This is a genomic window from Burkholderia sp. 22313 (assembly GCF_052045245.1).
In the GTDB taxonomy this organism is placed as follows: Bacteria; Pseudomonadota; Gammaproteobacteria; order Burkholderiales; family Burkholderiaceae; genus Burkholderia.
The window spans coordinates 251,391-307,547 of the sequence record NZ_JBQEON010000002.1 but is presented as its reverse complement, the minus strand read 5'-3'; the positions used below and the strand labels follow the sequence as shown (position 1 = coordinate 307,547).

Genomic DNA, 56,157 nt, shown 5'->3' with positions numbered 1-56,157 from the left:
GACACGTCGAACTTCTGCATCGCCGCGGCGCGCCAGGGTGCATCGACGGGCTTCGTATCGGCGATCGGCGACGATACGTTCGGCCGCTTGCTGGCCGACATGTGGGCGGCGGAGCAGGTCGACACGACCTGCGTGCGAATCGACCGATCGGCACCGACCGGCGTGTACTTCGTCACGCACGGCGCTGACGGCCACCAGTTCGACTATCTGCGCGCGGGCTCCGCGGCGAGCCGCTACACGATCGCCGATCTGCCGCTCGATGCGCTGGCCGCGGCCAAGGCCGTGCACCTGTCGGGTATCAGCCTCGCCATCAGCACGGCGGCGTGCGACGCCGCGTTCGCGGCGATCGACCACGCGCGCAGCAACGGCGCGCAGGTCAGCTTCGACACGAACCTGCGCCTGAAGCTGTGGCCGCTGCCGCGTGCCCGCGCGGTGATGCGCGAAGCGCTGCGCCAGACGGACATCTGCCTGCCGAGCTGGGACGACGTCACGGCGCTCACGGGCGCGAACGATCGCGACGCGATCGTCGACGCGATGCTCGAGCACGGGCCGCGGGTCGTTGCGTTGAAGCTCGGCAAGGACGGCGCGTATGTCGCGACGCCGAACGAACGGCGTGTGGTGCCGGGCTTCGCGGTCGAGGCCGTCGATGCGACGGGCGCGGGCGACTGCTTCGGCGGCGCGTTTGTCGCGCGGATCGTCGCGGGCGACGATCCGTTCACGGCCGCACGGTATGCGAACGCGGCGGCGGCATTGTCGACGACGGGTTACGGCGCGGTCGCGCCGATCCCGCACCGCGATGCGGTCGAACGCCTGATGCAGGGCTGACGCGGATCACGCCCACCGGTTGCGCGACGCACGCATGCGAATACCCGGATGACGCGCGGCGTGCATATCGCGATGGGCGTGTCCGCATCGGCGCACGTTGTGCGCTCGTGGCGATCGATGTGATCGGCGGCGCACGGCGTAGCGCCGCGATTGTCGCGCGAATCTGAAGCAAGGGAGCAATACAAGGTGGGTCGATATTCGGAATGGCAACGGGCGCTGGTGATCGCCGGCGCGCTGGCGGCGGGCCTCGCGGTGCCGGGCGTGGTTGCGGCACAGGCGGCCGCGCCGGGCGCGCAGCAGGATGAGGCGGCACCCGCGCGGCCGCTGCGGCCGAATCCGGAATTCGCCCGCCTGCCGCGCTACGAGGGCACGCTCGGCGAGCGGCCGATCGTCGTGCATCTCGGACCGAAGACGGACGAGGAAGGCGTGCACGGCGAATATCAGTTCGCGGATACGGGCGAGGTGATCCTGCTCGCCGGCGATCGCGACGGCGACACGCTCGAAATCGAGGAATCGAACGACGGCACGAACATCACGGGCGTGTGGATCGGGCGCTTCGATTCGATGGGCGAGCTGAAGGCCGACCGGATGAACTCGGACGAGTCGGATCCGCAACCCGTCGTGCTCCGTCCGACGCCGGCCAAGCGCGCGGCGCTGCAGGTACGCGATGGCCGCGTGCGGGAAATCGAGACGGTCGGCGGCATGGTCAACCTGCGCACCGACGACTGAGCGCGCTGGCTTGGTGCATGCGGCGCGCATTGTACCGGGCCAACCGCGCCGATTTTGGCTAATCTAGCGACATCTTCCGCAACCGAACGGCCTTTTCCGGCCTCCTGCCATGACTGCCTCCACTCCGAAGCGCGCACTCCAGACCCGCATCGTTCAACCCGACGACGTCATTCCGGAAGGCTTCCGTTCGTTCGTGCCGCCGGTCGCGCGCGCGTCGACGGTCGTGTTTCCCGATCTCGCGACGATGCGCGCGCTGGTCTGGCACAACGACAACCAGTGGCGCTACGGGCTGCATGCAACGCCGACGTCGCTCGCGCTCGCGCAGCGGCTCGCCGACATCGAGGGCGGCACGCATGCGCTGCTGCAGCCGTCGGGCCTCGCGGCGATCATGAACGTGTACTTCGGCATCGTGAAAGCGGGCGACGACGTGCTGATCCCGCACAACATCTACGGGCCGAACGCCGATTTCGGCAACTGGCTCGCGAAGGATTTCGGCATCACCGCGCGCTTCTACGATCCGCTCGTCGGCGCCGGGATTGCCGACCTGATCCAGCCGAACACGCGGCTGATCTGGATCGAGGCGCCGGGCTCGGTGACGATGGAAGTGCCCGACACGCGCGCGATCACGACGGTCGCGCAGGCGCGCGGCATCGTCACCGCGATCGACAACACGTATTCGGCCGGGCTCGCGTTCAAGCCGTTCGAGCACGGCGTCGACATCTCGGTGCAGGCGCTGACCAAGTATCAATCGGGCGGCAGCGACGTGCTGATGGGTGCCACGATCACCGCGAACGCCGAGCTGCACGCGCAACTGAAGCTCGCGCGGATGCGCTGCGGAATCGGCGTGTCGGTCGACGATTGCTCGCTCGTGATGCGCAGCCTGCCGAGCATGCAGGTGCGCTTCGACGCGCACAGCAAGAGCGCGCTCGCGCTCGCGCAATGGCTGAAGGCGCGGCCGGAGATTGCGGCCGTGCTGCACCCGCAACTGCCGGACTGCCCGGGGCACGCATCGTTCGTGCGCGATTTCACCGGCGCGGGCGGGCTGTTCTCGGTGGTGTTCGACGCACGCTTCAGTGCCGAGAAAATCGACCGCTTCGTCGAGGCGCTCGACCTGTTCGCGATCGGCTGGAGCTGGGGCGGCGCGTGCAGCCTCGCGATGCCTTACGACGTGGCGTCGATGCGCACGGACTGGCCGCATCGCGGCACGCTGGTGCGCTTCTATATCGGTCTCGAAGACGAAGCCGACCTGCGCGCGGACATCGAGCGTGCATTGCAGGCCACGCTCGGCTGATTACCGGAACCGGGTAAAAAAACAAAACGCCGGCGCGATCCCATATCGCGCCGGCGTTTTTCTTTGGCGGCGTGCGTCGATCAGAGCAGCCGCAGCAGGCCGTCGAGGCCGACATGGTCGAACGCGACGGTGGCTGCATCGCGCACCACGGGCTTCGCGTGGAACGCGACCGACAGCCCGGCTTCGGCCATCATCTTCAGGTCGTTGGATCCGTCGCCCATCGCGATCGCGCGACTCGGTTCGATGCCGAGCGACGCGCACGTGTCGCGCAGCATGCGCGCCTTCACGTCCGCGTTGACGATCTCGCCGAGCACCTTGCCCGTCAGCTTGCCGTCGACGATCTCGAGCGTGTTCGCGTGCGCGTAGTCGAGACCGAGGCGCGCCTTCAGGCGCTCGGTGAAGAACGTGAAGCCGCCCGACACGAGCAGCGTCTTCAGGCCCGCGGCCTTCACGCCGGCGAGCATCGTCTCCGCGCCCGGCGACAGTTGCAGCCGTTCCTCGTACACGCGCTCGAGCGCCTGCGCGTCGAGCCCGGCGAGCAGCGCGACACGGCGCGTGAGGCTTTCGTTGAAGTCGCGGATCTCGCCGCGCATCGACGCTTCGGTGATCTCGGCAACCTGCGTTTTCAGTCCGCAGAAGTCGGCGATCTCGTCGATGCATTCGATCGTGATCAGCGTGGAATCCATGTCCATCACGACGAGACCGAAATCGTCGAGCGTGCGGCCGGCTTCGACGAAGCCGAAGTCGAGCGCATGCGTGCCGCAGTACGCGTCGATGTCGAGGCGCTGCGCGGGATTCGCGTTTTCGATGCGCAGCGCGTGATCGTCGGTCTGCACGATGCGGGTGCCGCGCGATAGCGCGAGCAGCGGTTTGTGATGCGCGTCCGACAGCGGCGCGAGACTCTGGATGACGAGGTTGTGGGTCATGGCGGAATGGTTGGAAGCGAATGAAACGCGTGCGCGGCCGGCATGTGGCCGCCTGCGAACGCGGGCCCCGTCCGGCGTCGGGCCGCTGCGTCGCGAACGCGCCATTGTAGCCGGTTGGTATCCAGTCGCGGCCGGAGGGTTGGCGCAGGCCCGGTGAGCGCTTTGGGCCGCCACGCTCAGCGTGATGCGCCGGACGCTGGCGCCGAGCGTGGTTCAGCATGATCCCAGTAAGGCGGATCGCCGAAGTGTTCGGCCAGGAACGCGATGAACGCGAGCGTTTTCAGCGGCACGTGCGCGCGGCTCGGATAGACGGCCCAGACCGCGACGTCGGTCGCGAACGGGTAGTCGTCGAGCACGGTGACGAGCGCGCCGCTCGCGAGCAGCGGGCCGACGTCCCAGGTCGACTTGATCGCGATCCCGAAGCCGTCGACGAGCGCTTCGCGGATCGCTTCGCCGTTGCTCGCGACGAGCCGGCCGCCAACCCGCACGGTGAGCGGGCCTTGCGGCGTGACGAACGACCAGTCGCGCTGGTCGCCGAGGATCACGCATTCATGTTGCGCCAGGTCGGCCGGATGGCGCGGCGTGCCGCGTTCGGCGAGATACGCGGGCGAGCAGCACAGCACGCGCTGGTTCGCGGCGAGCTTGCGCGCAACCAGCGTCGAATCCTTGAGCGCGCCGAGGCGGATCGCGACGTCGTAGCCGTCGTCGACGAGATCGACGATCTCGTCGGACAGCCGCAGGTCGAGCGATACGGACGGATAGCGGCGCAGGAATGCGGGAATCACGGGTGCGACGTGCTGCCGGCCGAACGACGACGACATCGACACCTTCAGCCGGCCATACGGCTCGCTGCGGCCATGGCCGACGGATGCGCGCGCGGCGTCGGCGGCCGACAGCAGCGCCTCGGCGCGCGCCATGAACACTTCGCCGTCCTGCGTGAGGCTGATGCGGCGCGTGGTGCGATGCAGCAAGCGTGCGCCGAGCTGGCGCTCCAGGTGCGCGATGCGCGCGCTGGCGACCGCGGCCGACACGCCGTACTCGCGTCCGGCCGCGGTCACGTTCGCGAGCAGCGCAGCACGGACGAACAGGCCGACGTCGAGCAGGTCGAGCGGCTTGTCGGGGGCCGGAATCGGATCGGAGGCCATTATTCTGAAATTCCTGAAAATGTTTCAGGAAATATAGCGGTTTTCTCGAAGGATCGAGCGACCTACGATGGCATGCCTGGGGCCGCGCCGCGGCCCGCCCGATTTCCCTGAACCCTGAAGGAGTGTCGAAATGAAAGCCGTCGGACTGACCCGTTACCTGCCGATCGACGACCCGCAAGCATTGCTCGACGTGGATCTGCCGCAACCGGAGCCGGGCCCGCGCGACCTGCTCGTGAAGGTCGAGGCGATTTCCGTGAATCCGGTCGACACCAAGGTGCGCGCGCCGAAGCCGCAGGTCGAGGAGACCCCGCGCGTGCTCGGCTGGGATGCGGCCGGCACGGTCGTCGCGGTCGGCGCCGAGGTCACGCTGTTCCGGCCGGGCGACGAAGTGTTCTATGCGGGCAGCATCACGCGGCCCGGCGCGAACAGCGAATTTCACGCGGTCGATGAACGGATCGCCGCGCACAAGCCGCGCACGCTCGATTTCGCGGCGTCCGCCGCGTTGCCGCTCACCGCGTTGACCGCGTGGGAGGCGCTGTTCGACCGGCTGCGCGTGTCGCCGCAGGGCGCGGACGCGGGCAAGTCGGTGCTGATCATCGGCGGTGCGGGCGGGGTCGGGTCGATCGCGATCCAGCTGGCGAAGACGCTCGGCAAGCTGCGCGTGATCGCGACCGCGTCGCGGCCGGCGTCGGCCGACTGGGTGCGCGCGCTCGGCGCGGACGACGTGGTCGACCATTTCGGCGACCTGCCCGCGCAACTGCGTGACGTTGGCCATCCGAACGTCGACTACGTGCTGATCTTCAACGACACGGACCGCCATTTCCCTGCCGCGGCGCACGTCATCCGGCCGCAGGGCGGCATTTGCACGATCGTCGAGAACGACAAGCCTATCCCGGTCGAGCAACTGAAGGCGAAGAGCGCCGCGTTTCACTGGGAATTCATGTTCACGCGCGCGATGTTCGAGACGCCGGACATGATCGAGCAGCACAAGATCCTGAGCGAGGTCGCGCGGCTCGTCGACGGCGGCACGCTGCGCACGACGCTTGGCGAACAGCTCGGCACGATCAACGCCGCGAACGTGCGGCGCGCGCACCAGCTGCTCGAGGCCGGGCGCGCGATCGGCAAGCTGGTGCTGAGCGGCTTCTGAGTGCCGCCGGGCCCGCCGAGGAGGCATCCGCAAGGGGGCTTCCTTCGGGGCGAAAAGCTGGGGCGGCCCGGCGGTTTCTCGAGAGCCGGCGTCGCGCGTACGGGATGCCGCGTCGCGAACGCAAGCGGGGTAACACCCGATGCGTTTGCGGCGCATGACATGCCGCTTGGCGGTAGACTGGCAGCGCATCATGCATCGAAAACCGCGCGGCACGCGCGTGCCGCCGCATTACAAGGAGGTCAGCATGAGCCAACGCAGCTTGTCAGTTGCCGCATCGTGGTCGGCCGTGTTCGTGGCGGCGTGCGTCAGCGCGAGCGTATTCGCGGCGCCGCCGGTCAAGGGCAGCCTGAAGGGCGGCGGGACAGGGCAGCTCGAATACACCGTCAAGGTCGATTCGAAGACCTTCGGCAATACGCAGGAGACCCGCAAGATCCGCTCGGGCGAAACGGACGACTTCAACTGGAAGTCGGTGCCGCCGAGCGGCGCGGTCGCGATGCCGAACGGCTGCCCGAACGCCGACAACCTGCCGCGCGACGCGAACGGCGCGATGGTGCGCCAGACCCAGGTGCGGCTCGCACCGTCGGTCGACGCGAAGGGGATGGCGAACGTGCAATTGAGCTTCCAGGCGGCCGCACCGAAGGGCACGCGCAACGTGAGCGCGGCCGGCAAGTCGTTGCAGTGCCCGGACGTGGTGTCGGTGAGCCAGGTCAAGTGGGTGTCGATTTCGACCAATGGCGGCTCGAAGTCGGTCACGATGAGCGACGGCACGAAGGTGACGGTGTCGATCAAGCACTGAGCCGGGCGTGCTGGCCGGCGAGGCGTCCGGTGCGCGTGCAACCAGTCTCGAGTGCATCCGGGCGATCCGGACAAGGCCGCGCGTGACGGTTTCGTGGCGCGCGGCTGCGGCTTTTTCGTCGTTCGATGCGGGTCTGCGTCATGGCGGGCGTGCGTCGGTCGCACGGCGCTGTCCGGCGACTGACGTGACGTCATGGGGATGTCACGTTATCCTCGCCGGCATCTTTCCTTTTCTCCGAACGACATCCCGATGAAACCCTGCATGCGCGTGCTGCTATCGGCCGCTGCATTCGTCGCCGCTCACGCACAGGCGGCCGACGATTGCAGCTTCGTGAAAAAAGTCGGGCTGCCGTCGCGGCAGCAGGCCGCCGTCGTGTCGAGCGGCGCGCTCGAACCGTGCTCGACCGGCAGCTATGCGGTACGCGTGTATTCGACCGCGCATGCCGCGCCGGGCTTCGATACGGACGACTACGTGACGGGTGTGCTGCATGCGCGCGACGGCACCGTCGCCGATGCGTTTACGGCCGACCTCGGTGCGCGGGCGCCGCAGGCGCTCGTCGTCACGACACGCTCGGCCGGCAGCGGCGGGTATGTCGGTGCGCAGGCCTATGTGACGACGCCGCGCGCGGTGCGGCTCGTCGCGTCGGTCGACGGGCTGCCGCCCGATGCCGATGTCACGGCCGCGTTGCGCCAGTCCATCGGCAAACGCCGCGCCGCCCACTGACCGCACACGGCGAGGGCGCTGCGTACGCGGCGCCCTCGCGCGTCAGGACGCGTCAATGCGCGCGCTCTTCCAGCCGCGATGCAAGAAAGCGGTGATCGGGCGAGAACAGGCGGCGATACGTCATCAGCACCGCACCGACGGTGCCGAGCGCGGACGCCGCGGCGATCAGGAACATGATCACGATCTGGTAGCGCACGGCCTGCAGCGGCGACTGGCCGGCCAGCACCTGGCCGGTCATCATGCCCGGCAGGCTCACGACGCCGACCACGGCCATCTGGTTCAATGTCGGCAGCATGCCCGCGCGCACGGCCTGGCGCGCGGCGCCCTGCGCGGCTTCCCAGCGCGTCGCGCCGAGTGCGAGCGCGGTCTCGACGCGGTCGCGCCGCGCGGTCAGTTCCTCCATCATCCGTTCGACGCCGAGCGACACGCCGGTGAGCGTATTGCCGAGGATCATCCCGAGGATCGGAATCGCATATTGCGGCGCATACCACGGATGAATGCGGATCACGACGAACAGGCCGACCGCCGCGACGAACCAGCTGCTGACCCAGATCGACGCGATGCTGTCGACGCGCTGACCGCGGTACGCATGCTTGCCGCGTCCTGCGCCGGCGAAGCCGGCGATCAGCGTCATCAACGCGGTGAGCGGCAACACGACGGTCCACTTCGGATGGCCGAATACCCAGCCGAGCACGTAGCCGATCGCGAGCAGTTGCACGACGGTGCGCACGGCGGCGAGCGCGAGCTTGCGTCCGAGGCCGAGCGACAGCGCGGCCGAGATCGCGCCGTTGACCGCGACGAGCGTGGCGGCGATGCCGACGTCGACGAGACTGAGATCCTGCAGCGCCGGGCTCATTGCGCCGCCTCCGACGGGTGCGCGGCGTGCAGCACGCCGGCCTGCATCACGACGCGCATCGTGCCGATCCGTGCCGCCTGCGCGGGATCGTGCGAGATCCACATATACGCGCGCGCGTCGGGCGCCGCGTCGTACCAGGCGCCGACGAGCGCTTCGATGGCACGCGCCGAATCCGGGTCGAGCGCGGACGTCGGCTCGTCGAGCAACAGCACGTCGGGATCGAGCTGCAGCACGCGCAGCAGCGCGGCAATCTGCGCTTCACCGCCCGACAGTTCGCTCGCGCGCTTGTCGAGAAAATCGGCGCCGCGGCCGGCGCGCGCCGCGAGCGCCTCGGCGCGTGCGCGATCGAACGTCACGTCGCGATAGATCGCGAGTGAATACGGATAGCGCAATTGCGCTTCGACGGTGCCGTCCATCTGCGCGGGCCGCTGGCGCACGTACGCGACGCTGCGCCGGTAGCGCGGAATCGCGCCGCGCCTGATCCGTGCGCCGCGCCACAGGACGTGGCCACCGTCGAGCGGATCGAGCAATGCGAGCGCGCGCAGCAGCACGCTCTTGCCGGAACCCGACGGTCCCGTGATAGCAATCCGCGATCCCGCCGCGAGGCTGAAATCGGTCGGCGCCAGCAGGGTCTTGCCGCTGCTGGCGTCGCGGCGCGTGATGTGCTGCGCGTCGATGAGACCGGTGGGGGCTGTCATGTCACAAATGAAAAAAAGCGTTAATGGCGTCGAAGCGTTGTTGCAGCGTGCGTCATAATACCGATTGAAAAGCCGCCGGTGTCGTGCTTCGCCACTCACGCAAGTGGCCCGACATGGCGCGCAAACTCTAGAGAACAACAACGGAACCGCCATGACGCTAATCCGAGCCATCGGCAAATCGGCTGCATGGATCGTCGGTATCGTCGCTGTCATCATCGCGGCAGCCGGCATCTTCATCTTCACGTTCGACTGGAACCGCGCGAGGCCGTGGGTCAACGAACATGTGAGTACCGCACTCGGCCGCCCGTTTGCAATCAACGGCGATCTCAAGGTCGGCTGGCGTCGCCCGCAAGGCGAAACCGGCTGGCGCGCGTGGGTGCCCTGGCCGAGCTTCTCGGCCACGCAGCTCGAGATCGGCAACCCCGACTGGGCGAAGGGTCCCAAATTCGTCACGCTCGACGCCGCACACTTCGATCTCGCGATTCTTCCGCTTCTCGCGCACCAGATCGTCATTCCGTCGATCGACGTCGTCAATCCCGCGGTCGATCTCGAGCGACTCGCCGACGGCCGCAACACGTGGACCTTCCAGTTCCAGCAATCGGGGCAGCCGTCGCCGTGGAAGGTGCGGCTCGACAGCTTCGGGTTCGCGAACGGCACCGTCGTCTATCGCGATGCGATCACCAAGGCCGATCTCACGATCGGGATCGATACGCTCGGCCAGCCGATTCCGCTCGGCGACGTGATGAAGGAGCAGGAACAGACGTCGCGAGCGGCGTCGGCCCAGCGCGTCGGCAAGCGCGGTGCCGCGCAACTGAGCGCGAAGGCGACCGCGGAGGCCGCGTCGGGTTCATCTGCTGCCGCTCCGGCGACGCCGGTTTCCGCCGCATCGACGGCTGTGCCCGTCTCGGGTGCACGTGGTGCAAGCGGCGCGAACGGTGCGAGCGGCGCCGCGGTGCCCGCGAAGCCGTCCGGCCCGACCTATGCGTTCGGGCTCAAGGTCGACGGCCGCTACAAGAACGTGCCGATCAGCGGCACCGGCAAGGTGGGCGGCGTGCTGGCGATCGAGAATGCAACGCAACCGTTCCCGCTGCAGGCCGACGTGAAGGCCGGCGACACGCGGCTCGCGATCGTCGGCACGCTGACCGATCCGATGCATCTGGCGGCGATCGACCTGCGGCTGTGGCTGCAGGGCACGTCGATGTCGCATCTCTACCAGCTCACCGGCATCACGCTGCCCGACACGCCGCCGTATGCGACAGAAGGGCGCCTGATCGGCAACTTCAAGCAGCATGCGAGCACGTTCCGCTACGAGAACTTCAATGGCCGCGTGGGCGGCAGCGATCTCGGCGGCACGCTCACCTGGGCACAGCGCGAGCCGCGGCCGAAGCTGTCCGGCGAACTCGTGTCGAACCTGCTGCAGTTCTCCGACCTCGCGCCGGTGATCGGCGCCGACACGGCCAAGAGCAAGGCCAAGCGCGGCGATACGACGCGCCAGCCGCCGGACCGCGTGCTGCCGGTCGAGACGTTCCGCACCGAGCGCTGGAGCGCGATCGACGCGGACGTGAAGTTCACCGGCCGCAAGCTGATCAAGAGCGCGAAACTGCCGATCACCGACCTGTACACCCACATCCTGCTGCAGGACGGCGTGCTGTCGCTCGAGCCGCTGCAGTTCGGCGTCGCGGGCGGCACGCTCGCGACGAACGCGCATCTCGACGGCAGCCGCACGCCGCTGAAGGCGCGCTTCACGCTGACGGCACGTCACCTGAAGCTCAAGCAGCTGTTCCCGACGCAGAAGGTGATGCAGTCAGCGTTCGGCGAGGTCAACGGCGACGCGTCGCTGTCGGCGACCGGCAATTCGCCGGCCGCGCTCGCGGCGACCTCGACCGGCGAAGTGAAGGCGCTCGTCACGAACGGCCGCATCAGCCTCCTGCTGATGGAGGCGGCGGGCCTGAACGTCGCGAACGTCGTGTACGAGAAGCTGTTCGGCACCCGCGACGTGAACATCAATTGCGCGGCGATCGATTTCGTCGCGACCGACGGCGTGCTCGATCCGAAGGTGTTCGCGCTCGATACGGACGACGCGCTGATCAACGTCGACGGCCCGATCAACCTGCGCGACGAGTCGCTCGACCTGAAGATCCATCCGCACACGAAGGGGTTCCGGATCTTCTCGCTGCGCTCGCCGCTGTACGCGAAGGGCACCTTCAAGAACCCGAAGGTCGGCGTCGATGCGGGGGCGCTCGCGCTGCGCGCCGGCGCGATGGTCGGGCTCGGGTTGATCAATCCGTTCGCGGCGCTGATCCCGTTGATCGCACCGAGCAACAACCGCGACGTGCCCTGTTCGGAGCTGTTCGGGCAGATGAAGGCCACGGCGGCGGCGAAGGCCGGCAAGTGACAGGCCCGGAGGCGGGCCCGCGCCTTGCGCAGCGGCTCGGCCGGCGGGGCCGGAACAGTGCGGTCGGCAGTTTCTCCGACACCTGCTAAAATACACGGTTTTCCGTCGATTTCTCTCTTACGGGACCTGCCGTGCTTTCTACTGCCAACATCACGATGCAATTCGGGCCGAAGCCCTTGTTCGAGAATATCTCGGTCAAATTCGGCGAGGGCAACCGCTATGGTCTGATCGGCGCGAACGGCTGTGGCAAGTCGACCTTCATGAAGATCCTCGGCGGCGACCTCGAGCCGAGCGCCGGCAACGTCGCGCTGGAGCCGAACGTGCGTCTCGGCAAGCTGCGCCAGGACCAGTTCGCGTATGAAGACGTGCGCGTGCTCGACGTCGTGATGATGGGCCACACCGAAATGTGGGCCGCGATGACCGAGCGCGACGCGATCTACGCGAACCCGGAAGCCACCGACGACGACTACATGCACGCGGCCGAGCTCGAAGGCAAGTTCGCCGAATACGGCGGCTACGACGCCGAAGCGCGCGCGGGCGCGCTGCTGCTCGGCATCGGCATCGAGGAGAAGTTCCACACCGGCACGATGGCCGACGTCGCGCCGGGCTGGAAGCTGCGCGTGCTGCTGGCACAGGCGCTGTTCTCGAAGCCGGACGTGCTGCTGCTCGACGAACCGACCAACAACCTCGACATCAACTCGATCCGTTGGCTCGAGCACACGCTCAACGAGTACAACTCGACGATGATCATCATCTCGCACGATCGTCACTTCCTGAACGCGGTGTGCACGCACATGGCCGACATGGACTTCGGCACGCTGAAGGTCTGGCCGGGCAACTACGACGACTACATGCTCGCATCGGCACAGGCGCGCGAGCGCCAGGCCGCGGCGAACACGCGCGCGAAGGAACGCGTGGCCGAGCTGCAGGACTTCGTGCGCCGCTTCTCGGCGAACAAGTCGAAGGCCCGCCAGGCGACGAGCCGCGCGAAGCAGATCGACAAGATCAAGATCGAGGAATTCAAGCCGTCGTCGCGTCAGAACCCGTTCATCCGCTTCGAGTTCGAGAAGAAGCTGCACAACGTGGCGGTCGTTGCCGAAGAGATCACGAAGAAGTACGAGCGCACGATCTTCCAGAACTTCAACCTGTCGGTGCAGCCGGGCGAGCGCATCGCGATCATCGGCGAGAACGGCGCGGGCAAGACGACGCTGCTGCGTTCGCTGCTCGGCGCGCTCGAACTCGAGCACGGCACGGTGAAGTGGTCCGAGAACGCGAATGTCGGCTACATGCCGCAGGACACGTACGAGGAGTTCCCGAACGACATCACGCTGATGGACTGGATCGACCAGTACCGCAAGGATGGTGACGACGAAACGATGGTGCGCGGCACGCTGGGCCGCCTGCTGTTCTCGTCGGACGACATCAAGAAGTCGGTGAAGGTGCTGTCGGGCGGCGAGAAGGGCCGCATGATCTGGGGCAAGCTGATGCTCGGCCGCCACAACGTGCTGTTGATGGACGAGCCGACCAACCACATGGACATGGAGTCGATCGAGTCGCTGCAGATCGCGCTCGAGCAGTTCGAGGGCACGCTGATCTTCGTGTCGCACGACCGCGAGTTCGTGAGCGGGCTGGCGAACCGGATCATCGAAGTGCGCACGGACGGCACGCTGTTCGACTTCGGCGGGAATTACGAAGAGTTCCTGACGAGCCAGGGGCAGGAGTAATTGCCCGGGCAGTCTACGCCCGACCGGATGTACCGGAAGCCCGCCAGGTGGAAGCCTGGCGGGCTTTTTCGTATCCGCTCGGGCGTCCGCCGTTGCCGGACGCGTGTGCGGCGCGCACCGGGGGGCGCTCGAACCACGGCGACGGACATTCGCTCGCCGAGGACGTCGCTATCGATCGCGTCGCCGGCCAGGCAACGCCGCGGCACTGCATCAGCGCGGCCGATACGCCGGCAGCAGCGGAAATCGGCAGATGCGCGTCACGCGATCGTCGTCGTGAGTCGTGGGTGCAGTGGATGCAATCGAGCGCTCAGCGCCGCCGGAAACGATCGCAAGACGGCCCGGCCATACCATCGGTACGCCCCCGGATTCCCCGTCAAGCATGGTCAAATTCGCGCCGATATCACGATGCCTGACGTTTCGTGCCGCTGTTGACACGGTCATCGATCGATTGAGTATGCTTTGATTCGAATCGCGGTACTCACGCAGTCACGAGTCACGACAAGGAGGCTTCACATGAAGGCACGTCAATACCGCGCGGCCGTTGCCGGCGCGCTGATTGGATTGCTCGCCCCATTTTCGGTGGCCCATGCGCAGCTGGGCGACGTACTGAAGCAGGTTGGTGGAGGCGACTCGGGCGGCAGCGCGGGCGGCGCGCTGGGCAATCTCGGCGGCCTCGGCAGCGCACTGACGGGCGGCGGCGGTGCGTCGTCGCTGATGTCGGGCAGTACCGGCAACGTGGCCGGCCTGCTGCAGTTCTGCATCCAGAACAACTATCTCGGCGGCGCGTCCGGCAGCGCAGCGTCGGTGAAGGACGCGCTGATGGGCAAGCTCGGCGGCAACGCGTCGTCCGACAGCGGCTATACGAGCGGCGCGAGCGGAATTCTCGACGCCGGCAATGGCAGCAAGCTCGACCTGAGCGGCGGCGGGCTGAAGCAGCAGGTCACCAGGCAGATCTGCGACAAGGTGCTGGCGCAAGGGAAGTCGCTGCTGTAAGCCGACGTCGCGTACCGTTCGCGCACGTCGAGTCCGTGCGCGAACGGCAAAAAGGCGGGTGCGGCGGCGGCAGAGGCAGGCGGTCGCCATCGCCGGCGGTAACGTTCCGTTGCCGTCAGCCCGAAAAGTCCGTCACGACCGTCACCCCGGCGCCCTCGAACCGATTCATGTTCATCAGCGCGTCGATCGACTGGCCGAGACGGATTTCCTTGCCGATCAGCCGGTTCGGCGCGAGTGTGCCGGCATGCACCATGTCGAGCATCGCGTCGTAACGATGTGCCTGCATCCCGTGGCTGCCGAGAATCTCCAGCTCGTGCGCGATGACCTTGCTCATCGGCACGGCCGGCGTCGCATGTTCGCCGAGCATCAGGCCGACCTGCACATGCTTGCCGCGGCGGCGCAGATTGCTGATCGAGTTGAAGCAGGTGGTTGGATGGCCAAGCGCATCGAGCGACACGTGTGCGCCGCCGCGTGTGATTTCCTTCACCGCATCGACGACGTCGGCGACTTGTGACGCGTTGACGGTCGCCGCCGCGCCGATCGATCGCGCGAGCGCGAGCGCCTCGTCCGAAATGTCGATCGCGACGACGTTCGCGCCGATCGCCTTCGCGATCATGATCGCCGACAAACCGACGCCGCCGCAGCCGTGCACGGCGACCCACTGGCCGGCCGACGTGCGACCCTGGTCGACCACCGCGCGAAATGACGTCACGAAGCGGCATCCGAGGCTCGCCGCGGTCGGGAAATCAAGCGCATCGGGCAGTCGCACGAGATTCAGGTCCGCGTGATGGATGCCGACGTATTGGGCGAACGAGCCCCAGTGGGTGAAGCCGGGCTGAAACTGTTGCTCGCATACCTGCTGGTTGCCGGAGTGGCATTCCGGACAGTGGCCGCAGCCGCCGACGAACGGCACCGTGACGCGATCGCCCGCCTTCCACCGCGTGACCGCCGCGCCCGTCGCGACCACGAAGCCTGCAAGTTCGTGGCCCGGCACATGCGGCAGCACGATGTCCGGATCGTGCCCCATCCAGCCGTGCCAGTCGCTGCGGCACACGCCGGTTGCCTTCACTTCGATCACGACGCCGTCGGGTGCCGGCGTCGGATCGTCGACGTTCATCAACCGCGGGGCGGCGCCGAATGCCTCATAGACGACTGCTTTCATTATCTCTTCCTGTATCGAATGGTTCTTTCAATATAGCGCGGCAGAATTGGATTTATCTTGCGTTTTGCGGTTGAGGTGCGGATGTTTTCGCGCTAGCCTTTCGACCATCGCACGATTGCCGCAAGGAGCTTTCATGGAACAACTGGACAGGATCGATCGCGGCATGCTGGACATGCTCCAGCAGGACGGACGGGTGTCGAACGCGCGACTCGCCGAAGCGTTCTCGCTAAGCGAGACGTCCTGCTGGCGCCGGCTCAGGCGGCTGGAGGAAGCGGGGTTGATCGCGGGCTATCACGCGCGGCTCGACCGCAGAAGGCTCGGGTTCGGCGTGATGGCGTTCGTGCAGATTGTTTGCACGCAGCACAGCGAGGCGGTGACGGCCGAGTTCGAGCGCCTGATCCAGGCAAGCCCCAACGTGCTGGCGTGCGACAACACGACCGGCGAGGCGGATTTCCTGCTGCAGGTGGTGGCAGCCGATCTTGACGACTACAGTCACTTCGTCGAAAGGGTGCTGCGCAAACTGCCGGGCGTGCTGAGCATCCGCTCGAACCTGTCGCTGCGGCAGTTGAAGTCGACGCAGCGGCTGCCGATAGCGTGACGGTGCGCACCGGCGCTTGCGCTGGCACTCGCGCGAGCGGTCAATCCGCCAGCCGCTTGTCGGCGAGCGCCTTGCAGCAGTCTTCGTACACCCATTGCACGAGTTTCGCCCGATAGTCGAGGTCGTCCGTATCGACGATTTCCTCGACCGCGTCGCGCGCCCATGATGCGTCGACGAACCCCGCGTGCCGCTTCGCGATGTCCTGCGCGAGCGCGGCCAGCTTCGCGACCGTGAGCCAGTCGGCCTGCCGGTGATGGCGATCCAGCCAGCGGTGCGCGGCCTGCACCTGAAACGAGGCGTCCGGCCAGGATTCGTTGAGGTAAAACGCGCCGAGATTGCCGCAGGTCAGCCAGCACAGCAGTTCCAGGCGATCTTGCGAGCCGAGGGTATGGGATGCGTCGGTCATGGCAGTGCTCACGAAAGGCATCGATTCCGGGTGGCGCGGACTGCAGCGGCCGGTGCCGATACTAAAAACATAGCACGATGCGGACCACGCGGTGCGCCGGCGTCGCGCGGATGCCGCAGCCGCGGAAAATCGGCCGGCGGGCCGCCATGCCGACGGCGTTCGTTGGGTCCGTCCGGCGGCTCTTGCGGTGTCGTTCGACGTCGTCGCCGTACCGTGCCACTCTCGTTAGAATGGCCGTTTTCCGGGAGACAGGAAGCGATGAAAACCTACGACCAGTTCTACATCGACGGCGCATGGCGCAAGCCGGCCGGAACGGGCACGATCGACGTGATCGACTCCGGCACCGAGGCCGTGATCGGCCGGATTCCGGAGGGCGTGGCGTCGGACGCGCAGGACGCGATCCGGGCGGCGCGTGCGGCATTCGACGCGTGGGCCGCGACGCCGGCCGCGACGCGCGCGGGCTATCTGCGCAAGATCGTCGAGCGTCTGCAGGCGCGCAGCGAGGAACTCGCGCAATCGATCACCGGCGAAGTCGGGATGCCGATCAAGCTGTCGCGCGCGATCCAGGTCGGCGGCCCGATCTACAACTGGAAGGCGTACGCGAAGCTCGCCGAGTCGTTCGAATTCGAGGCGACGGTCGGCAATTCGCTGGTGGTGCGCGAGCCGGTCGGCGTCGTCGCGGCGATCACGCCGTGGAACTATCCGCTCAATCAGATCACGCTGAAGGTCGCGCCGGCGCTTGCGGCCGGCTGCACGGTCGTCCTGAAGCCGTCCGAAGTCGCGCCGCTCAACGCGTTCATGCTTGCCGAGGCGATTCACGAAGCAGGCCTGCCGCCGGGCGTGTTCAACCTCGTGTGCGGTTACGGCCCGGTTGTCGGCGAAGTGCTGGCCACCGATCCGGACGTCGACATGGTGTCGTTCACCGGTTCGACCCGCGCGGGCAAGCGCGTGGCCGAACTCGCGGCCTCGGGCGTGAAGCGTGTCGCGCTCGAACTGGGCGGCAAGTCGGCGTCGGTGATCCTCGACGATGCCGACTTCGCGGCGGCGGTGAAGGGCACGGTCAACGCGTGCTACCTGAACGCGGGCCAGACCTGCTCGGCGCACACGCGGATGCTGGTGCCGCAGGCGCGCTACGACGAGGCGCGCGCGATCGCGAAGGCGGCGGCCGAAGCGTATGTCGCGGGCGATCCGCGCCAGGAAACGACGCGTCTCGGCGCGCTCGCGTCCGCCGTGCAGCAGCAGCGGGTGCAGGCGTACATCCAGCGCGGCATCGACGACGGCGCGGAACTCGTGACGGGCGGCACGGGCCTGCCGGAAGGGCTCGCGAAGGGCTTCTTCGTGAAGCCGACGGTGTTCGGCCGCGTCGATCCGAAATCGGCGATCGCGCAGGAAGAAATCTTCGGGCCGGTGCTGTCGATCATCACGTATCGCGACGAAGACGAGGCGGTGCGGATCGCGAACGATTCGCCGTACGGGCTCGGCGGCGCGGTATGGGCGGGCAGCGACGAACGCGCGATGCGCGTCGCGCGCCGCATCCGCACGGGGCAGGTCGACATCAACGGCGGCACGTGGAACGGCGCCGCGCCGTTCGGCGGCTACAAGCAGTCGGGGCACGGCCGCGAGAACGGTGTATACGGGCTCGAAGAATATCTCGAGTACAAGTCGATGCAGCTCAAGCCCGCGAACCAGGGCTGAGCGCTTCACCCCGCACGACCTGAAACGGCACGCTCGCGTGCCGTTTTTTTATTGACGGCCGTCAAGGTGCGCGCCGGTGGATCGTCGATCATCGCGGTTCCGATTTCCGATGTTTCGACGAGGTTCCAGATGACCGCACGCACTTCCTTCCCGCCGCTCACGATTCGCGGCCGCACGTTGCTGCCCGTGGTGCAGGGCGGCATGGGCGTCGGCATTTCCGCGCACCGCCTTGCGGGCAGCGTCGCGCGCGAAGGCGCGCTCGGCACGATCGCCAGCATCGATCTGCGCCACCACCATGCGGACCTGCTCGCGCGCTGCCGCGCGAATCCCGACCGTGCGACGCTCGAGGCCGCGAACCTCGACGCGCTCGCGCGCGAAATTCGTCTCGCGAAGACCTACAGCGAAGGACGCGGGATGATCGCGGTCAACGTGATGAAGGCGGTGAGCGCGCATGCGGACTATGTGCGCGTCGCGTGCGACGAGGGCGCGCACGCGATCGTGATGGGGGCCGGCCTGCCGCTCGATCTGCCCGACCTCACGCAGGGCCACGACATCGCGCTGATCCCGATCCTGTCGGACAGCCGCGGCATCGCGCTGGTGCTGAAGAAGTGGATGAAGAAGGGGCGTCTGCCCGATGCAATCGTGATCGAGCATCCCGCGCATGCGGGCGGTCACCTCGGCGTCACGCAGATCGACGACATGCATGATGCGCGCTTCGATTTCGCGCGCGTGCTCGACGAGACCGCGCAGGTGATGGCGTCGCTCGGCCTCGCGCGCGACACGATTCCGTTGATCGTCGCGGGCGGCATCAACAGCCACGACACGCTGCGCGCGGCACTCGCGGCCGGCGCGAACGGCGTGCAGGTCGGCACGCCGTTCGCGGTGACGGAAGAGGGGGACGCCCATCCGAACTTCAAGCGCGTGCTGGCCGACGCGCTGCCCGACGACATCGTCGAATTCGTCAGCGTGACGGGGCTGCCCGCGCGCGCGGTGAAAACACCCTGGCTCGATCGCTACCTGCGCAACGAAACGCGCATTCGCAACAAGCTCGGTGCGTTCCGGCAGCGCTGCCCGACCGCGCTCGAATGCCTGAGCGTGTGCGGGCTGCGCGACGGCATCGAGAAGTTCGGCCACTTCTGCATCGACACGCGGCTCGCGGCGGCCTTGCGCGGCGACGTCGCGAACGGGCTGTTCTTTCGCGGCCGCGAGGCGCTGCCGTTCGGCAACGCGATCCGCAGCGTGCGCGATCTGCTCGACCTGCTGCTGACGGGCCATGCCACGGAGAATGCGACAAACCGCCCGATGTTTACGCTGGCTTGACGGATATCAAAATGGCGCAAAGACCCTACAGAGAGAATGGAATTCATTCTTCAAGGGTCCGCACCATGCATAAAACGATTCGAACCTGTGTCACTGCTGCCGCCGTCGCGGCGAGCCTCGTCGCGATGCCTGTGCTGTCGCACGCGGCGTCGCCGGGCGACGGGATCAACCAGGGTGACGTCCTGGTCCGGTTGCGCGCGATCAGCATCCAGCCGAACGAGCGCGCGAGCGATACGCTCGGCGCGATCAATACCGGCGTGAACAACGCGATCGTGCCGGAGCTGGACTTCACCTACATGATTCGCGATTACCTGGGCGTGGAGCTGATCCTCGCCACGTCGCGGCACCAGATGACGTCGAGCCTCGGCAATCTCGGCGGCGTGGGCGTGCTGCCGCCGACACTGTTGCTGCAGTATCACTTCAACCACGCGGGCAAGGTGCGGCCGTACGTCGGCGCGGGCCTGAACTACACGTACTTCTACAACAACGGGCTCAACGTCGGCGGACAGGGCGTGTCGATCAACAAGAGCAGTTTCGGGCCGGCGCTGCAGTTCGGCGTCGACGTGCAGGTCACGAAGAAGGTGTTCATGAACGTCGACGTGAAGAAGATCTGGATGAGCACCGATGCGACGCTCGGCGACAAGGGCATCGGTACGCTGCACATCGATCCGTTGATCGTCGGCGTGGGCGTCGGGATGAAATTCTAGACGCCACGCACGTCGCTACGCGCGCGCGAAAAAGAACAGAGTTGGGGTTGGCGGCATGGCAGTCGGCATGCCGCTCTTTTTTTGTGCGGCATGCGTGGCCGGCGGGGCGGGGGCCGGGTGCGGCCCGTCGGCGGGCGGCCCGTGAGCGGGGCCGGGGCAGCGGCGCCCGGTCGGGCGCATCGCGTCGGCATGCGCCGACGCGGGACGGCTTACAGCTTGTCGTACTGGAAGCGCATCGCGGTGCCGTCGCGCGTGATGCGTTCCCACACCGCACGCTTTTCGTCGTCGCTCAGGAACACCCAGTTCGACACTTCGGCGGCCGTGCGGCCACAGCCCTTGCAGACTTCGTCGAAGAGGGTCGAGCACACCCCGATGCAGGGGCTGTCGGGCAGGTCGTGGAGATTGGAGGCCATCGGAAGGGTTCGCGCAGTGAAATCGTCAGGGCGTCATTTTAATGCATCGGTGCCGGTCGGTCGGCCGGCGGGCGTCATCGCCATACGGTACGGCTGCCGGATCGCCGCCGCTTTCTTTTCCTGATGGACAGCCGCCGATTACCCGATAGAATTCCCCCCGGGCACCTCGCCGTGCGGGCCGCCTGGCGCGGCTCGCAGCGAGAATTTGTTCCGTTTGCGCGACACCGGCATGATTTTTTTGTGACGGCGCGCGAATGATGGTAGTTTTCGGGGTTTTCGAGGGGCGGCGTGCCAGAATGCGCCGCCATGACGAGGCAGACGACAGCCGGACACGCGGTCCGGCCGGAAGGGGAACGGGATGAAAGCAAAGGTAGTGGGCCGGTTCGCAGCGCTCGCGCTGTGCGTGGGTGCGTCGGCGGCGGCGGCGAAGGATACGCAGCTCAATGTCTATAACTGGTCGGACTACATTGCGAAGGACACGATCCCGAACTTCGAGAAGCAGACGGGCGTCAAGGTCCGCTACGACAACTACGACAGCGACGACACGCTGCAGGCGAAGCTGCTGACGGGCAGCTCGGGCTACGACATCGTCGTGCCGACCAGCAACTACGCGGGCAAGCAGATCGCCGCCGGCATCTTCACGCCGCTCGACAAGTCGAAGCTGCCGAACCTCAAGTACCTCGATCCGCAACTGATGGCGCTCGTCGCCGGCGCGGATCCGGGCAACAAGTATGCGGTGCCCTGGGCATACGGCACGACCGGCCTCGCCTACAACCTGACGAAGGCGCAGCAGGCGCTCGGCAAGGTTCCGCTCGACAACTGGGACATCCTGTTCAAGCCGGAAAACCTGGCGAAGCTGAAGACCTGCGGCGTGTCGGTGCTCGACGCGCCGGACCAGATGTTCGCGGCGGCGCTGCACTACATCGGCAAGGATCCGATGAGCACGAACCCGGCCGACTACAAGGCCGCGATGGAAGTGCTGAAGAAGATTCGCCCGTATATCACGCAGTTCAACTCGTCGGGCTACATCAACGACCTGGTCGGCGGCGACATCTGTTTCGCGTTCGGCTGGTCGGGCGACGTCGTGATCGCGAAGCATCGCGCGATGGAAGCGAAGAAGCCGTACAAGGTCGAGTACTACATTCCGAAGGGCGGCGCGCCGGTCTGGTTCGACGTGATGACGATCCCGAAGGACGCGAAGAACAAGGAAGCCGCGCTGGAGTGGATCAACTACATCGAGGATCCGAAGGTGCACGCGGCGATCACGAACGCCGTGTACTACCCGAGCGCGAACGCCGAGGCCCGCAAGTACGTGCGGCCCGACGTCGCGAACGACCCGGCCGTCTACCCGCCGGCCGACGTCGTGAAGACGCTGTTCCTGCTCAAGCCGCTGCCGCCTGAAATCCAGCGTCTGCAGACGCGTCTGTGGACCGAGCTGAAATCGGGCCGCTGACGCGAGCCGCAGCAAGCCAGCAGTCATGAAGCCCCTGGTGTCCCCGGGGGCTTTGTTCGTCAAACGCGGGAGAGAAGCAGCACATCATGAATAGCCAGTCGGGTGCGCCGGTTGCAGGCGCGCCGTCCTTCGTTCCTTCGTCCGGCGCGAATGCGCGTGCCGAGAACTTTGTCCAGATCGTCGACGCCGTCAAGAAATTCGGCGAGACCGAAGTGGTGCGCAACGTGAACCTGACGGTGCGCCAGGGCGAGCTGTTCGCGCTGCTCGGCAGCTCGGGTTCCGGCAAGTCGACGCTCCTGCGGATGCTCGCGGGCCTCGAGACGGTCACGTCGGGCAAGATCCTGATCGACGGCGAGGACCTCGCGCAGATGCCGCCGTACAAGCGGCCCGTGAACATGATGTTCCAGTCGTATGCGCTGTTTCCGCACATGTCGGTCGAGTCGAACGTCGCGTTCGGCCTGAAGCAGGAAGGCACGCCGAAGGCCGAGCTGAAGGCGCGCGTGGCCGCGGCGCTCGAACTCGTGCAGATGGGCAAGTACGCGAAGCGCAAGCCGCACCAGCTGTCGGGTGGCCAGCAGCAGCGCGTCGCGCTCGCGCGCTCGCTCGTCAAGCGCCCGAAGGTGCTGCTGCTCGACGAGCCGATGTCGGCCCTCGACAAGCAGATCCGCCAGCGCACGCAGATCGAGCTCGTCAACATCCTGAAGAAGGTCGGTGTCACCTGCATCATGGTCACGCACGACCAGGAAGAAGCGATGACGATGGCGAACCGGCTCGCCGTGATGAGCGAAGGGCAGATCGTGCAGATCGGCTCGCCGAACGAAGTCTACGAATATCCGAACAGCCGCTTCTCGGCCGAGTTCATCGGCTCGACGAACCTGTTCGACGGCGTGACGGTCGAGGACGAACCCGACCACGTGTACATCGAATCGGCGGAGCTGCCGAGCCGGCTGTACGTGAGCCACGGGATCACGGGCCCGCTCGGGATGCCGGTCACGGTGTCGGTGCGCCCGGAACGGATCGCGCTCACGCGCAAGCCGCCCGAAGGCGCGTTCAACTGGGCGCGCGGCAAGATCGGCAACATCGCGTACATGGGCGGCTATTCGCTGTATCACGTGAAGCTCGACGCGGGCAAGACGGTGATCGCGAACGTGTCGAGCCTCGCGATCACCGAGCTCGACACGCCGTCGCTCGGCGACGAGATCTACGTGCGCTGGAGCGCGACCGCGGGCGTGGTGCTGACGTCATGAGCACGTTCAAGTCACTGCTTTCATGGCCGGTGCGGCGCTTCAACCTGAGCGGCGGCACGGCGGTCGTCGCGGGGCCGTACACGTGGCTCGTGCTGTTCTTCCTCGTGCCGTTCGTGCTGGTCGTCAAGATCAGCTTCGCCGAGCTGCAGCTCGGCATCCCGCCGTATACGGAACTCGCGTCGTACACGGACGGCGTGGTGCACATCGCGCTGAACCTGTCGCACTACGCATTCCTGTTCACCGACAGCCTGTATTTCGCGACCTACGTGAATTCGGTGGTGGTGGCCGCGATCACGACGCTGCTGTGCTTGCTGATCGGCTATCCGATGGCGTACTACATCGCGCGCTCGAATCCGGCGACCCGCAACCTGCTGATGATGGGCGTGATGCTGCCGTTCTGGACGTCGTTCCTGATCCGCGTGTACGCATGGATCGGGATCCTGAAGAACAACGGCCTCCTGAACAACTTCCTGATGTGGATCGGCCTGACCCATGCGCCGATCGAGCTGTACCGCACGAACTACGCGGTGTACATCGGGATGGTGTATTCGTACCTGCCGTTCCTCGTGATGCCGTTGTACGCGCACCTCGTGAAGATGGACCTGCGCCTGCTCGAAGCCGCGTACGACCTCGGCGCGAAGCCGTGGAAGGCGTTCGCGCAGATCACGCTGCCGCTGTCGAAGAACGGGATCATCGCGGGCTGCCTGCTGGTGTTCATTCCGGCGGTCGGCGAGTACGTGATTCCGGAACTGCTCGGCGGCGCGAACACACTGATGATCGGCCGCGTGATGTGGAATGAATTCTTCAACAACGCAGACTGGCCGATGGCGTCGGCCGTGACCTGCGCGATGGTGCTGCTGCTGCTCGTGCCGATGGCGATGTTCCAGCACTTCCAGGCGAAGGAGCAGGAGGGCCGCCGTCGATGAAGCCGAATCGTTACCTGCAGTTCGCGGCGCTGTTCGCCGGTTTCGCGTTCCTGTACATCCCGATCGTCAGCCTGATCGTCTATTCGTTCAACGAGTCGAAGCTCGTCACCGTGTGGTCGGGCTTTTCGTTGCGCTGGTACTCGGCGCTCGTGCAGGACGACGAGCTGCTGACGGCCGCGTGGCTGTCGCTGAAGATCGGCGTGCTGACCGCGTTCGCGTCGGTGTTCATCGGCACGTGGGCCGGCTTCGTGCTCGCACGGATGGGCCGCTTTCGCGGCTTCGCGCTGTTCAGCGGGATGATCAACGCACCGCTCGTGATTCCCGAGGTGATCCAGGGGATCTCGCTGCTGCTGCTGTTCATCGAGCTCGCGAAGTGGATCGGCTGGCCGGCCGAGCGCGGCGTGTTCACGATCTGGCTGGGCCACGTGATGCTGTGCATCTCGTACGTCGCGATCATCGTGCAGTCGCGCGTGCGCGAGCTGAACCCGTCGCTCGAAGAAGCCGCGCTCGATCTTGGCGCGACGCCGCTGAAGGTGTTCTTCACGATCACGCTGCCGCTGATCTCGCAGGCGCTGATCGCGGGCTGGCTGCTGTCGTTCACGCTGTCGATCGACGACCTCGTGCTGTCGGCGTTCCTGTCGGGCCCCGGCTCGACGACGCTGCCGCTCGTCGTGTTCTCGCGCGTGCGCCTCGGCCTGAATCCGGAGATGAACGCGCTCGCGACGCTGTTCATCGTCGCGGTGACGGCCGGCGTCGTGATCGCGAACGTCGTGATGCTGCGTCAGGAGCGCAAGCGGATGATGGCGTTCGCGACCTGAGCGCCCGACGTCCTGGCGCACAGGTTGCCGACGCAACGAACGACGCCCGGTGCCGACGACGAGTCGGACCGGGCGTTTTGTCGAGTGGTGCGAGCTGCGCCGCGCCGCGTGGCTTATGCGCCGAATGCCGCCTTCGCCAGCAGCCCGAGCGCGACGCAGACGAGCACGGCCGCGAAGCCGGCCTGCACGTGCCGTGCGGACAGATGCCGGGACGCGCCGCGGCCGGCTGTCATCCCGATCGCGGTCGCGACCGTGAACCACAGCATCATGTCGAGCGGCGCGCGCGTGCCCGACACGAGCGTCGCGAACACGCCGCCGGTGCCGACCAGCGCGATCACCATCAGCGAGGTCGCGACCACGCCGTGCATCGACACGTTGGTGAACTTGCGCAACATCGGCACGATCACGAAGCCGCCGCCGACGCCGAGCAGGCCCGTCATCAGCCCCGTCACCGCACCGGTCGACGCGAGCGCGAGCCCGACCGGCCAGGACCACACGAGCCGGCCCGTATCGGGATTCACGCGACCGACGCACAGCGGCGATTCGTCCGTGTCGCCGCGCGCGTTGCGCAGCGCCTGCCGCAACAGGCGGGCCGCGACGACCAGCATCGTCAGCGCGAACAGCGCCAGCAGCACGCGTTGCGGCAGCACGTGCGCGAGCTTCACGCCGAGCGTCGTGAGCGGCACGCCGGCCACGGCCATCAGCAGCGCCGCGCGATAGCGCACGAGCCCGCGGCGAAACCCTTCGAGCGCGCCGAGCGCGGCGCTGCCCGCCACCGCGACGAGTGCGACGGGCGTGGCCTGCTGCATCGGCCAGCCCATTCCGACGACGAGCGCGGGCACCGCGAGAATGCCGCCGCCCGCGCCGGTGAGGCCGAGCACGGCGCCGACGAAGCCGCCGAGTACGAGGGAAATCAGCATGGTGTCATCGGGTTCCGGTCAACGAGCGATCGCGGGCTTCGCGAGCCATTCATGGCCCTTGAGCATCGCCTTCCAGTAGAGCGGCGGCAGCACGCGCTCCTTGAGCAGCCACGCGAGCCGCGACGGACGCTTGCCGTCGATCAGCCAGGCGGGGAAAGTCGGCGCGACCTTGCCGCCGTACAGGAATTCGGCGAGCACGATCTTGCCGCGCTCGACGGTGAGCGGGCATGACCCGTAGCCGTCGTACGCGGCGTCGCCGTGCGCGCGGCCCAGCGACGCGAGCACGTTGTGCGCGACGACCGGCGCCTGCTTGCGAGCCGCCGCGGCGGTTTTCGCGTTGGTCGTGTTGGTGACGTCGCCGAGCGCGAAGATGTCCGCGAACCGCTTGTGCCGCAGCGTCGCCGGATCGACGTCGAGCCAGCCGGCCGTGTCGGCGAGCGGGCTCGCGCGCACGAAATCGGGCGCCTTCTGCGGCGGCACGACGTGGATCATGTCGAACCCGCGCTCGACGGTTTCCGTGCCGCCGTCGGGCAGCGTGCGCCTGAACGTCGCGCGCCGCGCCGGCCCGTCGATCGCGACGAGGTTGTGGCCGAACGACAGCGCGATGTCGTAGCTTTTCACGTACTCCATCAGCGCGGGCACATAGTCGGCGACACCGAACAGCGCGCCGCCGGCATTCAGGAACTCGACGTTCGCGGCGCCCAGGCGCCCCGTGCGGCGCCAGTGATCGCACGACAGGTACATCGCCTTCTGCGGCGCGCCCGCGCACTTGATCGGCATCGGCGGCTGCGTGAACAGCGCATTGCCGCCGCGAAACGCCTGCACCAGCTCCCACGTGTACGGCGCGAGATCGTAGCGATAGTTCGACGTGACGCCGTTGCGGCCGAGCGTTTCCGCGAGACCGTCGATCGCGTGCCAGTCGAGCTTGAGCCCCGGGCACACGACGAGCTTGCGGTAGCCGATCCGCCGGTCGCCATCGAGCACGACGGTGTGCGTGTCGGGCTCGAAGCCGGCGACGGCCGCCTGGATCCATTTCACGCCGCGCGGCAGCAGGTCGGCCATCCGGCGTGCGGTCGTGTCCGGCCGGAATACGCCCGCGCCGACCATCGTCCAGCCCGGCTGGTAGTAGTGCGTATCGGCCGGGTCGATCACCGCGATATCGAGCGACGCGTCGCGTGCGAGGAGGCTCGACGCGACTGCGACACCGGCCGCGCCCGCGCCGACGATCACGATGTCGTGCCGCGCTGCCACGGCCGGCACGGGCTGGCGGCCGCCTTGCGCGCGATCTGGCGGGAGGCCTTGCGCAAGACGGGGGGCGAGCGCGCCGAGGTCGTAGCCGGCCGTGGCGGCGATCGCGACGATGTCGGCGGCGGGCCGCCGGCCGGCCTGCGACAGCGCCCACAGCGTCGCCGAACGCGTGCCGCTGCGGCAGTACGCGAGCACCGGGCCGGCGAGCGCTGCGACGAGCGCACCGAACTGCGCGGCCTGATCGTCGGTGACCTTGCCGGTATCGACCGGCAGGTAATGGACGGCGATGCCGAGCGGCGCGGCGGCGGCGCGCATCTCGGCGACGCTCGGCTGGTCGGCGCCTTCGCCGTCCGGGCGGTTGCAGACGATCGCGCGGATGCCGGCCGCGTGCAGCGCGGGCAGGTCGGTCGCGGCGATCTGGGGCGAGACCGACAGCGTGTCGGTCAGCGGGCGGATGGTCATGTCGGGGGTTCTCCGGTCGGGGCGGCGGCTCAGATCGCGTCGAGCGGGATCTTCAGGTAGCGCACGCCATTGTTTTCGGGCTCGGGCAGGTGGCCGGCGCGCATGTTGACCTGCACGGACGGCAGCATCAGCACCGGCATGTCCAGCGTCGCGTCGCGCGCGGTGCGCATGTCGACGAAGGCGTCCTCGGTCACGCCGTCCTTCACGTGCACGTTCGCGCGGCGCTGCTCGGCAACCGTCGTCACGAACCGCACGTCGCGGCCGCCGGGCTGGTAGTCATGGCACAGATACAGGCGCGTGTCGGGCGGCAACTCCAGCACGCGTGCGATCGAGCGATACAGCGTGCGCGCGTCGCCGCCGGGGAAGTCGCAGCGGGCGGTGCCGTAGTCGGGCATGAACAGCGTGTCGCCGACGAACGCCACGCGCTGCGTCGCGTCGTCGACGCAGTAGGTCAGGCACGCGGGCGTATGGCCCGGCGTGTGCAACGCGCGGATCGTCAGCGCACCGAGCGCGAGCGTGTCGCCGTCGTCGAGCAGGCGATCGAACTGGCTGCCGTCCTGCGCGAAACCGGGGCCGGCGTTGAACAGCGTGCCGAAGACGTGCTGCACACGGCGCACGTGCGAGCCGATCGCGATCCGGCCGCCGACGTGCGCCTTCAGGTACGGCGCGGCCGACAGATGGTCGGCGTGCACGTGCGTTTCCAGCAGCCAGTGCACGGTCGCGTCGAGTTCGGCGACGCGTGCGATCAGCCGGTCGGCGCTGGCGGTGTGCGTGCGGCCGGACTTCGGATCGTAGTCGAGCACGCTGTCGATCAGCGCGCACGCGCGGCTCGCGGTGTCGAGCACCAGATAGCTGACGGTGTGGGTCGCCGGGTCGAAAAAGCCTTCGACCGACAGCATGGGGGCATGGCTCACGGGATGTCCTCGATCGGGTTCGGTATCTGCAATCGGGAATGCCATGTTCAAGAAGCGTGCCAATTCCGTCCGCGCTGCCCGGCGATCTGGCAGGTACTTGATTCGGCTCGGGTTTTCGGTGCGGTCGACGGGCTGCGCTCGAGCTGCCGGCGGGCGGGTGTCGAGCGGGACTGCCATGTCTGGCAGTGTCGTGGCAGAATTGGCAGTCGACCTGGCAGCCCGTCGGGGCATCCGTGGCCATGCGTCATTCAGTCATCATTTTTCATCGAGCCTCTGCATGAATCCGCGCGACACCATCCCGATCGTTCCCGCGCCGCCGCGCAACGTCATGCCCGACGTGCGCGCGCTGGTCGCGTACCTGGAACAGGATCCGCAGCCGATGATCGTCGTCGATCCCGACTACCGCATCCTCGCGGCGAACGAGGCGTACCGGCGCCAGTTCGGCGTGGCGGGCGTCGCGCACGTGGGCCGGCACTGCTTCCAGGTCTCGCATCACTACGACGTGCCGTGCGACCAGGCCGGCGAGCATTGCCCGATGAAGCAGGCGCTCGAATCGCGCAGCCTGAACCGCGTGCTGCACATTCACCATACGCCGCGCGGCCCCGAGCACGTCGACGTGGAGTTGCGGCCGATCTTCGATGCGCGCGGCGACGTGATCGCATACGTCGAGCGGTTGACGACGGTGCGCAGCGCGTCCGCGCAGCCGAGCGCGGAAGGGCTCGTCGGCGGCGCCGACGCGTTCAACGCGGCACTCGGCGCGCTGCAGCGCGTCGCGCCGTCGATGCTGCCGGTGCTGCTGCTCGGCGAATCGGGTACCGGCAAGGAGCTGTTCGCGCGGGCGCTGCACGAGGCGAGCGCACGCGCGATGGGGCCGTTCGTCGTCGTCGATTGCTCGGGCATCGCCGAGACGCTGTTCGAGAGCGAACTGTTCGGCTATGAGAAGGGCGCGTTTACCGGCGCGAACCAGCGCAAGCCGGGCCTCGTCGAGACCGCGCAGGGCGGCACGCTGTTTCTCGACGAAATCGGCGACGTGCCGTTGCCGATGCAGGTGAAGCTGCTGCGGTTGATCGAGTCGGGGACGTTCCGGCGCGTCGGCGGCGTCGAGGCGCTGCGCGCGGATTTCCGGCTGGTCGCGGCGACGCACAAGCCGTTGCGCGAGATGATCGACGACGGCCGGTTTCGCCAGGACCTGTACTACCGGATCAACGCGTTTCCGATTCCGCTGCCCGCGCTGCGCGAGCGGCGCGGCGACGTCGCGCTGCTGGCCGAATCGATTCTGCGGCGGATCGCGAATGCGCGTGCCGGCGCGGGCGACTCGGGTTCGCGCCCGTTCGTGCTGACCGAGCGCGCCCGCGCGTGTCTCGATGCGTACGCATGGCCGGGCAATATTCGCGAACTGCGCAACGTGCTCGAACGCGCGTGCCTGTTCGCGGACGACGGGACGATCCGTGTCGAGCACCTGCCGGCCGAGCTGGTCGCGGCAGCGGCGGCGCCGCCGACCCCGGTGGCCGATGCGCGCGGCGTGTCGGACGCGGAGCTCGTGCGGATCGCGAGCGCGTTCGACGGCACGCGCAAGGCGCTGGCCGAACACGTCGGGATGAGCGAGCGCACGCTGTACCGGCGGATGAAGGCGCTCGGGCTCGGGATGCGCGAGCGGTGAGCGCACGGGGCGGCGGGCTTGGTCCGGTCGAGGTGATGGCCGCCGGGATCGCCGAACGAACGGCGCGTTCGGGCGGTGCGCGCCACGGTCACGCGCCGCCCCGGTGTGATGCGATCAACGCGCCGGCGCAAGCTGCGCCATCGCGTCGCGCATGAAGCCGAGCAGCGCGTCGTCGACCCACGCGTCCTTCGTCAGCGCCGGCTCGGTCATCATCGCCTGGCGGAATTTCGCGTGCGTGGCCGGATCGCGGCCTGCATAGCTGCAGAACAGCTCGAGCCAGCGTTGTGCGAGCGCGCGGGCTTCCGGCGAATCGGGCCGCGCGCCGGCGTCGATCGCATCGCGCACGTCCGCCATCAACCGCGGCCATTCCATCGCGCGTTCGCCGTAGTGGGCCCGCATGAAGCGGATCTCGTCCGGCGCGAGATACTGCTCGAAGATTCGCATCTTGGTTTCCGACGACGCGCGCAGCACATAGTCGCGCAGCGCGGTCGAAATGCCGATCTTCGACTGCATCGCCGGTTCGTGTTCGTGCATCAGGTTGAGCTTCGCCAGCAGCCGCGGGTCGTTGTTCGTGTCGCGCACGAGCAGCGTCATCCAGCGGCCGGCGAGCGCGCGGGTGCGTTCGTCCTCGGCGGGTACGCCCGCATCGTGCAGCGCGCGAACTTCGTCGACGAGTGCGATCCATTCGGCGTCGCCGGCCTGGCTCTTCTGGTACATCGGCAGGCGCGCGAGTTCTTCCTCGGAAAAGTATTTGTCGTACACGGTCATCAACTCCAGTGTGGTGAGCCAATCGGCCAGTTCCGGCTCGGTGCCCGCGGCGAGCTGCGCATGCAGGTTCACGAGCCGCTCGCGCAGCTGCGCGGTGTGCGCGAGCTGACGGTCGAGCAGCGCGATCTGCTTCGCGACGATATCGACGAGCGGGGTGCCGGGCCGGTTCAGGTAGTCGCCGATTTCGGCGAGCGACAGTCCGAAGCGACGCAGGGCCTGGATCTGGTGGAGCCGGGCGATGTCGTCGCGGTCGTATAGCCGGTAGCCGTTGTCGGCACGCGCCGAAGGCGTCAGGAGGCCGATCGCGTGATAGTGATGAAGCGTGCGGACGGTCAGCCCGCTGCGTTTCGCCAGTTCTCCCACTTTCAGCCGCATGATGTCCTCCGTTCGGTGCGCACACTGGAGTCTCGAACGTTACGCTACGTGAGGGTCAAGCGGAAGATCGCCAATCGGCGCGCGGGGTGGTTCCGCGCGCCGTTGGCCTGAAGGACACGCCGCGCTATTGCGGTGACGGCGGCGCGTCGGGCGTGGCCGCGCGGGCCTGTGCGCCGGGGGCGTCTTGAATTGCATCGCCGGCCGTGCCGGCTTTCCCGGCCTTCGCCGCGGTGCCGGTCGCGTCCACCGGCGGCGTGCCCATCGCCTGATAGAGCCGCGCGGTATCCGCGAAGCGCGCGCCGGTCGCGCGGATCTCGTCGAGCCGCGCGTTGCGGTACTGCAGCTCGCTGGCGCGCGCGGCCGACGGCGGCAGCGCGCCGAGCCGCACGCGGGCGGCCGCGTCGTCGTAGGCGCCGCGCGCGGACAATGCAGCACGGGACGACGCATCGAGGGCTTCCGCATCGTGCTCGAGCGCCGCAAGCGAATCGGCGACGTTCTGGAACGCGCCCAGCACGGTCTGCTTGTACTGGTCGACCGCGGCCTCGTAGGTCGCCTTCGCCGCCCGCCGCTGCGCGAGCAGCGCGCCGCCGTGGAACAGCGGCTGGCTCAGCGACGCGCCGACGTTCCAGATCGCGCCGGCGCCCGACAGCATCGTCGGCCAGCTGAAACCGCCTTTGCCCATCGCCGCCGACAATGACAGTTGCGGGAACAATTGCGCGGTCGCGACGCCGACTTCGGCGGCGGCGGCCTTCAGCCCCGCGTCGGCGGCCTGGATGTCGGGGCGGCTTTGCAGCAGGTCCGACGGCACGACCACCGGCACCTGCGTGGGCAGATGCAGGTCGGCGAGCGTGAGATCGGCGGGCGGCCGGTCGGGCGTGCGGCCGACCAGCACCGCGAGCGCATGGCGTGCCGAGTCGCGCTGCTGGCGCAACGCGGGCAGGCTCGCGGCGAAGGTGTCCGCGCTTTGCTGCGCGTTCAGCGCGTCGCTGTGCGACGCCGAGCCGAGCGCGTAGCGGCGTTGCGCGTCGTGCGCCTGGTCGTTCGCGAGCGCGACGAGCCGTTCGGTGGTGGCGATCTGCGCGTTGAGCACCGACACCGTGATCGACGCGGTGACGATGTTCGCGGCGAGCGCACGGCGCGCCGATTCGAGCTGGAACGCGCTGACGTCGACGCGTTTCGCCAGCGCGCGGTTCGCGAAGCGCGACACGCCGAACAGGTCGATCGTGTAGCTCGCCTGCAGTTGCCCGACGAACGTGTCGTACAGCAGGGTCGGTGCGCCGAGCGCGGGAATCGGCACGCCGAGCGCGCGCTGGCGCGTGGCCTGGCCGCCCGCGTCGATCGACGGCAGCATCGAGCTGCCGATCTGGCCGCGCAGCTGCTCGCGCGCGGCATCGAGCGAATGCGACGCCGCACCGAGCGTCGGGCTGTTGCGCAGCCCCTCGTCGACGAGCGCGTTCAGCGCATCGGAGCGGTACTGCGTCCACCAGTCGGGCACGGGTTGCGCGCCGACCTCGAATTGCTGCGCGACGCCTTGCGCGGCGACGGTCTGCTGCACTTGCGGCACGGTGCCGTAATGCGCGGGCGACGGCATCGCGGGCGGTTCGCCGCTCGGCGCGAACCATGCGCAGCCGGCGAGCGGGCCCGCGAGGCTCGCGGCCGCGATCGCCCGCGCGGCCTTCGTTTTCAGGTTCATCGACAGTTTCATGGTCAGGCTCCCGACGGCGCGGCAGGCGTGCCGCCATCGTGCGGCGGGCCGTCGTGTGGTTCGCGCGGGTCGCGTTCGTCGCGCTTCACGCGGAACCACGCGGCGTACAGCGCGGGCAGGTAGAACAGCGTCAGCACGGTCGCGCTCGTGATCCCGCCCATCAGCGCGGTCGCCATCGGCCCGAAGAAGTTCGAGCGCAACAGCGGGATCAGCGCGAGCACGGCGGCGGCGGCCGTCAGCGTAATCGGCCGGAAGCGCCGCACGGTCGCGCCGACGATCGCGTCGAAGCGTCCGTGGCCGGCGGCGATGTCCTGCTCGATCTGGTCGACGAGAATCACCGAGTTGCGCATGATGATCCCGAACATCGCGATCACGCCGAGCATCGCGACGAAGCCGAACGGCTGGCCGAACAGCAGCAGCGTGCCGACCACGCCAATCAGGCCGAGCGGTGCGGTGAGCACGACCATCAGCACGCGCGAGAAGCTCTGCAGCTGGATCATCAGCAACGTGAACACGGCGATTGCCATCAGCGGCATCTGCGCATTGATCGAGCGCTGCGCCTTCGCGCTTTCCTCGACCGACCCGCCGATGTTGATCTGATAGCCGACCGGCAGTTGCGCGCGCAACGCATTCAGCTTGCCGTCGATCGCGTGCGTGACGTCGATGCCCTGTGCGCCGGCGCGCACGTCGGACTGCACGGTGATGGTCGGCTGGCGGTCGCGCTCCCACACCACGCCGTATTCGAGCGTCGGCGTGAAGCGGCCGAGCGAGCCGAGCGGCACCGGGCCGTTCGGCGTCGGCATCGCGAGGCCCGCGAGCTTCGCCGGATCGACGCGGTCGGGGCGCGGCGCGCGCAGGTCGACCGCGATCAGCTTGTCGCGTTCGCGGTACTGCGTGACGGTCGTGCCGGACAGCGTCATCGCGAGGAAGCTCGACACGTCCTGCGACGTGACGTTCAGCTCGCGCGCCTTCTTCTGGTCGAGCTCGAAGCGCACCGAGCGCTCGGCCGGCTCGTCCCAGTCGAACTGCACGTTCACCGTGCGCGCGTCGCCGCGCATCGTCGCCGCGACTTGCTCGGCGATCGAGCGTACCGTCGCGATGTCGTCGCCGCTCACGCGGAACTGCACCGGATAGCCGACGGGCGGCCCGTTCTCGAGCCGCGACAGGCGCCAGCGCACGGCCGGAAACTGGTCGCGCAGCGTGGTTTCGAGCCAGGCCGCGAGTTTCTCGCGCGCCTTGACCGATGTCGCGGTGACGACGAACTGCGCGAAGTTCGGCAACTGCAGCTGCTGGTCGAGCGGCAGGTAGAAGCGCGGCGCGCCGCTGCCGACGAAGTTGACCGAATGATCGATCTCGGGCCGCTTGTCGAGCACCTTTTCGAGGCGTTCGGTCTCGCGCAGCGTCGCCGCGAACGACGCGCCTTCCGGCAGCCGCAGGTCGACCAGCAGCTCGGGGCGATCGGAGCTCGGGAAGAACTGCTGCGGCACGAGCGTGAAGCCCATCAGCGCGACGACGAACAGGGCGCCCGTGATCAGCAGCACGACGAAGCGCCGCTCGATGCACCAGTCGATCCAGCCGCGCAGCCGCGTGTAGAAGCGCGTGTCGTAGATGTCGTGCTCGTGATCGTCCGGCAGGTGCGCCTCATGCGCATGCTTCTTGCGCTCGGGCAGCAGGTGATAGCCGAGCAGCGGAATCAGCACGACGGCCGCGAACCACGACGCGATCAGCGCGATCGCCGACACCTCGAAGATCGAACGCGTGTACTCGCCGGTGCTCGATTTCGCGAGCGCGATCGGCAGGAAGCCCGATACCGTGACGAGCGTGCCCGTGAGCATCGGGAACGCGGTGCTCGTGTACGCGAACGCGGCGGCGCGCGCGCGGCTGTAGCCCTGTTCGAGCTTCACGGCCATCATCTCGACCGCGATGATCGCGTCGTCGACGAGCAGCCCGAGCGCGAGCACGAGCGTGCCGAGCGACACCTTGTGCAGCCCGATGTCGAACAGGTACATGAAGAGGGCGGTGACGGCGAGCACGACCGGAATCGAGATCACGACGACCATCCCGGTGCGCAGGCCGAGCGACACGAGGCTCACGACCAGCACGATCGCCACCGCTTCGGCCACGGCTTCGAGGAAGTCGTCGACCGAGTGCGCCACCGCGTGCGGCATGCTCGACACCAGCGTCAGCTTGAGGCCGGCCGGCAATTGCGCCTGCAGGTGCTTCGATTCGGCATCGAGCGCGTTGCCGAGCCGGATCACGTCGCCGCCCGGCTGCATCGTCACGCCGATGCCGAGCACCGCATGACCGTTCGCGCGCATCTGCGTGGACGGCGGATCGTCGTAGCCGCGCTTCACGGTGGCGAGATCGCCGAGCCGGAACGTGCGGCCGTTGATGCGGATCAGCGTGTCGGCGATCGCGGCGACGTTGTCGAACTGGCCGCTCGGCCGCACGAACACGCGATCGTCGGCGGTCGTCAGCACGCCGGCCGACGAGATGTCGTTCTGCGCGTTGATCGCCTGCCCGAGCTGCTGCGGCGAGATGCCGAGGCGCGTGAGCTGCGTGTTGTCGGCCTCGATGAAGATCCGCTGGTCGGGGTCGCCGAAGTAGTCGACCTTGCCGACGCCCGGCACCCGCAGCAGCACGGTGCGCAGCTGGTCCGCGTAGTCGTGGAGCTGCGCGGGCGTGAAGCCGTCGCCTTCGAGCGTCCAGATGTTGGTGTAGACGTCGCCGAACTCGTCGTTGAAGAACGGGCCCTGCACGCCGGGCGGCAGCGTATAGCCGATGTCGCCGACCTTCTTGCGGATCTGGTACCAGGTCTCGGGCACGTCCTTCACGGGCGCCGAGTCCTTCATCGTGAAGAAGATCAGCGATTCGCCGGGGCGCGAATAGCTGCGCAGGAAGTCGATGGCCGGTGTTTCCTGCAGCTTGCGGCCGATCCGGTCGGTCACCTGTTCCTGCACCTGCCGCGCGCTCGCGCCGGGCCAGAACGTGCGGATCACCATCACGCGGAACGTGAACGGCGGGTCTTCGGATTGCGCGAGCCGCGTGTAAGCGAGGATGCCCGCGAGCGTCGCGAGCGCGATCAGGTAGACGACCAGCGCCTGATGGCGCAGCGCCCATGCCGACAGGTTGAAGCGGCCTTCTTCGCGAATGCTGCTCATGACGCGACGTCCTCGGGATGCAGCGGTGCGATCGGCCGCACCTTTTCGCCCGCGCTGACCGTATGCACGCCTTGCAGCACGACGCGCTCGCCCGGCTGCAGCCCGCTCGACACGGTGATGGTGCGTTCGTTGAAGCGCGCGACGTCGACGCGGCGCAGTTCGAGCGTGTCGTCCTTGGCGCGCACGACCCACACGGCCGGATGCGCGCCGTCATGGAACAGCGCGGTGGCGGGCAGCGTGATGCTCGGCGCGTTGCCGGCAACCGGCGCGCCGTCGAACGCGACGTTCGCGGTCATGCCGAGCCGCACGGCCGCGTCGGGCGCGGCGAGCGTGAGCTTCACGCGATAGGTGCGGCTTTGCGGATCGGCGGCCGGCGCGATTTCGCGCACCTTTGCCGCGAACTGGCGGCCCGGCAGCGACGGCAGCGTGACGCTCGCCGCGTGACCGGGCGCGAGCGATGCGAGCGCGGCTTCGGGCACGTCGCTGACGACGTCGACGTCGCCGGACCACGCGAGCTGGTAGACGGCCTGGCCGGCCGACACGTTCTGGCCGGTGTCGGCCTGTTCGGCGGTGATGGTGCCCGCGTGATCGGCGACGAGCGTCGCATAGCGGAGCTGGTTCTTCGCGAGCGCTAGTTGCTGCTGCGCCTGGTCGCGCTGCGCGAGCGCGGACGTGTAGCCGTTCTCGGTCTGTTCGAGTTGCGCGGTCGCGATCAGGTTCTCGCGCGCCTGTGCGCGATCGCGGTCGAGCTGCTGCTTCGCGAACGCGAGGCTGTGCGATGCGGCATCGAGCTGCGCCTGCGCGCTCGCGGCGTTCTTCTCGACGTCGGACGGATCGAGCAGCGCGACGACCTGGCCGGCCTTGACGGTATCGCCGAGGCGCACCTTGCGCTCGACGATCTTGCCGGCGATGCGAAACGACAGCGGAGTGGCATAACGCGGCTGGATCTCGCCGGGCAGCGTGGCGGCGGCCGCGACGCCGTCGGCGTGCGCGGGCAGCGCGACGACCGGGCGCGGCGCGGGCGGCGCGGCCTCCTTCGGGTGACAGGCGGCGAGGACGAACGCGGTGCCGATCAGCAGCACGGCGCGGGAACCGGAGCGATTCACGAAACCCCCAGATCAGGAGAGAGCAGAACGAAGCCGGCAAGCGCGGCGGGCGCTTGCCCCGAGTGGCGCCGGCCCGGCGCGCACGAACAGAGCCGAACGAAGACGTTCGGAAACTGTGGCGGATTCTAATACACACCTGTATCTGAATGCAAAGATGAATCTGAAAGGGGGTTGATGCTAGACTGCGCGCCATGAAACCACAGCGCTTAACTCGCGAGCAGAGCAGGGACCAGACGCGCGAACGTCTGCTGAATGCCGCGCACGGGATTTTTCTGAAGAAAGGCTATGTCGCGGCGAGCGTCGAGGACATCGCGGCGGCGGCAGGCTATACGCGCGGCGCGTTCTACTCGAATTTCAGCAGCAAGTCGGAACTGCTGCTCGAACTGCTCGAACGCGACCATGACTCGGTGCGGGCCGATTTCGAGGCGATCTTCGACGAAGGCGGCCCGCGCGAGCAGATGGAGTCGATGGCGCTCGCGTACTACCGGACGCTGTTTCGCGACGACGAGTATTCGCTGCTGTGGGGCGAGGCGAAGCTGCAGGCGGCGCGCGACGCGAAGTTTCGCGTGCGCTTCAACCAGTTCCTGCACGGCAAGCGGCTGCAGATGGCCGAATTCATCCAGCGCTTCGCGGAGCGCGCGGGCACGCCGTTGCTGCTGCCGGCCGAGACGCTCGCGTTCGGGCTGATGTGTCTGTGCGACGGCGTGCAGTCGTATTACACGGCCGATCCGCAGCACGTGTCGGGGGAGATGGCCGAAGCGGTGCTCGCCGGGTTCTTTGCACGGGTTGTGCTGGGGCGCGCGCCGGACTGAACGCCCGGGCGATCACGCGGCCGGCACGGCCGTGCGCTGCGCTCGAGGCGGCCGCGGCGTCGCAGCGGCCGCCTCGCACCGCCGCAGACCGCCGCCCTCAGCGCTCGCCGGTCATCCGCCGGTACGCGTCGAGCAGCGACGTCTTGTAGACGACGCCCGCGAGCGTCGGCTCCGCTTCGCTTTCGATCACCGGCAGCCGTTCACCCTGGAACGCCATGAAGCGTTCGAGCGCGGTCGCGAGCGGCATGTCGGGCGTGAGCAGCGGAAACGGCGTATGGGCGTAATGCGCGGCCGTCTTGTCGGTCGTGTCGCGCTTGTCGAGCAGATCGGACGTGATGTCCTTCAACGCGACCGCGCCGCGGAAGCGCCCGGCGTCGTCGGCCACGTACAGATACTTCACCGGATATTCGAGAAACACGCGGGTCATGTCGGCGACGCTCGCCGTAAGCGGCACGACCGTCTGCGCGGGCTGGATCAGCTCGCGCATCTGCGTGGTGCGCAGCCGCAGCCGTTCCTGCGCGTCCTGATGGTGGCGCAGCGTGATCTCGTACATCGACGTCGTGCCGGTTGCGCGCGCGACGAAATACGCGAACACGCACGACACCAGCAGCGGCAACACGACCTGGTAGCTGAGCGTCATCTCGAAGATCATCAGGATCGCCATCAGCGGCGCCTGCGTGGCGCCGGCCATGAACGCACCCATCCCGACCATCGCATACGCGAAGTACGCGGACGTGTGGCCGGGCCAGAGCGCGTTCATCGCGAGCCCGAACAGCGAGCCGAACACGGCGCCCACGAACAGCGTCGGCGTGAACACGCCGCCGACCGCGCCCGAGCCGGCCGTCGCGGCGGTCGCGATCACCTTGAACACCAGCACCGCGACGAGCGCCTGCCAGGTCCACGGCGAATGCAGGATGTGGTTCACGACGCTGTAGCCGTTGCCCCAGACGTCCGGAATCCACACCGAGATCACGCCGACCACGAGGCCGCCGAGCGCGAGCCGCACCGGCAGCGGCACGGGCAGCCGCTTGAACTGGTTCTTCGACGCATCGAGCAGGTGCAGGAACTGCGGCGCGAGCACGCCGCACAGCGCGCCGAGCACGACGAACAGCAGCACCTCGGGGCCCGTCACGGCCGGGAACACCGGCATCTCGTACGGCGGCCGGTAGCCGGCGAATTCCCGCATCACGATGTTCGCGACGACGGACGCGACGACCATCGGCCCGAAGCTCTCCATCGCGATCGTGCCGAGCACGATTTCGGACACGAAGAACGCGCCGGCGATCGGCGCGTTGTATGCGGACGTGATACCGGCCGCGGCGCCGCACGCGACCAGCAGGCGCAGGCGCGGCGGGTCGAAGTGCACGAAGCGGCCGACCAGCGACGATGCGAGCGCCGCGAGCTGCACCATCGGGCCTTCGCGGCCGATCGAGCCGCCGCTGCCGATCGTCAGCAGCGACGACACGCTGCGCCACAGGCTTTGCCGCACCGGCACGACGCCGTCGCCGAGCGCGACGGCTTCCATGTAGTCGGTCTTGCCGGATTTCCGGTCGCCGCGGGTGGCCAGCAACAGCACGCAGCCGGCGAGGAAGCCGCCCGCGGCCGGCATCCAGAATCGCACGTACCACGGCAGGCTTCTCGCCATCTGCACGAAGCTGCCGCTGTGTCCGGAGATCATGCGCTGCATCAGGTCGATGCCTTCGCGGAACATCATGGTGGCGAAAGCGCCGCCGACGCCGACGATGGCCGACCAGATCAGCATCGTATGGGCGTCCGACAGGCGGAACAGCGTCTGGGCGCGAGTGCGCAGCTTCAGCAGGAACGAGAGCACGGCTGAAAGAGGGTAATGAAGAGAGCGAAGGAAAACGACGCGAAGCATAGCACTGCGCCGCGCCCGCGGGACCTCCCCGTCGGGCGCGGCGCGTGTCGCGGCGTGGATGTGCGGCTCAGCCAAGCCAGTGCCGTACCGCCCAGGTGATCCCGTAGCCGCCGGCGATCAGCCACACGTACAGGATCAGGCCGGTGGTCAGCGCGCGCGGGCCGGCCTCGCGGATCTGCGACACGCGGGTCTCGATGCCGAGCGCGGTCATCGCCATCGTCAGCGCAAAGGTGTCGAGCACGTTCAGCGTATGCGTGACGCCGGTCGGCAGCACGTTCAGCGAATTGACGATCACGAAGCCGAGGAACCCGAGCGCGAACCATGGCACCGCCACCTTGCGCTTGCCTTGCGCGCCGTCGGCGCCGGCATCGGCCGAGCGCGCGGAGCGGGCGAGCCACCAGCCGAGCGTGAGCAGCACCGGGACCAGCAGCATCACGCGGGTCATCTTCACGATGGTCGCGACGTGCGTGACTTGCGGGCTGACGTCGCTCGCCGCGCCGACCACCTGCGCGACCTCGTGGATCGTGCCGCCGAAGAACAGGCCGAGGCCGGCCGGGTCGAGATCGAGCAGGCCGGCGTGATACGCGAGCGGGTACAGGAACATCGACAGCGTGCCGAACAGCACCACGCTGCCCACGGCCATCGCGCTCTGGTGCGGCTTCGACTGCAGCGTCGATTCGAACGCGAGCACGGCGGCCGCGCCGCAGATCGCGCTGCCGGCGGCGGTCAGGAGCGCCGCGTCGCGATCCAGCTTCATCACCTTCATGCCGACCCAGGTGCCGATCACGAGCGTGCTGACCACGACCAGCACCGATACCGTCAGGCCCGGCAGGCCAACCTGGGCGATTTCCTGCAGGCTCACGCGCAGGCCGAAGAACGCGACCGCGATGCGCAGCAGCTTGCGCGCGGAAAAGTTGACGCCGGCCGCCCAGCTGGCGGGCATGCCGTCGCGCAGCGCATTGCCGTAAAGCGCGCCGGCGACGATGCCGACGATCAGCGGCGACAGGCCGAGCCCGGCGATCGCCGGCAACTGGGACAGGCTGGTGACGGCAGCGGCGAACAGCGCGACGAACAGCACGCCGTTCAACTGGCCGCGCATCGACGGCGCGACGTGGCTGAGATGGGGGCTAGGAGCAGTGGACATGGGGCACCGTGACAAAACAGGTTGCGATGGCCTAATCCTAATTTGGTTATATCGATATGAGAAATTGTGATTTGTGACGTAAACTATCCGGAAAGCCGATAATTCATTCCCATGACCCCGGATCAACTGATAACGTTCGCGGCCGTCGCCGACCATCTGAACATCAGCCGCGCTGCCATCGCGCTGCATCTGTCGCAGCCGGCCGTGTCGGGCCAGCTGCGCCTGCTGCAGGACGAGTTCGGCGAGCCGCTGTACCAGCGCGACGGCCGCGGGATCCGGCTGACGCCGGTCGGCGAACAGCTCGCGCAGTACGCGAAGGCGCAGCGCGACACGTTCGCGCAGGCGCGTGCGTTTCGCGACGCGGTGCGCGGGCTCGACGCCGGCACGCTGCGGATCGGTGCGAGCACGACGCCGGCCAGCTATCTGTTGCCGTACCTGATCGCGGCGTTCCAGCCGCGCGCGCCACGGGTGGCGATTCAGACGATGAGCGGCAATACGGCCGACGTGGTCGCCGCGCTGGCGTCGCTGGACATCGCGATGATCGAAGGGCCGCCCGGCGAGGCGCTGCCGCCCGGCACCGCCGTGCATGCGTGGCACGAGGACGAGATCGTCGCGGTCGTGCCGACGGGGCACCCGCTTGCCGCGCCCGAATTTGACGCCGGTGTCACGCTCGACGCACTGGCCGCGCATCCGCTCGTGCTGCGCGAGGAAGGCTCGGGCGTGCGGCAACTCGTCGAACGCGCGTTCGCGCACGGCGGCGCGCCGATGCGCGTCGCATTCGAGATCGCGGGCGTCGAGGCCGTGAAGGAGGCCGTCCGTGCGGGGATGGGCGTCGGCTTCGTGTCCGCGATGTCGCTGCGCCACGAGGATGCGGCGCTCGTGCCGCGCCCGCTGGCGCCCGTGCCGCTCACGCGCCATTTCTCGATTCTGGTGCCGCACGGCGCAGCACCGTCGCGCGTGGCCGCCCAGTTTCTCGACCTGAGCCTGACGCACGCTACGCACGACGCCGGCTAGGCATTCGACGCCGCGCCGGGAACGCCGGATACGTGGCCGTAGGCACGCGCTCGCACGGCAGCCGGCCCTAGGGATTTCCTCTATGGCGTGGGCCGCAAGCGAAGCGCACCATCCGTCTCAAGCGAATGGAACCGGTTCCATTCCGGTGAAAAAAGGGCAGAAATGGCAGACATCGTGATCGTGGCGAGCGCATTCGGGATGGACCGCGTGCGCCAGCAGGGCCACCGTGCATTCATCGAGACCGCGGCCGCGGCCGGCGCGACCGGCTTCGAGGTGCGGCGCGAGCTGTTCGCATCGGAAGACGACTCGACGCCCGGCGCACTGGCCGCGCTCGGCACCGAACTCGCCGCGCACGGCTTGTGGCCGGTCTATTCGACGCCGGCCACGCTATACACGGAAACGGGCGCGCTCGACGCCGATGCGCTGCGCGACACGCTCGTGGAAGCCGACGCGCTCGGCGCGCGCTTCGTCAAGTTCCAGCTCGGCGGCTTCGCCGGCGACGCGCATGCGGCCGACATCGTCGCGCTGTCGCGCGGCGCCCGTGCCCGCGTGGTGGTCGAGAACGGCCAACTGCCGGTGGGCGGCGCGCTCGCGCAGTTCCGCGGGCTGTTCGATGCGCTGGCCGCGGCGGGCATGCCGGAGGCGCTCGGCATGACGTTCGACATCGGCAACTGGCAGTGGCCGGGCGAAGTGCCGCTTGCCTGCGCGCATGCCCTTGCGCCGCATGTCGAATACATTCATTGCAAGGCCGTCGTGGGCGAGGGCGCGCGTCGCTTTGCGGTGGCGCCGGCGCCGGGCGATCCGCTCGTCACGGGCGTGCTCGCGGTCCTGCCGCAAGCGGTGCCGCGCGGCATCGAGTTCCCGTTCGATGCCGCCGACCTGGCGGGCGATGCCGGTAGGCGCGTGGCGTGGCTCGCGGCCGCGTGACGCCGGAAGGATACGGAGGATTCACTCATGAAAGCAGCACTCGATGTCGTGACCTACGGCGAAGCGATGGCGATGTTCGTCGCCGCCGAGCCCGGCCACCTCGCGCACGCCGCGCAATTCACGAAGCGGATCGCGGGCGCTGACCTGAACGTCGCGATCGGCCTGTCGCGGCTCGGCTTCCGGGTCGGCTGGATGAGCCGGGTCGGCCGCGATTCGTTCGGCGGCTACGTGCTCGACACGCTTGCGCGAGAAGGCATCGACGCGTCGTGCGTCAGCGTCGATCCGTGCTATCCGACCGGCTTCCAGCTGAAGTCGCGCAACGACGACGGCAGCGACCCGACCGTCGAATATTTCCGCAAGGGCTCGGCCGCGAGCCGCCTGTCGTGCGACGACTACGTCGCCGACTACGTGCTCGGCGCGCGGCACCTGCACCTGACGGGCGTCGCGCCGGCGATCTCCGCGACGTCGTGCGAGCTTGCGTTCAAGCTGGCGCGCGAGATGCGCGCGGCCGGCAAGACGATCTCGTTCGATCCGAACCTGCGCCCGACGCTGTGGCCGTCGGCCGACGTGATGGCGAAGACGCTGAACGCGCTGGCGGCGCTGGCCGACTGGGTGCTGCCGGGCCTTGCCGAAGGGCAGCTGCTCACCGGGCACGACACGCCGGCCGGCATCGCGGGCTTCTACCTTGCACAAGGGGCGCGCGGCGTGGTGATCAAGCTGGGTGCCGAAGGGGCATACTTCCGCACGGCCGACGGCCGCGAGGGCACGGTGGCGGGCGAGCGCGTCGCGAACGTGGTCGACACGGTCGGCGCCGGCGATGGTTTCGCGGTCGGCGTGATCAGCGCGCTGCTGGACGGCCGCTGCGTCGAGCAGGCGGTCGCGCGCGGCAATCGCATCGGCGCGCTCGCGATCCAGGTGATCGGCGATTCGGAAGGGTTGCCGACCCGTGCGGCGCTCGATCGGCTCGAAAACGTCAGCAATCGCGCCGATCGCCTGGAGGAAACCGTCACCGCGCAATGAGAGGCCGGACACGGCACAATCCGCGGACTCATTTCGTGCTTCGCGCACGGTTTTGCATGAGGCCGGACCCGGCGCCCGACGCGTCGAAGCCGGTCGATTCCCGCAAGGACGGGACCGGAACCGGGCGGTTGACCCGCCTGCTTCGCTCTACCCAGGAGACACACTGATGGCAGCCAATCTCGCAGCACGACGCTGGTGGACGATCATGCCGATCGTCTTCATTACCTACAGCCTCGCCTACCTCGACCGCGCGAACTACGGGTTCGCGGCCGCCGCCGGCATCAACCAGGACCTCGGGATCAGCAAGGGCCTGTCGTCGCTGATCGGCGCGCTGTTCTTCCTCGGCTACTTCTTCTTCCAGATTCCCGGCGCGATCTATGCGGAGCGCCGCAGCGTCAAGAAACTCGTGTTCGTCAGCCTCGTGCTGTGGGGCGCGTGCGCGGCGCTCACGGGCGTGGTCACCAACATCCCGTCGCTGATGGCGATCCGCTTCGTGCTCGGCGTGGTGGAGGCGGCCGTGATGCCGGCGATGCTGATCTACATCAGCAACTGGTTCACGAAGAACGAGCGCTCGCGCGCGAACACGTTCCTGATCCTGGGCAACCCGGTCACCGTGCTGTGGATGTCGATCGTGTCGGGCTACCTGGTCCACGAATTCGGCTGGCGCCACATGTTCGTCGCCGAAGGCATTCCCGCCGTGATCTGGGCCGTGTGCTGGTGGTTCCTCGTGCAGGACAAGCCGGCGGATTCGCCGTGGCTGAACGCGCAGGAAAAGCGCGACCTCGACGCCGCGCTCGCGGCCGAGCAGGCGGCGATCAAGCCGGTGCGCAACTACGGCGAGGCATTCCGTTCGCCGGCCGTGATCAAGCTGTGCGCACAGTATTTCTGCTGGAGCATCGGCGTGTACGGTTTCGTGCTGTGGCTGCCGTCGATCGTCAAGAACGGCTCCGAGCTCGGGATGGTCGCGACCGGCTGGCTGTCGGCGCTGCCGTACCTCGCGGCGACGATCGCGATGCTGGTCGCGTCGTGGGCGTCCGACAAGGCCGGCTCGCGCCGCGGCTTCGTGTGGCCGTTCCTGCTGGTCGGCGCGGCTGCGTTCGCCGCATCGTATGCGCTCGGCTCGTCGCATTTCTGGATCTCGTATGCGCTGCTGGTCGTCGCGGGCGCCGCGATGTATGCACCGTACGGCCCGTTCTTCGCGATCGTGCCGGAGCTGCTGCCGAAGAACGTCGCCGGCGGCGCGATGGCGTTGATCAACAGCATGGGCGCGCTCGGCTCGTTCGTCGGCTCGTATTTCGTCGGCTACCTGAACGGTGCGACCGGCTCGCCCCTCGCGTCGTATGCGTTCATGAGCGCCGCGCTCGTCGCCGCGGTGATCCTCACGCTGTCCGTCAAACCCCAGGCGCGCGATGCGCATTCGCTCGCGGCGCCGCTGCAAGGAAAATGAAAACGATGAAGCCTCGTATCGTCGCGTACAAGCCGCTGCCCGATGACGTTCTCGCGTACCTGCGCGAGCACGCGGCGCTCGTGCAGGCCGACGGCGCCGATGCGCTCGCCGACGCGCTCGGCGACGCGGACGGTGCGATCGGCGCGAGCCTGAAGGTCACGCCGCAGATGCTCGATCGCGCGCCGCGGCTGAAGGCCTGGTCGACGATCTCGGTCGGCTACGACAACTTCGACGTCGCCGATCTCACGCGGCGCGGCATCGTGCTCGCGCATACGCCCGACGTGCTGACCGAATCGACCGCCGACACCGTGTTCTCGCTGATCCTCGCGTCCGCGCGGCGCGTGGTCGAGCTGGCGGAGTGGGTGAAGGCCGGCCACTGGCAGCGCAGCATCGGCCCGGACCTGTACGGCACCGACGTGCAGGGCAAGACGCTCGGCATCGTCGGGCTCGGGCGGATCGGCGGGGCGGTCGCGCGCCGCGCGGCGCTCGGTTTCCGGATGCAGGTGCTGTACACGAACCGTTCCGCGCACGCGGAAGCCGAGACGCAGTACGGCGCGCGCCGCGTGTCGCTCGACGAACTGCTCGCGCAGTCGGATTTCGTGTGCCTGCAGGTGCCGCTGTCGCCGCAAACGCATCACCTGATCGGCGCGGCCGAATTCGCGAAGATGAAGCGCGGCGCGATCCTGATCAACGCGTCGCGCGGCCCGGTGGTCGACGAGGCCGCGCTGATCGACGCGCTGCGTGCGGGCACGATCCGCGGCGCGGGGCTCGACGTGTTCGAGAAGGAGCCGTTGCCGGCGGATTCGCCGCTGCTGCGGATGCGCAACGTGGTCGCGCTGCCGCATATCGGCTCGGCGACGCACGAGACGCGCCATGCGATGGCGCGCTGCGCCGCGGAAAACCTGGTCGGCGCGCTGGCCGGCACGCTGCGCACGAACCTCGTCAATCCGGACGCGCGCGCCTGAACGGCGCTGGCCGGCTGGCGGGGCCGTTAGAGTCGATGGTCTTGGTGCGGGAGGGCAGGCTGCGTTATGATCGCCCGCTCGTCGCATCGACGACCCGGCCACGCGGCCGGCGGCGTCCGGCGACGGCATCCGTGCCAGATCCGGCGCGGCCGCTCGCCGTTCGTTTCAGGCGACCGGGGCGGGCGTGAACGCGCCGGCTTCGGTTTGCCGAGAAGCGCGGGAACAGCGGCGTGCGCCGGGTGGCTTTCGTATCCAACAACAAAGGTCCGTCCGCACACGAAGCGGCGCGGATCGTACGTCGCGAGGCACGACTTGAGCGATTCGCAACCTTCCACGCAGCGTCCGGCGACGATCAGCGACGTCGCACGCGAAGCCGGCACGGGCAAGACCAGCGTATCGCGCTATCTGAACGGCGAGACGCACGTGCTGTCCGCCGATCTGCGCCAGCGGATCGAGACGGCGATCGCGCGCCTCAACTACCGGCCGAACCAGATGGCGCGCGGGCTGAAGCGCGGCCGCAACCGGCTGCTTGGCATGCTCGCGGCCGACCTGACCAATCCGTATACCGTCGAAGTGCTGCAGGGCGTCGAGGCCGCGTGCCACGCGCTCGGCTACATGCCGCTCATCTGTCACGCGGCGAATGAAGTCGAGATGGAGCGGCGCTTCCTGCAGCTGCTCACGACCTACCGGGTCGAAGGGCTGATCGTCAACGCGCTCGGCGCCGAGGAAGACGTGCTGCGCCCGCTGCGCGGCGGCGGCATCCCGGCCGTGCTGGTCGACCGCACCGTCGAGGGCTTCGAGGCCGACCTGATCGGGCTCGACAACACCGATGCGATCGAGACGGCGCTCGCGCACCTGATCGCGCGCGGCTTCGATGCGATCCATTTCGTCGTGCAGCCGTTCGAGCAGGTCAGCTCGCGGCGTTTGCGCGAGGCCGCGTTCCGCACGGCGCTTGGCGCGCGCGGGCTGCCGGTGCCGCCGCCGGTCGTGCTCGACCTGAACGAACCCGAGGCGGTCGCGGCGGCGCTCGCCGGCCTCGACGCGCGCATCGACGACGCGGCGCGGCGCGGCGTGCGTGCCGCGCTGTTCGCCGCGAACGCGCCGGTCGCGCTGGCGATCGCGCGCCATCTGCGCGCGCGTTTCGGCGCCGCGTGGCAGGACAAGGCCGCGCTGCTGTCGATCGACGATCCGGAGTGGGCTGAACTGATCGGCATCACGACGATCCGCCAGCCGACCTACGAGATCGGCTACAAGGCCGTCGAATTCGTGCACGAGCGGATCGACGGCGCGGCCGGCGACGTGCGCGTCGCGATGCTGCCGGGCGAGCTGATTGCGCGCGCGTCGACTGCAAGCTGAGTATCATTCGGGGCACGCAGCGCGCCAGGTGCGCTGCCCCGAACAAGGAAATACATGACTGTCGCTCCCGTCACGCTGGCGGTGCTGATCGCCGCCACGCTGATCATCGCGCTACTGCCGTTCGTTCTCTTCCGTACCCTGCGCAAGCCGCTTGCGCTCGACCGCCGCGACATGATCGTCGGCGTCGCCGTCTTCACGCTGTTCGCGATGATCGTCGAACGCGCCTTCCATGGCCTCGTGCTGAGCCAGACGCCCGCCGGCGGCTGGCTCACGCAGCCGCTCGCGTTCGTCGCGTACAGCGCGCTCGCGACCGCCGTGTTCGAGGAACTCGGCCGCTATCTCGGGATGCGCTTCCTGAACCGCCGCTACGGCGCGTCGGCCGGCGACGGGCGCGGCATCGGCTACGGGATCGGTCATGCGGGTGCCGAAGCCTGGTTCGTCGGCGTGCTCGTGTGGGGCCAGTGGTCGTATCTCGCGTGGCTCGCGAGCCGCGGGCAGCTCGAGACGCAGCTCGCGGACCTGCCGGGCGATACGGTCGTGCGGCTGCACGTGATGCTGGCGACGCTGTCGGCGCAGTCGATCCTGCTGTTGCTGCTCGAGCGCTGCTCGGGATTCGTGGTGCAGCTTGCGCTGTCGGTGCTGGTCTGGCGCGGCGTGCGCGCCGGCCGCGCGGGGGTGCTGCCGCTCGCGATCGTGCTGCATGCGCTGGCGGTCGCGCCGGCGCTGCTGTACCAGGTGCGCGTGCTGCCGGCCGGATGGCTCGAGGCCGTGTATTTCGTTCTGGCGGCGCTCCTGATCGTCGTACTGGCGAAGACGTGCCGGTCGCCGCGCGCGGCAGCCTGACGGGAGAGACGAAATGGACGACTATCTGATCGAATGCCAGAGCGCTGAATTCGACGCGCTCGCGCGCGTGATCTGCGATCTCTTTCCGGAGCAGACGCGTTTTGCCGAAAGCAGCGACGAACGCGGGCGGTTCCTGTCCGTGCAGTGGCTCGCGATGCGTTTCGGCTCGACGCCGAAGCGGATGACGCTCGACATCCGGATCGTGCCGGCCGCGCTGGCGCGCTATGTGGCACTCAGGCCGATGCAGCGTGCGCGTAGCCATGCGGTGCTGCATGCGTACACGGAAGCGATGCTGGGCTCGCTCGAGGAGCGGCACGCGGCTGGCGAGGCGGTCGAACGCGACGCCGAACTCGTGCTTGACGAAGATTTTGCCTGAGCGCTGACGTGCGCGCCGGCGTGTGGCCGGCGCGGCACGTTATGCGTTACGCGTCGCGGTAGACCTGCGCGAAACGCTGCGCCTGCACGACGCCGTAGTCGCCCGGTGCGTACTGCATCACCCAGTCGCCGGCGCTGCCGCGCAGCGTGTCGCCGTTTTCCGAGCGGGCGATCGTGAACGGCTCGTCCATCCGGCGGGCGAGCACGACGGCCGGCCGGTTCCGGTAGGCGCCCGGTGCGCCGTGCGCGAGCGCCGGATCGGCGGGCAAGTACTTCGGATCGAAGCGCGCGCGCGACACGACCCAGCGGTCGCCGGTCGAGCCGGTGATCAGCGCGTCGCCCGCGACATAGCGGTTCGGGCCTTCGAGGCTCATCAGTTCACCGTCGGCTTGCGCGAAGGCGACCGTGACGGTTTCGTCCTTGACGACGCGACGGGCCTGCGGGTCGGTACGCAGATCGAGGTGCTTGAGTTCGAGCATGGCGGGGGAAGTGCGGGAAAAGCCGGGAGCTTATCCCGAATTCGACGCGCCGTGTGACGCGCCGAATGCCCGCGGGATGCGCGGCGCCGTTCTGCCCGTGCGGGCCGCGCGGCGCCGGCGAGGCGGGCGTCAGGGTTGGGCCGGTGCGCTGGCGGCCGGCGCGGCGGCTGCCTTGCCTTCCTTTTTGGCCTTGCCCTTGCCGCGGTGTTCGCCGCCGTGATGCAGCCAGCTGCGGAACGTCGTGTCGGCCAGCGCCTTCTGGTCGGCCGGGAAGCTCGCGTAGAGCGGCGCGAATGCGTCGGCGAGCTTCTTCGCGCCGTCTGCGTTCGCCTGCGCGAGTTCCGCGTACTGCTTCATGTCGTCGACCGCGGACGCGTTGTGGCTTTCCATCCGTTCACGATAGAGGCGGCCCATCGTGTCGCCGTTCTCGCGCATCGTGTCGGCGAACGTCTTCCATTGCGGCTCCTGCGCCGACGTGATCTTCAACTGGTCGTGCAGGTACTTGATGCGCTGCTCGATGCGCGCTTCGTGGCGCGCCGCACGCTGCTCGGCGCTTGGCGCCGACGCGGCGGCGGCCGTGGCGGTGACCGAGGCGGGCTGCGGTTGCGGCTGGGTCTGCGCGAATGCGCCGGCCGTCACGGCGAGCATGGCGAGGGTGAGCGAGATTTTCTTCATGGTTGGCTCTCCGGGGTGGTGTCGTGCGAGCGGGCGCGGCGGCCAGTGCCGCAAGCGCGCATCTCGCGTCGCCCACTATTAGTAGCACGTTGCATGCAGCGCGGCAGCGAAAGCGACACTTGCTTACATCCGATACGTATCGAAATTGAAAGGGACATGGCGGGTGAGCGACGGACGGCGATGCTCGCCCGGTGCGCGGGCGTCGCATGCGATCGAGGCGGGTGGCGCGAGCGGCGGCGGGCGCGACGTCGCGATGCTGTTTGGGCGTGCCGGCGTTCGGCGCTATCATCGCGTCACTTTCCATTTCGCCGGCGCGTTGCACGCCGGCCCAGCCTCATGCGTCCACCTCGCCTCGACCAACTCGACGACCTCGACCGGCAACTCGTCGCGCTGCTGCAAGCGGATGCGCGCGCAAGCGTCGCCGATCTCGCGCGGCAACTCGACGTCGCGCGCACGACGGTCGTCGCGCGCATCGCGCGGCTCGAGCGTACGAACGTGATCGCCGGATACAGCGTGCGGCTCGGACAGGACGTGCTCGACGCGAGCATTTACGCGTATGTCGGCATCATCCTCACGCCGAAGTTCGGCAAGGACGTGCTGCGCAAGCTCGACCGGATGCCCGAGGTGCAGCTGCTGTGCGCGGTGAGCGGCGAATACGACTATGTCGCGTGGCTGCGTGCCGATTCGCCCGAGCGGCTCAACGACCTGCTCGACCAGATCGGCACGCTCGAAGGCGTCGAGCGCACGACGACGTCGATCATTCTGTCGCGCAAGATCGATCGCGGCACGATCGGCGGATGACGTATCGCAAGCGGCGTCGCGCGTGATGCCGCGGCTCCGCGATTCGAGTCGTCGCGCCGGTTTTTCCTTCTTGACCTTCCTTTAACGCCTGCGGTGTGCGCCGTAGGGGGGGCGTTGCCTTGCGCATCGCCGCTCCACCGCGCCGGCGTCGTTGCGTCGATTGCAGGCATGAGCATGCGCAGCGATGCCTTCGCCTTCGTCTGCGTCCATCCCGTTTTGCGTGTTCCTTCCTGTTTGTCCAGACCGTCCAGACACGTCCGCCGCGGCCGGTGTGCGGCGCGTCATAGACGCGATTTTTAGACGATTTGGTCGTTGTGACGAAAAGTGTCGTCAATTCGTCGAATTTATTGGTCGTTTCGCATCATTCTTGGTCTTGGAACTGATTTTGCGCGTCCCTAAACTGTGTTCATGGCTCGACGCCGTACACCAACACCAAACTCATCATCAGGAGATAAGCGCATGAAAATCGCCATCGTCGGCGCAGGTCTGATCGGCCACACCATTGCTCACATGCTGCGTGAAACGGGCGACTACGAAGTCGTCGCGTTCGACCGTGACGCGGATGCGCTCGCCAAGCTGTCGCGTGAAGGCATCGCGACGCAACGCGTCGATTCGGCCGACGCCAATGCGATCCGTGAAGCCGTGAAGGGCTTCGATGCGCTCGTCAACGCGCTGCCGTACTACCTCGCGGTCAACGTTGCCGCAGCGGCGAAGGCAGCCGGCGTCCATTACTTCGACCTGACCGAAGACGTGCGCGCCACCCACGCGATCCGCGAACTGGCCGACGGCTCGGACCGCGCGTTCATGCCGCAGTGCGGCCTCGCGCCGGGCTTCATCGGCATCGCCGCACACGAGCTCGTGAACGGCTTCAGCGAAGTGCGCGACGTGAAGATGCGCGTCGGCGCGCTGCCCGAGTATCCGACCAACGCACTGAAGTACAACCTGACGTGGAGCGTCGACGGCCTGATCAACGAATACTGCCAGCCGTGCGAAGCGATCCGCGACGGTCGCAAGCAGTGGGTGCAGCCGCTCGAAGGCCTCGAACACTTCTCGCTCGACGGCACCGAATACGAAGCGTTCAACACGTCGGGCGGCCTGGGCACGTTGTGCGAGACGCTGTCGGGCAAGGTCGAGACGCTCGACTACAAGTCGGTCCGCTATCCGGGCCACCGCGAACTCGTGCAATTCCTGCTCGAGGACCTGCGCCTGTCGAGCGACCGCGACACGCTGAAGTCGATCATGCGCCGCGCGGTGCCGTCGACGAAGCAGGACGTCGTGCTCGTGTTCGTCACGGTGACGGGCGTGAAGGACGGCCAGCTCGTGCAGGACGTGTTCACGCGCAAGATTTTCGCGAAGGACGTGTGCGGGATGCACATGAGCGCGATCCAGATCACGACGGCCGGCGCGATGTGCGCGGTGCTCGACCTGTTCCGCGAAAAGAAGCTGCCGCAGAGCGGTTTCATCCCGCAGGAAAAAGTATCGCTGAAGGCATTCCTCGCGAACCGCTTCGGCAAGCTGTACGAAGGCGGCACGATGGAGCGTGTGCACGAAGTCGCCTGACGAACGGTCTACGGTACGAGGGTCGTACGACGCCGGGAGCGCAACAGCGCTTCCGGCGTTGTTTTTTTCAGCTTGTCGAAGTGCAGCGAAGCCGGGCGGGGCGCGCCGCTCGTCAGGCCGGCAGCGGCGGGACGAGCGTTGCCCGGGGGGCGGGCGGTGCGATGCGGTACAGCAGCATATCGATGTCCGCGTCGGACGGCGCGGTGTTGTCGAACATCACGATGCCGTCGCATTCATGGCCGGTCGGCACGAAGCGGCGTTGCCGGTATTCGTCCCAGTGCGCGAGCTTGTACGCATCGTTCGGATTGCCGCGCGCGACGATTCGTGCGTGCGCGACGTCTTCCGCCGTATGGACCCAGACGACCGTCAGCGCGACGTCCGGCCCGATGCCGAGCCACGCGCGATCGAGGATGCGACGGTCACGCACTTCACGCGACAGCGGGCCGACCACGAGCGCGCCGATGCCGAGCGCGAGGTTCTCGCGGGCCGTGTCGAGCAGCCCCTGGTATTCGGGATCGCGCAGATGCTTCAGGTAGAGCGGGCTGTCGCGGTCGTTCGGGTCGGAGGTGAGGGCGCCCATCGCGGCCGAGCTGTAGCGGCCGTAGAGCGTGTCCTTGTCGAGCAGGCAGAAAGCCTCGCCGGTCGCGCGCATCAGCGGCCCGATCAGCCGTTTCGCGAGCGTGGTCTTGCCGGTGCCGGCATGACCGCAGAAGAACACCAGGTGCGTCACGAATACCGGCTCCCCGAATTCGCGCGCGATGCGTCGGTGCGCGGGTCGCCGCGCGAGAACACTTCCGCCTCCAGCCACATCGCGTTGATGATGCCGAAACCGAGCGCCACGCCGATGCCGAGTATCCACGAGAAATACCACATGGGTCTGTCTCCTTGACGGTTGGGCCGCACGGCCGTGCCGCGCGCCTGTCGAAGCGATGCCGGGCGCGTGCCGCGGCGCATGCAATCCGATCATGACCAATATCGACGCGCCGCGCAAGCCGGGCCGCGCGTGCGGCAAACCGGTAAACTGACGCGAAAACGGCAACATCACGGACAACATGCTGATCAACTGTGCTGCATACCAGGACGGCCGCAAGCTGGCCGACATCGACATCGACGCCATCAGCGACTACGTGTCGAAGCCCGAGTGTTTCGTGTGGGTCGCGCTGAAGGATCCGACGCCGGACGAGATCGATCTGATGGGCGAGGAGTTCGGGCTGCACGAGCTCGCGCTCGAGGATGCCCGCAAGGGGCATCAGCGCCCGAAGATCGAGGAATACGGCGATTCGCTGTTCGCCGTGCTGCATACGGTCGAGCTCGACGACGATGGCGAATTCAAGGTTGGCGAGCTGAACGTGTTCGTCGGCCCGAACTACGTGCTGTCGATCCGCAACCATACCGAGCAGGACTTCCGCGACGTGCGCAAGCGCTGCGAGCGCGAACCGCATCTGCTGGAGGAAGGGTCGGCGTTCGTCTTCTATGCGTTGATGGACCAGGTCGTCGATCGTTATTTCCCGATCCTCGAGACGCTCGGCAACGAGCTCGAGGAACTCGAGGATCGCATCTTCACGAAGGCTACGCCCGCATCGTCGCGCGCGATCATCGAGGACCTCTATTCGCTGAAACGCCGGCTCGTGATGCTGTACCAGCACACGGCGCCGCTGATCGAGCCGCTCGCGAAGCTCACCGGCGGCCGCATCCCGCAGGTCTGCAGCGGGATGGAGCACTACTTCCGCGACGTGTACGACCATCTGCAGCGGATCGTGAAGACGATCGAAGGGCGGCGCGAGATGGTCGTGACCGCGATTCAGGTGAACCTCGGAATGATCTCGCTCGCGGAGAACGAGGTGACCAAGCGGCTCGGATCGTTCGCCGCGCTGTTCGCGATTCCGACGATGATCGCCGGCATATACGGGATGAACTTCGCGAACATGCCCGAACTGCACCTGAAGTACGGCTTCTACGGCTGCATTGCGGTGATGCTCGCGGCCGATCTCGCGCTGTGGTGGCGGTTCAAGCGGGCGGGGTGGCTGTAGCCCCCGCCGTGCACGGTCAGCTCGGTGCGTGCTTGCCGACCACGACGCGCCACGGCCGCACGCGCCAGGATTTGACGAGGCCGTTCTGCACGTACGGATCGGCGCGCGCGAACGATTCGGCGGCTTCCGGCGAATCGCCTTCGAACACGAGCACGGCCTGGTCGGCCGGATCCTGCAGTGCGCCGGCGAGCACGAGCTCGCCGCGTTCGGTTGCCGCCCGCGCGAGTGCAAGGTGTTGGGCGCGGTACTGTTCGCGCCGGGTCAGGTAGTCGTCGACGAGTTCGTAGATCAGCTGGTAATGCATGGTCGCTCCCGGAGTCGGTCGCCGCGGAGGCTGGGCGGTCGGCTCAGTATAGGACACGGGTCGGTCTTTGTCGGCGCAGTTTGCGGTGGCTGTCCGCAGCGCGTTGCGATGATCCCGGATGGCGCTTGCGCCGTCGTGCCCCTTCTAAAATGCAACTAACGGTCTATTGCTGGCTCCCCGTCGCATTGGTTTGCGCGATCGCGCCGGAACGCGCATCGCCGGATTTGTCTTCAGGAATAGCCGGTGGACGAGCGTAATCCGGGCCTCGATTTCACATGCCGGCGAGGGCGGCCGGGTTGCCGGAAAAGGGGCCGAAGCCGGGCTGCGGTCGATCCGGCGGGCGCTGCGCGAGGGCGTTTCCATTGGCCGCAATGCGACCTATGCTGAACGAATCCGGAGCGAACTTCGTTCGCCCGATTCGTTCAGACGAGGTGTGCCATGCCTGTATCTGCCACCCTGCAGGATTGCCTGCGCCAGAAGTCATCGCGGTACGAAGTCCTGTACCACCCGTATAGCCATACCAGCATGGAGACGGCCGCCGCCGCACATATCCCCGGCGATCGCCTCGCGAAAACCGTGCTGCTCGAGGACGACGAAGGCTACGTCGCCGCCGTGCTGCCGACGTCGCACGCGGTGCGGCTGTCGGACCTCTGGGTCAAGACCGGCCGGCATCTCGTGCTCGCCAGGGAAATCGAACTGCGTGAACTGTTCAAGGATTGCGACATGGGCGCGTTGCCGCCGGTGTGCATGGCCTACGGGATGAAGACGTTTCTCGAGGAGCATCTCGCGCAGCAGCCGGAAGTGTATTTCGAGGCCGGTGACCACGAAGCGCTGATCCACATGATGCAGGACGAGTTCCTGTCGCTGATGGAGACGGCCGAGCGTGCGCATTTCTCGCACAAGATGCAGGGGATGTGGGTGTCCTGATTGGCTTGTTGCGGGAGGTTCGAAAAGGACGGCGTCTGGTGGGTGGACGCCGGGGACGTCGCGTGTCAGCGGGTTTTGCCGGTGTCTTGTCAAGGCTGGAAAAAGAGGATTTCGTGATCGGTGAGGCGGATTCTGGCGGGCGTCCGGGACGGATTTCAGGGATGTTTTCGGGTGAATTGGTGATTTGACATAATCATAATTATCGAAGTTAAAATGTGTAGCAGCCGTATCCTAATGTCGTGTTCTGGCTATTTACAGATGTCGTGTTTTTGACTGCTGGCATGCTG

The 56,157-nt window shown here is 67.8% G+C and carries 52 protein-coding genes (1 of these 52 cut by a window edge); 31 read left to right on the top strand and 21 right to left on the bottom strand.

What is annotated here, in order from left to right; translation table 11 throughout:
• The 3 genes from ACTJKF_RS03135 to ACTJKF_RS03125 all read left to right on the top strand — a co-directional run.
• Positions 1–825, top strand: the 3' portion of a protein-coding gene (locus ACTJKF_RS03135) for a sugar kinase (protein ID WP_440622088.1). It extends 99 nt beyond the left edge of the window; 825 of the gene's 924 nt are visible here — the last part of the coding sequence; its start codon lies beyond the left edge, outside the window; it ends in the stop codon at positions 823–825.
• A gap of 186 nt (positions 826–1,011) precedes the next feature.
• Positions 1,012–1,554 (top strand): hypothetical protein, encoded by a 543-nt coding sequence (locus ACTJKF_RS03130; protein WP_440622087.1) that lies wholly within the window; start codon positions 1,012–1,014, stop codon positions 1,552–1,554.
• A 109-nt stretch (positions 1,555–1,663) separates the two neighbouring features.
• The gene (locus ACTJKF_RS03125) at positions 1,664–2,845 is read left to right on the top strand and encodes a cystathionine beta-lyase (protein ID WP_440622086.1); all 1,182 of its coding nucleotides are present in this window, start codon (positions 1,664–1,666) and stop codon (positions 2,843–2,845) included.
• A gap of 80 nt (positions 2,846–2,925) precedes the next feature.
• On the opposite strand, the gene serB is transcribed toward ACTJKF_RS03125, so the two are convergent.
• The gene (gene serB / locus ACTJKF_RS03120; RefSeq protein WP_440622085.1) at positions 2,926–3,771 is read right to left on the bottom strand and encodes a phosphoserine phosphatase SerB; all 846 of its coding nucleotides are present in this window, start codon (positions 3,769–3,771) and stop codon (positions 2,926–2,928) included.
• Positions 3,772–3,947: 176 nt separating this feature from the next.
• On the bottom strand, positions 3,948–4,916 hold the full coding sequence (locus ACTJKF_RS03115) for a LysR family transcriptional regulator (protein ID WP_440622084.1): 969 nt from the start codon (positions 4,914–4,916) through the stop codon (positions 3,948–3,950).
• Positions 4,917–5,046: 130 nt separating this feature from the next.
• Here ACTJKF_RS03115 and ACTJKF_RS03110 point away from each other — a divergent pair, with 130 nt between their 5' ends.
• The 3 genes from ACTJKF_RS03110 (at position 5,047) to ACTJKF_RS03100 (ending at position 7,582) form a co-directional block, all read left to right on the top strand.
• Positions 5,047–6,063 carry a zinc-binding alcohol dehydrogenase family protein gene (locus ACTJKF_RS03110; RefSeq protein WP_440622083.1) on the top strand — a complete coding sequence of 339 codons (1,017 nt, stop codon included), beginning with the start codon at positions 5,047–5,049 and terminating at the stop codon, positions 6,061–6,063.
• A 244-nt stretch (positions 6,064–6,307) separates the two neighbouring features.
• The gene (locus ACTJKF_RS03105) at positions 6,308–6,859 is read left to right on the top strand and encodes a DUF6013 family protein (RefSeq protein WP_440622082.1); all 552 of its coding nucleotides are present in this window, start codon (positions 6,308–6,310) and stop codon (positions 6,857–6,859) included.
• A 249-nt stretch (positions 6,860–7,108) separates the two neighbouring features.
• Entirely contained in the window at positions 7,109–7,582 is a 474-nt protein-coding gene (locus tag ACTJKF_RS03100; protein ID WP_440622080.1) for a PliI family lysozyme inhibitor of I-type lysozyme, read from the top strand.
• 52 nt (positions 7,583–7,634) lie between these two features.
• Here the strand turns inward: ACTJKF_RS03100 and ACTJKF_RS03095 are convergent, their stop codons facing one another.
• Both ACTJKF_RS03095 and ACTJKF_RS03090 read right to left on the bottom strand, forming a co-directional pair.
• Positions 7,635–8,438 (bottom strand): ABC transporter permease, encoded by an 804-nt coding sequence (locus ACTJKF_RS03095; RefSeq protein ID WP_440622079.1) that lies wholly within the window; start codon positions 8,436–8,438, stop codon positions 7,635–7,637.
• Positions 8,435–9,136: an ABC transporter ATP-binding protein gene (locus ACTJKF_RS03090; RefSeq protein WP_440622078.1), complete on the bottom strand. Its 702-nt coding sequence runs from the start codon at positions 9,134–9,136 to the stop codon at positions 8,435–8,437. Before ACTJKF_RS03090 ends, ACTJKF_RS03095 begins: the two co-directional genes overlap by 4 nt.
• Positions 9,137–9,287: 151 nt before the next feature.
• On the opposite strand from ACTJKF_RS03090, the gene ACTJKF_RS03085 reads away from it, so the two are divergent.
• The 3 genes from ACTJKF_RS03085 to ACTJKF_RS03075 all read left to right on the top strand — a co-directional run bounded on the left by ACTJKF_RS03085 (position 9,288) and on the right by ACTJKF_RS03075 (position 14,248).
• Positions 9,288–11,531, top strand: coding sequence for an AsmA family protein (locus ACTJKF_RS03085; protein WP_440622077.1), 2,244 nt, complete (start codon positions 9,288–9,290; stop codon positions 11,529–11,531).
• 131 nt (positions 11,532–11,662) lie between these two features.
• Positions 11,663–13,255 carry an ABC-F family ATPase gene (locus tag ACTJKF_RS03080; RefSeq protein ID WP_440622076.1) on the top strand — a complete coding sequence of 531 codons (1,593 nt, stop codon included), beginning with the start codon at positions 11,663–11,665 and terminating at the stop codon, positions 13,253–13,255.
• 513 nt (positions 13,256–13,768) lie between these two features.
• On the top strand, positions 13,769–14,248 hold the full coding sequence (locus ACTJKF_RS03075) for a DUF2501 domain-containing protein (protein ID WP_440622075.1): 480 nt from the start codon (positions 13,769–13,771) through the stop codon (positions 14,246–14,248).
• Positions 14,249–14,363: 115 nt separating this feature from the next.
• Here the strand turns inward: ACTJKF_RS03075 and ACTJKF_RS03070 are convergent, their stop codons facing one another.
• Complete coding sequence (locus ACTJKF_RS03070) at positions 14,364–15,410, bottom strand: zinc-dependent alcohol dehydrogenase family protein (RefSeq protein ID WP_440622073.1); 1,047 nt, start codon at positions 15,408–15,410, stop codon at positions 14,364–14,366.
• 133 nt (positions 15,411–15,543) lie between these two features.
• Here ACTJKF_RS03070 and ACTJKF_RS03065 point away from each other — a divergent pair, with 133 nt between their 5' ends.
• On the top strand, positions 15,544–16,008 hold the full coding sequence (locus tag ACTJKF_RS03065) for an Lrp/AsnC family transcriptional regulator (RefSeq protein WP_440622072.1): 465 nt from the start codon (positions 15,544–15,546) through the stop codon (positions 16,006–16,008).
• 40 nt (positions 16,009–16,048) lie between these two features.
• Here the strand turns inward: ACTJKF_RS03065 and ACTJKF_RS03060 are convergent, their stop codons facing one another.
• Positions 16,049–16,414: a hypothetical protein gene (locus ACTJKF_RS03060; protein ID WP_440622071.1), complete on the bottom strand. Its 366-nt coding sequence runs from the start codon at positions 16,412–16,414 to the stop codon at positions 16,049–16,051.
• Positions 16,415–16,672: 258 nt separating this feature from the next.
• Here ACTJKF_RS03060 and ACTJKF_RS03055 point away from each other — a divergent pair, with 258 nt between their 5' ends.
• From ACTJKF_RS03055 to ACTJKF_RS03045, 3 genes are all read left to right on the top strand, one after another.
• Positions 16,673–18,109: an aldehyde dehydrogenase family protein gene (locus tag ACTJKF_RS03055; protein WP_440622070.1), complete on the top strand. Its 1,437-nt coding sequence runs from the start codon at positions 16,673–16,675 to the stop codon at positions 18,107–18,109.
• A 129-nt stretch (positions 18,110–18,238) separates the two neighbouring features.
• Positions 18,239–19,429 (top strand): NAD(P)H-dependent flavin oxidoreductase, encoded by a 1,191-nt coding sequence (locus tag ACTJKF_RS03050; RefSeq protein WP_440622069.1) that lies wholly within the window; start codon positions 18,239–18,241, stop codon positions 19,427–19,429.
• A 65-nt stretch (positions 19,430–19,494) separates the two neighbouring features.
• Positions 19,495–20,136 (top strand): OmpW/AlkL family protein, encoded by a 642-nt coding sequence (locus ACTJKF_RS03045; protein WP_440622068.1) that lies wholly within the window; start codon positions 19,495–19,497, stop codon positions 20,134–20,136.
• Positions 20,137–20,345: 209 nt separating this feature from the next.
• Here the strand turns inward: ACTJKF_RS03045 and ACTJKF_RS03040 are convergent, their stop codons facing one another.
• Entirely contained in the window at positions 20,346–20,549 is a 204-nt protein-coding gene (locus tag ACTJKF_RS03040; RefSeq protein ID WP_059826742.1) for a DUF1289 domain-containing protein, read from the bottom strand.
• Between the two features lie 358 nt (positions 20,550–20,907).
• Here ACTJKF_RS03040 and ACTJKF_RS03035 point away from each other — a divergent pair, with 358 nt between their 5' ends.
• From ACTJKF_RS03035 to ACTJKF_RS03020, 4 genes are all read left to right on the top strand, one after another.
• Positions 20,908–22,002, top strand: coding sequence for a polyamine ABC transporter substrate-binding protein (locus ACTJKF_RS03035; protein ID WP_440622067.1), 1,095 nt, complete (start codon positions 20,908–20,910; stop codon positions 22,000–22,002).
• A gap of 86 nt (positions 22,003–22,088) precedes the next feature.
• On the top strand, positions 22,089–23,249 hold the full coding sequence (locus ACTJKF_RS03030; protein ID WP_440622066.1) for an ABC transporter ATP-binding protein: 1,161 nt from the start codon (positions 22,089–22,091) through the stop codon (positions 23,247–23,249).
• On the top strand, positions 23,246–24,175 hold the full coding sequence (locus ACTJKF_RS03025; protein WP_440622065.1) for an ABC transporter permease subunit: 930 nt from the start codon (positions 23,246–23,248) through the stop codon (positions 24,173–24,175). Before ACTJKF_RS03030 ends, ACTJKF_RS03025 begins: the two co-directional genes overlap by 4 nt.
• Positions 24,172–24,993, top strand: coding sequence for an ABC transporter permease subunit (locus ACTJKF_RS03020; RefSeq protein ID WP_440622064.1), 822 nt, complete (start codon positions 24,172–24,174; stop codon positions 24,991–24,993). Before ACTJKF_RS03025 ends, ACTJKF_RS03020 begins: the two co-directional genes overlap by 4 nt.
• 113 nt (positions 24,994–25,106) lie before the next feature.
• Here the strand turns inward: ACTJKF_RS03020 and ACTJKF_RS03015 are convergent, their stop codons facing one another.
• The 3 genes from ACTJKF_RS03015 to ACTJKF_RS03005 are packed head-to-tail and all read right to left on the bottom strand — an operon-like array spanning position 25,107 to position 28,522.
• Positions 25,107–25,913, bottom strand: a complete 807-nt coding sequence (locus ACTJKF_RS03015; protein WP_440622063.1) for a sulfite exporter TauE/SafE family protein — start codon at positions 25,911–25,913, stop codon at positions 25,107–25,109.
• A gap of 18 nt (positions 25,914–25,931) precedes the next feature.
• A complete protein-coding gene (locus ACTJKF_RS03010; protein WP_440622062.1) occupies positions 25,932–27,623 on the bottom strand; it encodes a TIGR01244 family sulfur transferase in 1,692 nt (563 codons plus the stop codon).
• Between the two features lie 29 nt (positions 27,624–27,652).
• A complete protein-coding gene (locus ACTJKF_RS03005) occupies positions 27,653–28,522 on the bottom strand; it encodes an MBL fold metallo-hydrolase (RefSeq protein ID WP_440622146.1) in 870 nt (289 codons plus the stop codon).
• A 292-nt stretch (positions 28,523–28,814) separates the two neighbouring features.
• Here ACTJKF_RS03005 and ACTJKF_RS03000 point away from each other — a divergent pair, with 292 nt between their 5' ends.
• Positions 28,815–30,197, top strand: a complete 1,383-nt coding sequence (locus ACTJKF_RS03000; RefSeq protein WP_440622061.1) for a sigma-54 interaction domain-containing protein — start codon at positions 28,815–28,817, stop codon at positions 30,195–30,197.
• Positions 30,198–30,311: 114 nt separating this feature from the next.
• On the opposite strand, the gene ACTJKF_RS02995 is transcribed toward ACTJKF_RS03000, so the two are convergent.
• The 4 genes from ACTJKF_RS02995 to ACTJKF_RS02980 form a co-directional block, all read right to left on the bottom strand.
• Entirely contained in the window at positions 30,312–31,340 is a 1,029-nt protein-coding gene (locus ACTJKF_RS02995; protein ID WP_440622060.1) for a MerR family transcriptional regulator, read from the bottom strand.
• 124 nt (positions 31,341–31,464) lie between these two features.
• Positions 31,465–33,045, bottom strand: a complete 1,581-nt coding sequence (locus ACTJKF_RS02990; protein WP_440622059.1) for an efflux transporter outer membrane subunit — start codon at positions 33,043–33,045, stop codon at positions 31,465–31,467.
• A 2-nt stretch (positions 33,046–33,047) separates the two neighbouring features.
• Positions 33,048–36,206, bottom strand: coding sequence for an efflux RND transporter permease subunit (locus ACTJKF_RS02985; RefSeq protein WP_440622058.1), 3,159 nt, complete (start codon positions 36,204–36,206; stop codon positions 33,048–33,050).
• Positions 36,203–37,312 (bottom strand): efflux RND transporter periplasmic adaptor subunit, encoded by a 1,110-nt coding sequence (locus tag ACTJKF_RS02980; RefSeq protein WP_440622057.1) that lies wholly within the window; start codon positions 37,310–37,312, stop codon positions 36,203–36,205. The genes ACTJKF_RS02985 and ACTJKF_RS02980 overlap by 4 nt, the downstream gene beginning before the upstream one ends.
• 191 nt (positions 37,313–37,503) lie before the next feature.
• Between ACTJKF_RS02980 and ACTJKF_RS02975 the strand changes: the two genes are divergently transcribed.
• Entirely contained in the window at positions 37,504–38,124 is a 621-nt protein-coding gene (locus ACTJKF_RS02975; protein ID WP_440622056.1) for a TetR/AcrR family transcriptional regulator, read from the top strand.
• 97 nt (positions 38,125–38,221) lie between these two features.
• Here ACTJKF_RS02975 and ACTJKF_RS02970 read toward each other — a convergent pair whose 3' ends face one another.
• Positions 38,222–39,955 (bottom strand): ClcB-like voltage-gated chloride channel protein, encoded by a 1,734-nt coding sequence (locus ACTJKF_RS02970; protein WP_440622055.1) that lies wholly within the window; start codon positions 39,953–39,955, stop codon positions 38,222–38,224.
• Between the two features lie 115 nt (positions 39,956–40,070).
• Positions 40,071–41,147 carry a YeiH family protein gene (locus ACTJKF_RS02965; protein ID WP_440622054.1) on the bottom strand — a complete coding sequence of 359 codons (1,077 nt, stop codon included), beginning with the start codon at positions 41,145–41,147 and terminating at the stop codon, positions 40,071–40,073.
• A 111-nt stretch (positions 41,148–41,258) separates the two neighbouring features.
• Between ACTJKF_RS02965 and ACTJKF_RS02960 the strand changes: the two genes are divergently transcribed.
• The 8 genes from ACTJKF_RS02960 (at position 41,259) to ACTJKF_RS02925 (ending at position 49,095) form a co-directional block, all read left to right on the top strand.
• Positions 41,259–42,161, top strand: coding sequence for a LysR family transcriptional regulator (locus ACTJKF_RS02960; protein ID WP_440622053.1), 903 nt, complete (start codon positions 41,259–41,261; stop codon positions 42,159–42,161).
• Between the two features lie 162 nt (positions 42,162–42,323).
• Positions 42,324–43,088, top strand: coding sequence for a sugar phosphate isomerase/epimerase (locus ACTJKF_RS02955; RefSeq protein WP_440622052.1), 765 nt, complete (start codon positions 42,324–42,326; stop codon positions 43,086–43,088).
• Between the two features lie 27 nt (positions 43,089–43,115).
• Entirely contained in the window at positions 43,116–44,108 is a 993-nt protein-coding gene (locus ACTJKF_RS02950; RefSeq protein WP_440622051.1) for a sugar kinase, read from the top strand.
• 166 nt (positions 44,109–44,274) lie between these two features.
• Positions 44,275–45,555, top strand: a complete 1,281-nt coding sequence (locus ACTJKF_RS02945) for an MFS transporter (protein ID WP_440622050.1) — start codon at positions 44,275–44,277, stop codon at positions 45,553–45,555.
• Between the two features lie 5 nt (positions 45,556–45,560).
• Positions 45,561–46,520, top strand: coding sequence for an NAD(P)-dependent oxidoreductase (locus ACTJKF_RS02940; RefSeq protein ID WP_440622049.1), 960 nt, complete (start codon positions 45,561–45,563; stop codon positions 46,518–46,520).
• 312 nt (positions 46,521–46,832) lie between these two features.
• The gene (locus tag ACTJKF_RS02935; protein ID WP_440622048.1) at positions 46,833–47,876 is read left to right on the top strand and encodes a LacI family DNA-binding transcriptional regulator; all 1,044 of its coding nucleotides are present in this window, start codon (positions 46,833–46,835) and stop codon (positions 47,874–47,876) included.
• A gap of 54 nt (positions 47,877–47,930) precedes the next feature.
• Positions 47,931–48,719, top strand: coding sequence for a YhfC family intramembrane metalloprotease (locus ACTJKF_RS02930; RefSeq protein WP_440622047.1), 789 nt, complete (start codon positions 47,931–47,933; stop codon positions 48,717–48,719).
• A gap of 13 nt (positions 48,720–48,732) precedes the next feature.
• Positions 48,733–49,095: a DUF3022 domain-containing protein gene (locus ACTJKF_RS02925; RefSeq protein ID WP_440622046.1), complete on the top strand. Its 363-nt coding sequence runs from the start codon at positions 48,733–48,735 to the stop codon at positions 49,093–49,095.
• A 46-nt stretch (positions 49,096–49,141) separates the two neighbouring features.
• Here the strand turns inward: ACTJKF_RS02925 and ACTJKF_RS02920 are convergent, their stop codons facing one another.
• On the bottom strand, positions 49,142–49,573 hold the full coding sequence (locus tag ACTJKF_RS02920; RefSeq protein ID WP_440622045.1) for a PGDYG domain-containing protein: 432 nt from the start codon (positions 49,571–49,573) through the stop codon (positions 49,142–49,144).
• A 129-nt stretch (positions 49,574–49,702) separates the two neighbouring features.
• Positions 49,703–50,248 carry a Spy/CpxP family protein refolding chaperone gene (locus ACTJKF_RS02915; RefSeq protein WP_440622044.1) on the bottom strand — a complete coding sequence of 182 codons (546 nt, stop codon included), beginning with the start codon at positions 50,246–50,248 and terminating at the stop codon, positions 49,703–49,705.
• 336 nt (positions 50,249–50,584) lie between these two features.
• Here ACTJKF_RS02915 and ACTJKF_RS02910 point away from each other — a divergent pair, with 336 nt between their 5' ends.
• A complete protein-coding gene (locus tag ACTJKF_RS02910; protein WP_006481526.1) occupies positions 50,585–51,049 on the top strand; it encodes an Lrp/AsnC family transcriptional regulator in 465 nt (154 codons plus the stop codon).
• 459 nt (positions 51,050–51,508) lie between these two features.
• Positions 51,509–52,609, top strand: coding sequence for a saccharopine dehydrogenase family protein (locus ACTJKF_RS02905; protein ID WP_040144221.1), 1,101 nt, complete (start codon positions 51,509–51,511; stop codon positions 52,607–52,609).
• 112 nt (positions 52,610–52,721) lie between these two features.
• Here ACTJKF_RS02905 and ACTJKF_RS02900 read toward each other — a convergent pair whose 3' ends face one another.
• Both ACTJKF_RS02900 and cydX read right to left on the bottom strand, forming a co-directional pair.
• Positions 52,722–53,339, bottom strand: coding sequence for an AAA family ATPase (locus ACTJKF_RS02900; RefSeq protein WP_440622043.1), 618 nt, complete (start codon positions 53,337–53,339; stop codon positions 52,722–52,724).
• The gene (cydX, locus tag ACTJKF_RS02895; protein WP_440622042.1) at positions 53,336–53,482 is read right to left on the bottom strand and encodes a cytochrome bd-I oxidase subunit CydX; all 147 of its coding nucleotides are present in this window, start codon (positions 53,480–53,482) and stop codon (positions 53,336–53,338) included. The genes ACTJKF_RS02900 and cydX overlap by 4 nt, the downstream gene beginning before the upstream one ends.
• 179 nt (positions 53,483–53,661) lie before the next feature.
• On the opposite strand from cydX, the gene corA reads away from it, so the two are divergent.
• Positions 53,662–54,639: a magnesium/cobalt transporter CorA gene (corA, locus tag ACTJKF_RS02890; protein ID WP_440622041.1), complete on the top strand. Its 978-nt coding sequence runs from the start codon at positions 53,662–53,664 to the stop codon at positions 54,637–54,639.
• Between the two features lie 16 nt (positions 54,640–54,655).
• Here corA and ACTJKF_RS02885 read toward each other — a convergent pair whose 3' ends face one another.
• Entirely contained in the window at positions 54,656–54,943 is a 288-nt protein-coding gene (locus ACTJKF_RS02885) for a YciI-like protein (RefSeq protein WP_440622040.1), read from the bottom strand.
• 438 nt (positions 54,944–55,381) lie between these two features.
• On the opposite strand from ACTJKF_RS02885, the gene ACTJKF_RS02880 reads away from it, so the two are divergent.
• Entirely contained in the window at positions 55,382–55,870 is a 489-nt protein-coding gene (locus ACTJKF_RS02880) for an aminoacyl-tRNA deacylase (RefSeq protein WP_440622039.1), read from the top strand.
• The last annotated feature ends 287 nt before the right edge of the window (positions 55,871–56,157 follow it).

Coding starts and splice junctions, on each gene's coding strand:
- ACTJKF_RS03125 (WP_440622086.1), top strand. CDS start 1,664: ATGACTGCCTCCACTCCGAAGCGCGCACTCCAGACCCGCATCGTTCAA.
- serB (WP_440622085.1), bottom strand. CDS start 3,771: ATGACCCACAACCTCGTCATCCAGAGTCTCGCGCCGCTGTCGGACGCG.
- ACTJKF_RS03115 (WP_440622084.1), bottom strand. CDS start 4,916: ATGGCCTCCGATCCGATTCCGGCCCCCGACAAGCCGCTCGACCTGCTC.
- ACTJKF_RS03110 (WP_440622083.1), top strand. CDS start 5,047: ATGAAAGCCGTCGGACTGACCCGTTACCTGCCGATCGACGACCCGCAA.
- ACTJKF_RS03105 (WP_440622082.1), top strand. CDS start 6,308: ATGAGCCAACGCAGCTTGTCAGTTGCCGCATCGTGGTCGGCCGTGTTC.
- ACTJKF_RS03100 (WP_440622080.1), top strand. CDS start 7,109: ATGAAACCCTGCATGCGCGTGCTGCTATCGGCCGCTGCATTCGTCGCC.
- ACTJKF_RS03095 (WP_440622079.1), bottom strand. CDS start 8,438: ATGAGCCCGGCGCTGCAGGATCTCAGTCTCGTCGACGTCGGCATCGCC.
- ACTJKF_RS03090 (WP_440622078.1), bottom strand. CDS start 9,136: ATGACAGCCCCCACCGGTCTCATCGACGCGCAGCACATCACGCGCCGC.
- ACTJKF_RS03085 (WP_440622077.1), top strand. CDS start 9,288: ATGACGCTAATCCGAGCCATCGGCAAATCGGCTGCATGGATCGTCGGT.
- ACTJKF_RS03075 (WP_440622075.1), top strand. CDS start 13,769: ATGAAGGCACGTCAATACCGCGCGGCCGTTGCCGGCGCGCTGATTGGA.
- ACTJKF_RS03070 (WP_440622073.1), bottom strand. CDS start 15,410: ATGAAAGCAGTCGTCTATGAGGCATTCGGCGCCGCCCCGCGGTTGATG.
- ACTJKF_RS03065 (WP_440622072.1), top strand. CDS start 15,544: ATGGAACAACTGGACAGGATCGATCGCGGCATGCTGGACATGCTCCAG.
- ACTJKF_RS03060 (WP_440622071.1), bottom strand. CDS start 16,414: ATGACCGACGCATCCCATACCCTCGGCTCGCAAGATCGCCTGGAACTG.
- ACTJKF_RS03055 (WP_440622070.1), top strand. CDS start 16,673: ATGAAAACCTACGACCAGTTCTACATCGACGGCGCATGGCGCAAGCCG.
- ACTJKF_RS03050 (WP_440622069.1), top strand. CDS start 18,239: ATGACCGCACGCACTTCCTTCCCGCCGCTCACGATTCGCGGCCGCACG.
- ACTJKF_RS03045 (WP_440622068.1), top strand. CDS start 19,495: ATGCATAAAACGATTCGAACCTGTGTCACTGCTGCCGCCGTCGCGGCG.
- ACTJKF_RS03040 (WP_059826742.1), bottom strand. CDS start 20,549: ATGGCCTCCAATCTCCACGACCTGCCCGACAGCCCCTGCATCGGGGTG.
- ACTJKF_RS03035 (WP_440622067.1), top strand. CDS start 20,908: ATGAAAGCAAAGGTAGTGGGCCGGTTCGCAGCGCTCGCGCTGTGCGTG.
- ACTJKF_RS03030 (WP_440622066.1), top strand. CDS start 22,089: ATGAATAGCCAGTCGGGTGCGCCGGTTGCAGGCGCGCCGTCCTTCGTT.
- ACTJKF_RS03025 (WP_440622065.1), top strand. CDS start 23,246: ATGAGCACGTTCAAGTCACTGCTTTCATGGCCGGTGCGGCGCTTCAAC.
- ACTJKF_RS03020 (WP_440622064.1), top strand. CDS start 24,172: ATGAAGCCGAATCGTTACCTGCAGTTCGCGGCGCTGTTCGCCGGTTTC.
- ACTJKF_RS03015 (WP_440622063.1), bottom strand. CDS start 25,913: ATGCTGATTTCCCTCGTACTCGGCGGCTTCGTCGGCGCCGTGCTCGGC.
- ACTJKF_RS03010 (WP_440622062.1), bottom strand. CDS start 27,623: ATGACCATCCGCCCGCTGACCGACACGCTGTCGGTCTCGCCCCAGATC.
- ACTJKF_RS03005 (WP_440622146.1), bottom strand. CDS start 28,522: ATGCTGTCGGTCGAAGGCTTTTTCGACCCGGCGACCCACACCGTCAGC.
- ACTJKF_RS03000 (WP_440622061.1), top strand. CDS start 28,815: ATGAATCCGCGCGACACCATCCCGATCGTTCCCGCGCCGCCGCGCAAC.
- ACTJKF_RS02995 (WP_440622060.1), bottom strand. CDS start 31,340: ATGCGGCTGAAAGTGGGAGAACTGGCGAAACGCAGCGGGCTGACCGTC.
- ACTJKF_RS02990 (WP_440622059.1), bottom strand. CDS start 33,045: ATGAAACTGTCGATGAACCTGAAAACGAAGGCCGCGCGGGCGATCGCG.
- ACTJKF_RS02985 (WP_440622058.1), bottom strand. CDS start 36,206: ATGAGCAGCATTCGCGAAGAAGGCCGCTTCAACCTGTCGGCATGGGCG.
- ACTJKF_RS02975 (WP_440622056.1), top strand. CDS start 37,504: ATGAAACCACAGCGCTTAACTCGCGAGCAGAGCAGGGACCAGACGCGC.
- ACTJKF_RS02965 (WP_440622054.1), bottom strand. CDS start 41,147: ATGTCCACTGCTCCTAGCCCCCATCTCAGCCACGTCGCGCCGTCGATG.
- ACTJKF_RS02960 (WP_440622053.1), top strand. CDS start 41,259: ATGACCCCGGATCAACTGATAACGTTCGCGGCCGTCGCCGACCATCTG.
- ACTJKF_RS02955 (WP_440622052.1), top strand. CDS start 42,324: ATGGCAGACATCGTGATCGTGGCGAGCGCATTCGGGATGGACCGCGTG.
- ACTJKF_RS02950 (WP_440622051.1), top strand. CDS start 43,116: ATGAAAGCAGCACTCGATGTCGTGACCTACGGCGAAGCGATGGCGATG.
- ACTJKF_RS02945 (WP_440622050.1), top strand. CDS start 44,275: ATGGCAGCCAATCTCGCAGCACGACGCTGGTGGACGATCATGCCGATC.
- ACTJKF_RS02940 (WP_440622049.1), top strand. CDS start 45,561: ATGAAGCCTCGTATCGTCGCGTACAAGCCGCTGCCCGATGACGTTCTC.
- ACTJKF_RS02930 (WP_440622047.1), top strand. CDS start 47,931: ATGACTGTCGCTCCCGTCACGCTGGCGGTGCTGATCGCCGCCACGCTG.
- ACTJKF_RS02925 (WP_440622046.1), top strand. CDS start 48,733: ATGGACGACTATCTGATCGAATGCCAGAGCGCTGAATTCGACGCGCTC.
- ACTJKF_RS02920 (WP_440622045.1), bottom strand. CDS start 49,573: ATGCTCGAACTCAAGCACCTCGATCTGCGTACCGACCCGCAGGCCCGT.
- ACTJKF_RS02915 (WP_440622044.1), bottom strand. CDS start 50,248: ATGAAGAAAATCTCGCTCACCCTCGCCATGCTCGCCGTGACGGCCGGC.
- ACTJKF_RS02910 (WP_006481526.1), top strand. CDS start 50,585: ATGCGTCCACCTCGCCTCGACCAACTCGACGACCTCGACCGGCAACTC.
- ACTJKF_RS02905 (WP_040144221.1), top strand. CDS start 51,509: ATGAAAATCGCCATCGTCGGCGCAGGTCTGATCGGCCACACCATTGCT.
- cydX (WP_440622042.1), bottom strand. CDS start 53,482: ATGTGGTATTTCTCGTGGATACTCGGCATCGGCGTGGCGCTCGGTTTC.
- corA (WP_440622041.1), top strand. CDS start 53,662: ATGCTGATCAACTGTGCTGCATACCAGGACGGCCGCAAGCTGGCCGAC.
- ACTJKF_RS02885 (WP_440622040.1), bottom strand. CDS start 54,943: ATGCATTACCAGCTGATCTACGAACTCGTCGACGACTACCTGACCCGG.
- ACTJKF_RS02880 (WP_440622039.1), top strand. CDS start 55,382: ATGCCTGTATCTGCCACCCTGCAGGATTGCCTGCGCCAGAAGTCATCG.